General features: G+C 43.3%; 58 protein-coding genes and 1 riboswitch (2 of these 59 only partly in view). Of the genes, 36 read left to right on the plus strand and 22 right to left on the minus strand.

Annotated elements, in window-relative coordinates; genetic code table 11:
* Window positions 1-527, minus strand: partial view of a 3-deoxy-D-manno-octulosonic acid kinase gene (locus MSG37_RS15820; RefSeq protein WP_248471620.1) — the 5' portion only. 205 nt of this gene lie to the left of the window's left edge; 527 of the gene's 732 nt are visible here — the first part of the coding sequence; it begins with the start codon at window positions 525-527; its stop codon lies off the left edge, out of view.
* 207 nt (window positions 528-734) lie between these two features.
* Here MSG37_RS15820 and MSG37_RS15825 point away from each other — a divergent pair, with 207 nt between their 5' ends.
* The 4 genes from MSG37_RS15825 to MSG37_RS15840 all read left to right on the plus strand — a co-directional run bounded on the left by MSG37_RS15825 (window position 735) and on the right by MSG37_RS15840 (window position 5,048).
* Window positions 735-1,691 carry a glycosyltransferase family 9 protein gene (locus tag MSG37_RS15825; protein WP_248471681.1) on the plus strand — a complete coding sequence of 319 codons (957 nt, stop codon included), beginning with the start codon at window positions 735-737 and terminating at the stop codon, window positions 1,689-1,691.
* A gap of 101 nt (window positions 1,692-1,792) precedes the next feature.
* Entirely contained in the window at window positions 1,793-2,854 is a 1,062-nt protein-coding gene (locus MSG37_RS15830; protein ID WP_248471621.1) for a hypothetical protein, read from the plus strand.
* Window positions 2,855-3,958, plus strand: a complete 1,104-nt coding sequence (locus MSG37_RS15835; protein ID WP_248471622.1) for a glycosyltransferase — start codon at window positions 2,855-2,857, stop codon at window positions 3,956-3,958. It begins immediately after the preceding gene.
* A gap of 40 nt (window positions 3,959-3,998) precedes the next feature.
* Window positions 3,999-5,048, plus strand: coding sequence for a hypothetical protein (locus tag MSG37_RS15840; protein WP_248471623.1), 1,050 nt, complete (start codon window positions 3,999-4,001; stop codon window positions 5,046-5,048).
* 66 nt (window positions 5,049-5,114) lie between these two features.
* Here MSG37_RS15840 and MSG37_RS15845 read toward each other — a convergent pair whose 3' ends face one another.
* The 4 genes from MSG37_RS15845 to MSG37_RS15860 form a co-directional block, all read right to left on the minus strand.
* On the minus strand, window positions 5,115-6,083 hold the full coding sequence (locus MSG37_RS15845; protein ID WP_248471624.1) for a WavE lipopolysaccharide synthesis family protein: 969 nt from the start codon (window positions 6,081-6,083) through the stop codon (window positions 5,115-5,117).
* 72 nt (window positions 6,084-6,155) lie between these two features.
* Window positions 6,156-6,872, minus strand: a complete 717-nt coding sequence (locus tag MSG37_RS15850) for a glycosyltransferase family 2 protein (RefSeq protein ID WP_248471625.1) — start codon at window positions 6,870-6,872, stop codon at window positions 6,156-6,158.
* Complete coding sequence (locus tag MSG37_RS15855; RefSeq protein ID WP_248471626.1) at window positions 6,872-8,452, minus strand: capsular biosynthesis protein; 1,581 nt, start codon at window positions 8,450-8,452, stop codon at window positions 6,872-6,874. The genes MSG37_RS15850 and MSG37_RS15855 overlap by 1 nt, the downstream gene beginning before the upstream one ends.
* Window positions 8,443-8,823, minus strand: coding sequence for an HAD-IIIC family phosphatase (locus tag MSG37_RS15860; RefSeq protein WP_248471627.1), 381 nt, complete (start codon window positions 8,821-8,823; stop codon window positions 8,443-8,445). Before MSG37_RS15860 ends, MSG37_RS15855 begins: the two co-directional genes overlap by 10 nt.
* 152 nt (window positions 8,824-8,975) lie before the next feature.
* Between MSG37_RS15860 and MSG37_RS15865 the strand changes: the two genes are divergently transcribed.
* Together MSG37_RS15865 and gltS are read left to right on the plus strand one after the other, a co-directional pair.
* A complete protein-coding gene (locus tag MSG37_RS15865; protein WP_248471628.1) occupies window positions 8,976-9,137 on the plus strand; it encodes a DUF2986 domain-containing protein in 162 nt (53 codons plus the stop codon).
* Window positions 9,138-9,288: 151 nt separating this feature from the next.
* A complete protein-coding gene (gltS, locus tag MSG37_RS15870) occupies window positions 9,289-10,512 on the plus strand; it encodes a sodium/glutamate symporter (RefSeq protein WP_248471629.1) in 1,224 nt (407 codons plus the stop codon).
* Between the two features lie 99 nt (window positions 10,513-10,611).
* On the opposite strand, the gene folM is transcribed toward gltS, so the two are convergent.
* Genes folM through folX form a run of 3 tightly spaced genes read right to left on the minus strand, consistent with a single transcriptional unit; the run spans window position 10,612 to window position 12,398 of the window.
* Window positions 10,612-11,322, minus strand: a complete 711-nt coding sequence (folM, locus tag MSG37_RS15875; protein ID WP_248471630.1) for a dihydromonapterin reductase — start codon at window positions 11,320-11,322, stop codon at window positions 10,612-10,614.
* Window positions 11,323-11,345: 23 nt separating this feature from the next.
* Window positions 11,346-11,984: a GTP cyclohydrolase I FolE gene (gene folE / locus MSG37_RS15880; protein ID WP_248471631.1), complete on the minus strand. Its 639-nt coding sequence runs from the start codon at window positions 11,982-11,984 to the stop codon at window positions 11,346-11,348.
* A gap of 48 nt (window positions 11,985-12,032) precedes the next feature.
* The gene (gene folX, locus MSG37_RS15885) at window positions 12,033-12,398 is read right to left on the minus strand and encodes a dihydroneopterin triphosphate 2'-epimerase (RefSeq protein ID WP_248471632.1); all 366 of its coding nucleotides are present in this window, start codon (window positions 12,396-12,398) and stop codon (window positions 12,033-12,035) included.
* A 146-nt stretch (window positions 12,399-12,544) separates the two neighbouring features.
* Between folX and MSG37_RS15890 the strand changes: the two genes are divergently transcribed.
* From MSG37_RS15890 to MSG37_RS15920, 7 genes are all read left to right on the plus strand, one after another.
* Window positions 12,545-12,997, plus strand: coding sequence for a DUF3429 domain-containing protein (locus MSG37_RS15890; protein ID WP_248471633.1), 453 nt, complete (start codon window positions 12,545-12,547; stop codon window positions 12,995-12,997).
* Window positions 12,994-13,380, plus strand: coding sequence for a DUF393 domain-containing protein (locus MSG37_RS15895; RefSeq protein WP_248471634.1), 387 nt, complete (start codon window positions 12,994-12,996; stop codon window positions 13,378-13,380). The genes MSG37_RS15890 and MSG37_RS15895 overlap by 4 nt, the downstream gene beginning before the upstream one ends.
* Before the next feature lie 102 nt (window positions 13,381-13,482).
* Window positions 13,483-13,767: a DUF2282 domain-containing protein gene (locus tag MSG37_RS15900; protein ID WP_248471635.1), complete on the plus strand. Its 285-nt coding sequence runs from the start codon at window positions 13,483-13,485 to the stop codon at window positions 13,765-13,767.
* Window positions 13,767-14,630 (plus strand): DUF692 domain-containing protein, encoded by an 864-nt coding sequence (locus MSG37_RS15905; protein WP_248471636.1) that lies wholly within the window; start codon window positions 13,767-13,769, stop codon window positions 14,628-14,630. Before MSG37_RS15900 ends, MSG37_RS15905 begins: the two co-directional genes overlap by 1 nt.
* On the plus strand, window positions 14,621-15,463 hold the full coding sequence (locus MSG37_RS15910; RefSeq protein ID WP_248471637.1) for a DNA-binding domain-containing protein: 843 nt from the start codon (window positions 14,621-14,623) through the stop codon (window positions 15,461-15,463). Before MSG37_RS15905 ends, MSG37_RS15910 begins: the two co-directional genes overlap by 10 nt.
* Window positions 15,456-15,935, plus strand: coding sequence for an RNA polymerase sigma factor (locus tag MSG37_RS15915; RefSeq protein WP_248471638.1), 480 nt, complete (start codon window positions 15,456-15,458; stop codon window positions 15,933-15,935). The genes MSG37_RS15910 and MSG37_RS15915 overlap by 8 nt, the downstream gene beginning before the upstream one ends.
* 5 nt (window positions 15,936-15,940) lie before the next feature.
* Entirely contained in the window at window positions 15,941-16,726 is a 786-nt protein-coding gene (locus tag MSG37_RS15920; RefSeq protein WP_248471639.1) for a hypothetical protein, read from the plus strand.
* Between the two features lie 125 nt (window positions 16,727-16,851).
* Here the strand turns inward: MSG37_RS15920 and MSG37_RS15925 are convergent, their stop codons facing one another.
* A complete protein-coding gene (locus tag MSG37_RS15925; RefSeq protein WP_248471640.1) occupies window positions 16,852-17,295 on the minus strand; it encodes a DUF333 domain-containing protein in 444 nt (147 codons plus the stop codon).
* Between the two features lie 415 nt (window positions 17,296-17,710).
* Between MSG37_RS15925 and MSG37_RS15930 the strand changes: the two genes are divergently transcribed.
* Window positions 17,711-19,177 (plus strand): catalase, encoded by a 1,467-nt coding sequence (locus MSG37_RS15930; protein ID WP_248471682.1) that lies wholly within the window; start codon window positions 17,711-17,713, stop codon window positions 19,175-19,177.
* A gap of 195 nt (window positions 19,178-19,372) precedes the next feature.
* Window positions 19,373-19,936: an ankyrin repeat domain-containing protein gene (locus MSG37_RS15935; protein ID WP_248471641.1), complete on the plus strand. Its 564-nt coding sequence runs from the start codon at window positions 19,373-19,375 to the stop codon at window positions 19,934-19,936.
* Window positions 19,937-19,997: 61 nt separating this feature from the next.
* On the opposite strand, the gene moeB is transcribed toward MSG37_RS15935, so the two are convergent.
* Both moeB and glp read right to left on the minus strand, forming a co-directional pair.
* Window positions 19,998-20,768, minus strand: a complete 771-nt coding sequence (gene moeB / locus MSG37_RS15940; protein WP_248471642.1) for a molybdopterin-synthase adenylyltransferase MoeB — start codon at window positions 20,766-20,768, stop codon at window positions 19,998-20,000.
* Window positions 20,769-20,801: 33 nt separating this feature from the next.
* A complete protein-coding gene (gene glp / locus MSG37_RS15945) occupies window positions 20,802-22,046 on the minus strand; it encodes a gephyrin-like molybdotransferase Glp (protein WP_248471643.1) in 1,245 nt (414 codons plus the stop codon).
* A gap of 350 nt (window positions 22,047-22,396) precedes the next feature.
* On the opposite strand from glp, the gene ftnA reads away from it, so the two are divergent.
* Complete coding sequence (ftnA, locus tag MSG37_RS15950) at window positions 22,397-22,924, plus strand: non-heme ferritin (protein ID WP_248471644.1); 528 nt, start codon at window positions 22,397-22,399, stop codon at window positions 22,922-22,924.
* 78 nt (window positions 22,925-23,002) lie between these two features.
* Here the strand turns inward: ftnA and MSG37_RS15955 are convergent, their stop codons facing one another.
* Together MSG37_RS15955 and ribB are read right to left on the minus strand one after the other, a co-directional pair.
* A complete protein-coding gene (locus MSG37_RS15955; protein ID WP_248471645.1) occupies window positions 23,003-26,230 on the minus strand; it encodes an EAL domain-containing protein in 3,228 nt (1,075 codons plus the stop codon).
* Between the two features lie 287 nt (window positions 26,231-26,517).
* Window positions 26,518-27,156 carry a 3,4-dihydroxy-2-butanone-4-phosphate synthase gene (ribB, locus tag MSG37_RS15960; RefSeq protein ID WP_248471646.1) on the minus strand — a complete coding sequence of 213 codons (639 nt, stop codon included), beginning with the start codon at window positions 27,154-27,156 and terminating at the stop codon, window positions 26,518-26,520.
* A gap of 157 nt (window positions 27,157-27,313) precedes the next feature.
* Window positions 27,314-27,561, minus strand: a riboswitch (FMN riboswitch).
* Between the two features lie 171 nt (window positions 27,562-27,732).
* On the opposite strand from ribB, the gene MSG37_RS15965 reads away from it, so the two are divergent.
* Window positions 27,733-29,898: a S9 family peptidase gene (locus tag MSG37_RS15965; protein ID WP_248471647.1), complete on the plus strand. Its 2,166-nt coding sequence runs from the start codon at window positions 27,733-27,735 to the stop codon at window positions 29,896-29,898.
* A gap of 9 nt (window positions 29,899-29,907) precedes the next feature.
* On the plus strand, window positions 29,908-30,300 hold the full coding sequence (locus MSG37_RS15970; protein ID WP_248471648.1) for a GIY-YIG nuclease family protein: 393 nt from the start codon (window positions 29,908-29,910) through the stop codon (window positions 30,298-30,300).
* 118 nt (window positions 30,301-30,418) lie between these two features.
* Here the strand turns inward: MSG37_RS15970 and lepB are convergent, their stop codons facing one another.
* Both lepB and MSG37_RS15980 read right to left on the minus strand, forming a co-directional pair.
* Window positions 30,419-31,078: a signal peptidase I gene (gene lepB, locus MSG37_RS15975; protein WP_248471649.1), complete on the minus strand. Its 660-nt coding sequence runs from the start codon at window positions 31,076-31,078 to the stop codon at window positions 30,419-30,421.
* A 135-nt stretch (window positions 31,079-31,213) separates the two neighbouring features.
* Entirely contained in the window at window positions 31,214-31,969 is a 756-nt protein-coding gene (locus MSG37_RS15980) for a DUF4097 domain-containing protein (RefSeq protein WP_248471650.1), read from the minus strand.
* A 279-nt stretch (window positions 31,970-32,248) separates the two neighbouring features.
* Between MSG37_RS15980 and MSG37_RS15985 the strand changes: the two genes are divergently transcribed.
* Complete coding sequence (locus MSG37_RS15985; protein WP_248471651.1) at window positions 32,249-33,055, plus strand: class I SAM-dependent methyltransferase; 807 nt, start codon at window positions 32,249-32,251, stop codon at window positions 33,053-33,055.
* 55 nt (window positions 33,056-33,110) lie between these two features.
* On the opposite strand, the gene MSG37_RS15990 is transcribed toward MSG37_RS15985, so the two are convergent.
* A complete protein-coding gene (locus MSG37_RS15990) occupies window positions 33,111-34,964 on the minus strand; it encodes a M14 family metallopeptidase (protein ID WP_248471652.1) in 1,854 nt (617 codons plus the stop codon).
* Between the two features lie 551 nt (window positions 34,965-35,515).
* On the opposite strand from MSG37_RS15990, the gene MSG37_RS15995 reads away from it, so the two are divergent.
* Entirely contained in the window at window positions 35,516-37,405 is a 1,890-nt protein-coding gene (locus MSG37_RS15995; protein WP_248471653.1) for a methyl-accepting chemotaxis protein, read from the plus strand.
* Between the two features lie 51 nt (window positions 37,406-37,456).
* Here the strand turns inward: MSG37_RS15995 and MSG37_RS16000 are convergent, their stop codons facing one another.
* The 5 genes from MSG37_RS16000 to hslR all read right to left on the minus strand — a co-directional run bounded on the left by MSG37_RS16000 (window position 37,457) and on the right by hslR (window position 41,446).
* Window positions 37,457-37,672: a helix-turn-helix transcriptional regulator gene (locus MSG37_RS16000; protein ID WP_248471654.1), complete on the minus strand. Its 216-nt coding sequence runs from the start codon at window positions 37,670-37,672 to the stop codon at window positions 37,457-37,459.
* A complete protein-coding gene (locus MSG37_RS16005; RefSeq protein WP_248471655.1) occupies window positions 37,669-38,088 on the minus strand; it encodes a hypothetical protein in 420 nt (139 codons plus the stop codon). The genes MSG37_RS16000 and MSG37_RS16005 overlap by 4 nt, the downstream gene beginning before the upstream one ends.
* Window positions 38,089-38,363: 275 nt before the next feature.
* A complete protein-coding gene (locus MSG37_RS16010; protein ID WP_282446698.1) occupies window positions 38,364-39,920 on the minus strand; it encodes a phosphoenolpyruvate carboxykinase in 1,557 nt (518 codons plus the stop codon).
* A gap of 238 nt (window positions 39,921-40,158) precedes the next feature.
* Window positions 40,159-41,019: an Hsp33 family molecular chaperone HslO gene (hslO, locus tag MSG37_RS16015; RefSeq protein WP_248471684.1), complete on the minus strand. Its 861-nt coding sequence runs from the start codon at window positions 41,017-41,019 to the stop codon at window positions 40,159-40,161.
* 28 nt (window positions 41,020-41,047) lie between these two features.
* The gene (gene hslR / locus MSG37_RS16020; RefSeq protein ID WP_248471656.1) at window positions 41,048-41,446 is read right to left on the minus strand and encodes a ribosome-associated heat shock protein Hsp15; all 399 of its coding nucleotides are present in this window, start codon (window positions 41,444-41,446) and stop codon (window positions 41,048-41,050) included.
* A 270-nt stretch (window positions 41,447-41,716) separates the two neighbouring features.
* Between hslR and gspC the strand changes: the two genes are divergently transcribed.
* The 12 genes from gspC (at window position 41,717) to MSG37_RS16080 (ending at window position 53,293) form a co-directional block, all read left to right on the plus strand.
* Window positions 41,717-42,637: a type II secretion system protein GspC gene (gspC, locus tag MSG37_RS16025; protein ID WP_248471657.1), complete on the plus strand. Its 921-nt coding sequence runs from the start codon at window positions 41,717-41,719 to the stop codon at window positions 42,635-42,637.
* Between the two features lie 84 nt (window positions 42,638-42,721).
* Window positions 42,722-44,857 carry a type II secretion system secretin GspD gene (gene gspD, locus MSG37_RS16030; protein WP_248471658.1) on the plus strand — a complete coding sequence of 712 codons (2,136 nt, stop codon included), beginning with the start codon at window positions 42,722-42,724 and terminating at the stop codon, window positions 44,855-44,857.
* Window positions 44,850-46,421, plus strand: coding sequence for a type II secretion system ATPase GspE (gspE, locus tag MSG37_RS16035; protein ID WP_248471659.1), 1,572 nt, complete (start codon window positions 44,850-44,852; stop codon window positions 46,419-46,421). The genes gspD and gspE overlap by 8 nt, the downstream gene beginning before the upstream one ends.
* 3 nt (window positions 46,422-46,424) lie before the next feature.
* A complete protein-coding gene (gene gspF / locus MSG37_RS16040; protein ID WP_248471660.1) occupies window positions 46,425-47,648 on the plus strand; it encodes a type II secretion system inner membrane protein GspF in 1,224 nt (407 codons plus the stop codon).
* Between the two features lie 67 nt (window positions 47,649-47,715).
* On the plus strand, window positions 47,716-48,150 hold the full coding sequence (gene gspG / locus MSG37_RS16045; RefSeq protein WP_202723570.1) for a type II secretion system major pseudopilin GspG: 435 nt from the start codon (window positions 47,716-47,718) through the stop codon (window positions 48,148-48,150).
* Between the two features lie 15 nt (window positions 48,151-48,165).
* Window positions 48,166-48,744: a type II secretion system minor pseudopilin GspH gene (gspH, locus tag MSG37_RS16050; RefSeq protein WP_248471661.1), complete on the plus strand. Its 579-nt coding sequence runs from the start codon at window positions 48,166-48,168 to the stop codon at window positions 48,742-48,744.
* A 2-nt stretch (window positions 48,745-48,746) separates the two neighbouring features.
* Window positions 48,747-49,118, plus strand: coding sequence for a type II secretion system minor pseudopilin GspI (gspI, locus tag MSG37_RS16055; protein WP_248471662.1), 372 nt, complete (start codon window positions 48,747-48,749; stop codon window positions 49,116-49,118).
* Window positions 49,099-49,830 carry a type II secretion system minor pseudopilin GspJ gene (gspJ, locus tag MSG37_RS16060; protein ID WP_248471663.1) on the plus strand — a complete coding sequence of 244 codons (732 nt, stop codon included), beginning with the start codon at window positions 49,099-49,101 and terminating at the stop codon, window positions 49,828-49,830. The genes gspI and gspJ overlap by 20 nt, the downstream gene beginning before the upstream one ends.
* Window positions 49,830-50,813 carry a type II secretion system minor pseudopilin GspK gene (gspK, locus tag MSG37_RS16065; protein ID WP_248471664.1) on the plus strand — a complete coding sequence of 328 codons (984 nt, stop codon included), beginning with the start codon at window positions 49,830-49,832 and terminating at the stop codon, window positions 50,811-50,813. The genes gspJ and gspK overlap by 1 nt, the downstream gene beginning before the upstream one ends.
* A gap of 46 nt (window positions 50,814-50,859) precedes the next feature.
* On the plus strand, window positions 50,860-52,047 hold the full coding sequence (gspL, locus tag MSG37_RS16070; RefSeq protein ID WP_248471665.1) for a type II secretion system protein GspL: 1,188 nt from the start codon (window positions 50,860-50,862) through the stop codon (window positions 52,045-52,047).
* Window position 52,048: 1 nt separating this feature from the next.
* Entirely contained in the window at window positions 52,049-52,525 is a 477-nt protein-coding gene (locus tag MSG37_RS16075) for a type II secretion system protein M (RefSeq protein WP_248471666.1), read from the plus strand.
* Window positions 52,526-52,534: 9 nt separating this feature from the next.
* Entirely contained in the window at window positions 52,535-53,293 is a 759-nt protein-coding gene (locus tag MSG37_RS16080) for a type II secretion system protein N (RefSeq protein WP_248471667.1), read from the plus strand.
* 63 nt (window positions 53,294-53,356) lie between these two features.
* Here the strand turns inward: MSG37_RS16080 and yrfG are convergent, their stop codons facing one another.
* Entirely contained in the window at window positions 53,357-54,025 is a 669-nt protein-coding gene (gene yrfG / locus MSG37_RS16085; protein ID WP_248471668.1) for a GMP/IMP nucleotidase, read from the minus strand.
* 98 nt (window positions 54,026-54,123) lie between these two features.
* Between yrfG and nudE the strand changes: the two genes are divergently transcribed.
* The 4 genes in view from nudE to MSG37_RS16105 are tightly spaced (at most 44 nt apart) and all read left to right on the plus strand, a layout consistent with a single transcriptional unit that may run on beyond the window.
* On the plus strand, window positions 54,124-54,678 hold the full coding sequence (nudE, locus tag MSG37_RS16090; RefSeq protein WP_248471669.1) for an ADP compounds hydrolase NudE: 555 nt from the start codon (window positions 54,124-54,126) through the stop codon (window positions 54,676-54,678).
* 44 nt (window positions 54,679-54,722) lie between these two features.
* Window positions 54,723-55,532, plus strand: coding sequence for a 3'(2'),5'-bisphosphate nucleotidase CysQ (cysQ, locus tag MSG37_RS16095; protein ID WP_248471670.1), 810 nt, complete (start codon window positions 54,723-54,725; stop codon window positions 55,530-55,532).
* Complete coding sequence (locus tag MSG37_RS16100) at window positions 55,525-55,986, plus strand: N-acetyltransferase (protein ID WP_248471671.1); 462 nt, start codon at window positions 55,525-55,527, stop codon at window positions 55,984-55,986. Before cysQ ends, MSG37_RS16100 begins: the two co-directional genes overlap by 8 nt.
* Before the next feature lie 5 nt (window positions 55,987-55,991).
* Window positions 55,992-56,425, plus strand: the beginning of a protein-coding gene (locus MSG37_RS16105) for an MFS transporter (RefSeq protein WP_248471672.1). 1,276 nt of this gene lie beyond the right edge of the window; 434 of the gene's 1,710 nt are visible here — the first part of the coding sequence; its start codon is at window positions 55,992-55,994; its stop codon lies off the right edge, out of view.

A 56,425-nucleotide genomic window follows, 5' to 3' on the forward strand; every position in this document is an offset into this window, starting at 1 on the left:
TTTTTGGCGTTGAGATCGGCGTGATACACACCGTAATTATGAAACTCTGCAATTGCTTCACCAAGAGCTTGCCATTGTGACTCAGCCATAGAGGTTTTGCTTAATCGGGCAACTAAGTCTTCAGCACCTGCAACTCGTTCAATAATAAGGTCTGCTCGGTAAAATATTCCTGAACGTTCTACATTAGCTGCAATCGGCTTAGGAACCGCAAAGCCTTGTTTATAAAGGTTATCTAGTAGGGCAAGTTCAGCGACAGCGCGGGTTTTTTGTAAGCCGCTAAACAGATACAAATCACGACTAAGTTTGGCGATTAGGCCGCCACGGTAATAATGGCGTAACACCCACTGATTTTGCTCATCATCAACAATTCCGGCATCAACAAACCATGTGGTGTAACGGCCTTTTGATGAACCAGTTATGGCTGATTTTTCGCGCCAAAACTCAGCGCCAAACCAGTTAGGCTCGATCTGTTTTGGAGTGTGGTCGCAAAAAGCGATACTGCCTTGAGATGTTTTTTTAAACTTCATAGATAGAATTGTAAGCTAAACCGTAGCACCTGCAGCCATTCTACATTAAGATCGGTAAATTGCGCCAAATAACCTTCGAGCACTATGAGCTTATCTACCTCTGACAGTAATCAAGCCCCAAATTCTAATTGCTTAGACTTAAGCGATGCTAAATCACTGTGTCTTTTAAGATTGTCAGCCATTGGTGACGTATGTCATGCCGTTGCTATGGTGCAGGCGATTCAACGTCGTTATCCGCAGCTTAAAATTACCTGGATTTTGGGCAAAGTTGAGTATCAGTTACTTAAGCATCTTGACGGTGTTGAGTTTGTTATTTTTGATAAGTCTCAAGGCTGGCGTAGCTACTTTAATCTTAAATGTGCGCTTAAAGGGCGTAAGTTTGATGTATTGCTACACATGCAAGTTGCCCTTAGAGCGACTATTGCATCGTTAGCTATATCGGCCAAAATCCGCATTGGCTTTGATCGCTTTAGAGCTAAAGAAGGTCAATGGTTAGTGACTAATCACGCTATTGAGCCGCAAGCAACGCCGCACGTATTGGAAGGCTTTATGGGGTTTGCCAAAGCGATTGGGGTAACAGATTTGACCCCAAGCTGGAATATTCCTGTACCAGCAGAGGATACTGAATACGCTAAAGCGCTTATTTCTGATGAAAGCCAAGTATTGGTGATTTGTGCCGCAGCAAGTAAAGCTGAGCGTAATTGGTTGCCAGAGCGCTACGCTGCTATCGCAGATTATGCGGTTACCAGAGGCTACCGGGTGATGCTATGTGGTGGGCCAACAGCTCTTGAAAAAGAGCTAGCAGAGAAGATTCAAGCTGCATTGAAGTCAAACTTAGATAACCAAGTTGGTAAAACCTCCTTATTACAACTGCTGGCTATTTTAAAGCAAGCGTCTGTAGTCCTTGCTCCTGACACTGGCCCAGCCCATATGGCCGTTACCCAAGGTACACCAGTTATTGGCCTATACGCGCATTCAAACCCTGGCAGAACAGGGCCGTACACCAGTTTAGATTCAGTTGTTAGCGTTTATGACAAAGTGATCAGCGAGCAGAAACAAGGTGAAATCCCTTGGGGCACACGTGCCAAAGGTGAGCACCTGATGGAGCTGGTTGAGGTTGATGCTGTGATAGCCAAGTTTGCTCAAGTTTGTGAGCATTCTTAGCTGCACCGGACTATTTTGTCTTAAGTTACAGTTTACGTAGTTGCCTGTTTTCTTTTAGATGTTAAGGCTGCTGGGTTCGATTTTGAAAGAGAGTTGATGATATGCCATCTGCACCAGTTTTTCTTTTTATTCCAGTATCTTGTGAAAAAGGTATTGGTGAGTATATGCGGTCAATGATAATTGCAAATGGTGTTCAAAAGCAGTGGCCTAACGCAGAAATTCATTTTGCATTAAGTAAACACGCGCCTTATGTGGATTCCTGTCCTTTTCATACCCATATACTGCAAGATTCTCCGACAAAGCAGGTTAAAGCAGTCAATAATATTATTTCTGATTTGAAACCCGATATGGTCATTTTTGATGCATCAGGGAGAAAGTCGCAGCTCAAGCACGCTTATAAATCAGGGGCTAAAGTTGTATTTATTAGCCAACATAAAAAGAAACGTACTCGAGGATTGAAGATTGGTCGCAGTTTAGTTACTCATAGTCATTGGGTTGTACAGCCAGAGTTTGCAATTGCACCATTATCTATATTTGAACGACTAAAGTTAAAGCTGATTAATCGACCACAACCAATTGTCACCGGTCCGATATTTTCTCATCCAGATAATGCTAATAAGTTAAATATATTAAATAAATATGGTTTAGCTGATGAGCCTTTTATTTTATTTAGTGCTGGTTCTGGCGGACATAAATATAGCCAAGGCAATGCTGCAGATTTATTTGCAGATGTGGCAGTACATATAAAAAACCAGCTTAAGCCTGTTGTTGTTTTTGGTGCAAACTACCCGAATGACCTACCAACCATTGAGGGCGTAGTTTGCATTCGTTCTTTAGATAATGCGGATTTTATTAATTTAGTCAGTGCTGCCAAGGCTGCGGTTCTAAGCGGCGGTGGTACATTATTACAGGCTATAGCAATGAATGTTCCGACCTTGGCTGTCGTGGTGGCTAAAGATCAGCCTTCTAGAGTTAATGCTTGTATAGCGCGTGATGTTATTAAGTCTGCTGAGTTAAATTTCGAGTCTATGTGCAAAGGAGTGCAGGAATTACTTGTGCCAGAAACTTTGGCTGACTTGCGTGATAAAACTAAGCAGATGAAGAGTGTTAATGGGTTGGAAGTTTGTATTGCCGACATTGCCCGTTTATTGGAGGACAAATAGATGCCTAAAAGACGGATTGCAATCGTCATTGATAGTTTAGCTGGCGGTGGAGCTGAAAAGGTTATGCTCACGTTAGCTAATGAGTTAGTTAAACAGGGGCATGAGCCGCACCTTTTAGTGTTATTTGACCATTGCGAGCATCATATTGAAAACGATATTCCAGTGCATTTTTGCTTTGATAAAAAGAAGGATAAGCATCTAGGCAGCTTTTGGAACACGAAACGTGATGCTCGACGTTTAGATTGTTGGATTGAAGCATTGGAGCAAGATGTTGGCAAGTTCGAATTGTTCATTTCAAACTTGGATAAGACCAATTTATTGTTATCTCATTCAAAAGTAAGTCCTCTATATTTTGTAGTTCACTCATCGATTGAAGAGCCTTTAAAGCGAACTAAGAAGTTAGGCCCTATCGCTTATTTCAAAATGTTGCGAGCTAAGATGGCGCTTAATGGTAAACATTTGATTACCGTATCAGAGGGGATCAAAGAAGAGATTGAAAGGGTGGGGCGTATTGTTCCTGCTTCTATCACAACAATCTATAACCCTTTTGAAATAGAAAGGATTAAGCAACAATCGTTGGAGGAAGTGACGGGACTGCCTGCGGGAGATTTTCTGATCCATGTTGGTAGGTTTGCCAAGCCGAAGCGACATGACGTGCTCTTTAAAGCGATTAAGCAGATGGAGCATGATTTACCGATAGTGTTACTTTGTAATAATGCCAAAAAAGCTAGAAAGATTGCTAAGAAGCATGGTGTGCTGGATCGGATTATTTTGCCAGGGTTTCAGCAAAACCCCTATCCATGGATAAAGGCGGCCAAATTGATGGTGCTCAGCTCAGATTATGAGGGCTTGCCTACGGTATTAATTGAATCTCTCGTATGTAACACCCCTATAGTGAGTACTGACTGTGAGCACGGCCCTAAAGAGATCTTGACTGGTGATTTAGCGCAGTTCCTCGTTCCACGAAGGGATCCACAACGTTTGGCGTTAAAAATCGATGAAGCTTTGAAGAGTTATCCGGAAATAAAGCAAGTTGATTTATTGGAAAGGGTTGATGCTCATCAGGTCTGTTTGTCTTATTTAGATTTAATTAATCAGAAATGATGGTTGATATCTGGGAATGTTGTATTAAAAGGGTGTTTTAATGGATGTATTTGCGCCTAAGCTTTTGTTTCTCCCCGTATCCTCAGCTGAAGGATGTGGGGAGTACATGCGCTCTCTCATTATTGCTGATGCTGTTATGGAAAAATGGCCTAATGCAATCATACAGTTTGCAATTAGTCAGGAGGCTTTCTATGCGAAAGAGTGCCCCTATTTTACTCATATATTGAAAGATACGCCGACAAAACTAGTCAAAGAGGTTAATGGACTAATAAGTGAGTTACAGCCCGATGCGGTTATTTTTGATGCTTCAGGGCGTCAAGTTCAAATGAAACATGCTAAATCGCTCGGTGCAAAAGTAATCTTTATTAGCCAGCATAAGCGGAAAAGAGCGCGCGGCATGAAAATTAGCCGAGCAAGAGTGACAGATAGTCATTGGGTTGCTCAACCAGAGTTTGTTATCGGACCGATCAATTGGTTCGAGAGAAAAAAGTTGGAATTGATAGGTTGCAATGAGCCTGTTTTTATAGGGAGTGTTTTTGCCGCTCCAGAACCAAAGAGAAAGGCTGCACTAATAGAGTCATACGCTTTAGAGGAACATGGTTACATTTTGTTTAATGCTGGTTCTGGTGGTCACCAAGCAGAGTCAGGGTTAGCGGCAGATATTTTTTGGCGCGAAGCTGAAAAGCTCGCGACGAAAACGGGGTTGAAGTGTGTTATGGTTTTTGGGCCTAACTATCCAAAAACATTACCCAAATCAGATGCTGTCGTCGCCATTAAGACTTTGGAGAATAGAGATTTTATTTGTTTACTTGATGGGGCTAAAGTTGCGGTATTAGGTGGCGGTGATACCTTGCTTCAAGCTGTGAGTTTGAACAAACCGACTGTAGCCATTGCTGTTTCGAAGGACCAGCCAAAGCGTATTCAAGTATGTGAACAGCTTGATTTCATTTTTCCTTGTGCACTGGATGAGAGTATTTCGACGATCACATTTGATGCGATTGCATCAACAAATAGTTCTATTTCAAGCTTTAACCATGAGCCTAGTGGCCTGACAATAGCGATAAAAGAGTTGTCGCGTTTACTCGCATAAACTTGCTTCAAATCTAAGCACATTAATGTTAAGCATTCGCTCAACATTAATGTGCATTTTATATTGTTATCGATTTTTTATCTTATATTTCAAGTGGCTAAATGGTAATTTGATTATTCTTTTCCAGCCAATCGTTTTAAATATCTCAAATTGTGAAACAGCTGCATTCGAATCACAGTATTGCTTGTAGAGCATTAGCCAGTCCAAATGGCTAATTTCATTAGGGCGTTTACTCTTTGGAATAAACCTCTCAATTAGCCCGAGTCCAATTTGTTCAGGTTCTAACACGACTAGGTTTGAGGCGATAAACCGTTCCCAATAAGCAAGTAATTCAGGTGTACTTTGATGACGGTGTTCTAAATAGGGGACCTTGCTATCAAGCCTCATTAACCAAGCATTACAATAAACTTGCTCTGCATGAGGGCTTATTTTGGGGGCGCCACGATATTGTGGTTGCCCCATTAGATCCGGGTTAAATTCTAAATCAGCAAAAAGCGGCAGATCCCAGATTTTAAGTAAATCTTCAGTTAAACCAAAATGAAAGAAGTCACTTGGTAACATTACAATTTTTTGACCGTCAGCGTAACGGCGAAAGTAACTGGTGTTAGTGACAACTCGCTGTGTAAATAGCTTGCTTGCATTGTCACGAGCAGGAAAAGCTTGTAGGGCTGTGACGAAATCATTGCCAGTTAAGAAGTTGTCAGAGCGAATTTTCACTGCGTAAGCAGTTTTTACCTGCTTTAAACCTTCTGCGCTTGATACTATTTGACGATTAAAGTTGAGCTTTCCTGGTTCACCTTTGGCGTTATATGAAGTTATTGTTGCGCCAGGATCTTTATTTAATAAGAGAGTGTCAGGTTCTAGCCCACTGCAATCTTGACCTTCCCAAGTTGATAAAATAATCGTCGCTCCCGGTAAATACTTACGGATGCTCGATATACATTTGTGGGTTATACCGGATTCCTGTGAACGCCCTTGATAAGCTTGGACGGGCCCCTGAATAACGACGCTGATATCTTTAAAATCTATATTCATATATTGTGACTTAGTCGCTGCAGATTATTTTTAATCCAGTAGTTAGCTTTGTTTTATTGGCTGCTTTAGTGTTTATTTTATGAAGTCTAAATACTCTTGAGGCACTCCACAAAATACCACTTCATCACGCGCTATTAAGTGGTAGCGAATATCCTTACCTTCTTCAATTAAATAGTTATACAACGGCGCGATATATAGCTCTTGTTTTTGCCATTCAGAAATAGGTTTTGCTGCTTCTAATTGAAAAACTCGCTTAAAGTCTCCTGCTTGAGCAAAGTGATAAAGCCCTGTACTGCAGAGATCTGATATTGGATTTTTTTCAGCGGTTGCTATTACTTGATTGCTGTTGGCTGATTTAGGCTTAGCGTAGGACCAATTACTGCCTTCTCCCTTAAACACTTCAAGATAGCCGTCACCTTCGTCTGCAACATTGGGCAGAGCAAAGTTAGGTCGGAATGTATCAATGTTAAATATCGTAATTGGAACAGCGTCATCACAATCTTTAATACCAAGGTAAACCGTTTCTGCTTGGCCTCGAGTATCTGCTTCTAACGTAACAATTTGATAGTCTTGAATGCCTAATATTTGGCAGCGAGACTCGACAAATTGCGGAGTGTTGTAGTCACTACGCACTATAAAAATAAATTTAGTGGTTTCAAAGTAAGTCTTGAAGCTTAAAACGGCATGATCGAATAAGGGGATGCCGAGTGCAGGAAGCATGTATTTAGGCTCTGTATAACCAGCTTTAAAAAAACGCGAACTTAAACCCGCCATTGGGATCACTATCATTAGAGACTTCCTGTGTTTAATTTTATCTTATCAAATAAGCGGTAAGCATTGCCGATAAAGCCGAGTTGGCGTTCAGGCCTGTCACTATGAAGTGGCAACATTGATAAAAATAGTTGGATTTGCATCGCGTAGAGTTGATTTTCGGTTATTGAAAACTCTTCATGGATAAGCTTGATAAAGTCCGCAATGATTTGCTGTTGCCTAGCGTCTGATGCAATAGCAAAGTTTAATGTCTGTTTATCTAGGCTGCAGTCAAAGTACCCCGCTATGATAGAGTCATAGAGGCCAATAACAGAGTGTGCGAGCTTGGCAATATCATAGGCAGTATTGCCATAGGTGGTAACGTTATCCTGTGCATCAATTCCCCTTGGATCGATGACTTTAATATTGCATGTTCTAAAGTCGTACAGAATATTGCTGAAGCAAAAGTCCCCGTGAAGAATATTCATTTTTTGCGTATCAGCGGGTAAAAAATCAAGGCTGAGTTTAGCAAGCTGCAGCAAGCTAGGCTGCAATTTACCATTAACGGTTAAAGGCTGATGAATATCCACTGCTGCATCCGTTGAGTAGTCAGCTAAACGTTGCATGGTCTTAGTAGCAAAAAGCGCGTCTAAGCTTGATTTATCTTTGTCGGTAAATTCACTTGCATGTTTAAGAAACTGGCAGCAGCTTTTTAAGATTTTACGCCATGAAAAAGCAGGTAAATGACTGAATACGTAAAGCTCATTCAATGCGGTTAGGTGTAAATATTCAATGCTGTAACTAAAACTGCTTTCAGCATCTATTGTCGATAATAGTTGTGGGGTATAGCAGCGCAGCGAGCCAGGAATGGTTTGATACCAGTTAGCCTCTGCAGATAGCTTACTTTTTTTGTAACTGGTTTTGGTGACAACTTGCCCAGCAATGCACATTTCATTAAATGCACGTTGGGTTGTCATGCGCGATTTTGATTGGTAGTAGGTGTGACTATGTCCAAAGTCGTACCAATTTTGGTAAATATGCGGTGCCATGCCTTTATCTTGGATGTAAGCATTGAGGCCCTGAATAAAGTCCCAGTTTTGTTTAATGATATGGCGTACTAGCGCTTTTGGTGCAGAAAAACTAAAAAAGCCATTTGAGATTAACTCGCTGCTTGGTGGTTGCTCGCGCGAGAAGCTACTCAGTTTGGCTGTATTGGGATTGTATTCTGCCCAATCATAATTATCTTCAACTTGGCTTAGCCCAAGCTGATCTACTTCTGAAGACAACTGATCAAACAGTGTATCACCATGTAAGATAAATAAAGGTTCGTTACTTTCAAATTCCAGTAGGTTTAAAGCATAAACAATGGATTGCCCTAAGCTGAGATGGGGTGGCAAATATAGCAGCTCAACATGGCTATTATTGAGGGCATCAAGATCGTATGGGCTAGGGGAGAACCCTTCTGGCAAGGTTAATACAACCCGCTCACCTTGAGGAATTAAGGCTAACTGATGATGGAATAAGCGTTTATTGCCCACCGGCAAAAAGCAAGGCGGTAGTGGGCCAAATTCTGACTGCAGTTCTGTGGCGACTAAAGCCGCAGAGGTAATTAAATACATATTTTATCTACTTCGATAAGCTGCTCAATTTCTTCTTGAGTTAACTTGGCAAACTCTGATGGACGAATTGCTCTATCGTCGATATAAAAACCTTCGTGGCCGCACCAAGGCTTACCTACTAAGATTTCATCATAGGGAACATTATGTTTATCTAGCCAAGCTGTGATAATCGGTAAGGTATGGATATTGATTTTGCCTACATTCCCTTCAAAAGTACGCATATTACGTGCTGTCGATATGACAATTTCAAAACCTTTAGATTGATATTCTTTGAGCCTATCAATGACGTCTTGGCGTGGGGTGACTTCAGCATAATTATTGGTATCAGCCATCGTCAGTGTGCCGTCTAGATCTACGATAAGTCTTTTCATAAAAAGTCATTTTAGGTAACGAATTAATCCTTACATATTACTCTTTTTGGTTGGTAAAGTCATTTTGCAGCTTTACTTATGGATGGTTTTTTCATACTGGAACAGGTTTTAGTTTATAATTGAATTTAGTTAATTATCGATTCTTAAATAGCATGAACCGCACCAAAAAAATCACTTTAAAACACATGAGCAAGCTTAAAAAAGCCAATGCTAAACTGCAAAATAGCAACAAGCCTAAGTACATTTCTAAGGCAGAAAGAGCGCGGTTGGAGGCTTTAGAAGCAGAAAACTCTGCACAAATAGACGGCGAATAGCTTCTTTATTGCGCAAAAAGCCACTTTTCATGATCCAGATGCCATAATTCCGCTACGGCTAATATTATTTACCCTAATGAATATGCCAGAATAGCCGGCTAATTTTGGTTTTGTAGGTTGTTTACTGCAAAACCTAACGGATAGGAGTTTCATGAATACTGTATATTCAATCGGAGAACTAGAATCGTTTTTGGTCGCCATCTTGGTATTGTTTATAGGCCACACAGTCAATCGTCACGTTCCTTTTTTCAAAAAGTACAATATCCCAGAGCCGATTATTGGTGGTCTGGTCGTCGCAGCAGTTATCACTGTGCTTCATTTTCAGAATATTACTTTAGCGTTTTCACTGCCGATGCAAAATACGCTTATGCTGATGTTTTTCAGTACCGTAGGCCTAGCTGCCAGCTACAAATTACTGGCTCGAGGCGGAAAAAAGGTATTTATTTTTCTCGGTATTGCGTCAATTTACATCATTTTGCAGAACGCCGTTGGCGTTAGCTTAGCCACAGCGTTAGGGCTTGAACCCTTAATGGGGCTTGTTGCTGGCTCAATTACACTTTCTGGTGGGCACGGTACTGGTGCTGCTTGGTCGCAGACATTTGCCGATCACTACAATATGAACACTCTTGAGTTCGCTATGGCTGCGGCTACTTTTGGTTTGGTCATGGGCGGCATAATCGGTGGCCCTGTGGCACAGCGATTGATTGATAAGCATAAGCTGGAGTCTTCATATGGCATTGGTGGTAACCACCATAAAGACCACCCAGATTTAGTGACCTATGATCAGTTAGAAGAAGACAATGTTACCGCTAAAAGCGTTTTAGAGACTTTGTTTATTATCATGCTGTGTGTTGCCGGTGCACGTTGGGTGGGTCATTTAGTGGCGAGTTTTGATATTAGCTGGCTAAAGATGCCTGACTTTGTTTACGCATTATTTTTGGGAGTGGTGATAACCAACCTCACCGAGATGACTCGCGGCTACAAGATGAATAACGAGTGTGTGGATATCTTAGGCACTGTGGCTTTGTCGCTATTTTTAGCTATGGCGCTAATGAGCTTAAAGTTGTGGGAAATCTTTGATTTAGCCATCCCATTGCTCATCATATTGATGGTGCAAACTGTAGTGCTTGGCTGTTTTGCGTACTTTGTGACGTTTAGAGTGATGGGGTCGAACTATGACGCCGCGGTTATGGCCGGTGGCCATTGTGGTTTTGGTATGGGAGCAACCCCTACTGCCGTGATGAACATGGGAGCGTTAGTTTCGCGTAACGGCCCGTCACCGCAAGCCTTTATGGTTGTGCCAATTGTAGGTGCTTTCTTTATTGATATCGTTAATTTGATTGTTTTGCAGGGTTATATTGGTTTTATTCTTTAGCCTGTATATCACTACAGAAAAGGCACGCTATGCGTGCCTTTTTGCTTTCCGTTCTAAGCTACCTTCTTCAAAAGGCGGCTTCTTTAACTGTTAAAGTGGTTAAACTAAATGCCTACCGCCATCAATTTTTAGGGTTTGCCCTGTGGTGTAGCCACTGTCGAGCAAGTATTTTACTGCTCGTAATGCTTCTACTTCACCGCCTTCTTGCTTGATAAGTGCTTTATTTAGCGCCTTTGCTTTGTAGTTATCATCGTCATCTGGATTAAACATCAACATTGCTGGGGCGATGCTATTAACCTTGATTTTTGGGGCGTATTTGGCTGCAAACGAAAGTGTTAGGTTTTGGAGTGCAGCTTTGCTGGCGGCGTAGGCGGCATGCTTTTTACTGCCTTTGTCGACCACATAATCTGTAATATGGATGATATCGCCAAACTGCAGTGGATTGCTTTGTAACAGTGGTGCTAACGCAAGGTTGAGAGCATAAGGAGTACTGGCATGGATGCGCATCATTTTTTCTATAGTCGAAATTGCGCAAGCGCTATCGTTGTCAGGTAGCCAGTCAGAGGCATTGTGAATAATACCTCTTAAACTTGAATAGCTTTCGACCAGCTCTGCGATGAGCCGTTTAGTTTGCTGAATATCGTAAAAGTCGCATTGCAACAGTTGTACACCAAGGGCTTCTAGTTGTTGCAGCTCAGGTCTAGGAGTGCGATAAGTCCCTACGACTTGATAGCCTTCTTGGCTTAAGTGCTGCGCGAGATAAAACCCCACACGCTTACCCACTCCTGTGATAAGAATCGTTTTGCTCATTGTCATCCTATTGGTACTCGTTGTTATCGGAGAAACTCTATTCGGGTCGCTGAGTTTGCCTTAAATGCCCCCCCTAGCGCCGTTGTTTGAGTTTGCGACTGAGTATCCATAACCCCTCGTGATTTAACGCAGTAATGGGTCGCATCTATGCTCACGGCAACGTCTTCGGTACCAAGTAAGGTTTGTAGGGCAACCAATACCTGTTTGGTTAAGCGCTCTTGTACTTGAGGACGTTGGGCAAAGAAGCGCACTAAACGATTAATTTTCGATAGGCCAATAATGGTTTGCTTAGGTATATACGCCACCTTTGCCAGACCATCGATGGTAATGAAGTGGTGCTCACAGGTGCTCACTACACTGATATCGCTAATCTTTACCATTTCATCCACGCCCATTTTATTGTCAATTTGGGCTATTTTGGGAAAGTTTGCATAGTCTAGGCCGGCAAAAATTTCGTTAACGTACATTTTTGCTATGCGGTGCGGTGTTTCGCATAGACTGTCATCGCTGAGATCGAGCCCCAGTGTTGATACGACTTCAGTCATAAGACCTTTAATGCGAGTATATTTTTGTTCGGCGCTCATATCCGAATCCACAAGTGGCGTTTCCAGCCCTTGAGCAATAAGAGCGTTTTTAACTTGTTCTGCGGGTGATAAGTCCATAATCAACTCCTAACGAGGCGGTAAATCGCTTTAGTAAGTTGCGTAATGCTAGTCACGCTGATATTCCAGCGTTAGCGATACTGAATCTGCAAATCGTAATGCGTGAGGCTTGTCAATTGTGACTCGAGCAAACTGCACCCAACTATGGTCGCGGCTAATATCGAGTACGTCTGACACTAATTTTTCTAGTAACAAGAAGCGTCCTGCTTCAACGTGTTTGATCACCGCTTTGGTGATCCTCTTATAGTTAAGCGCTTCTTCAACGTTGTCTTCGCTGATTGCATGTTGCGCTGGGTAATGGATCTCAATGTTTATCACCACGTCTTGCATTTTTTCACGTTCTTCTTGGTTGAAGCCAATATAAGTTCGTAGGCGTAAATTGGTTATTTTGATAATCGCGTTACTAGTTGGCATAGGCAGTCCTTTTCATTTAACTATAGGCCAGAGTACGCGAAATTCAGTAATTTAGATCATCTGAGTGAATATTATTGCCAGTTTTAAAGATCCAAATTGCTGTTATTGCCGTAAATATAGTCACAGTTTTTACTGAGCGGACGGCAATGAAAAGTACTCAACAAATATGGACATGGCTTGGATACGCAGGGTTACTGCCATTTATCATCACCACACTGATGATCTGGACGGGGTGGTCATTACCCTGGCTTGAACCTGTTCAAGCATTTATTAGTTACAGCGCAATTATTTTGAGTTTTCTAGCGGGCACATTGTGGGGCAGGGTGCTGTCTCTCTATTCTGTTGATAACGTGGCCAACCTGCTTATCTTGAGTAACCTGTACGCCTTACTGGCTTGGGTTTCATTGCTTATATCTATGCCGGCAGTTGGTTTGATTGCACTTGCATTTGGCTACTTTAGTTTGCTGGGCGTTGAAAAAAGTTGTCAGAACTTACCGAATAACACCAGTTACAGACAAATGCGTGTGCGCCTAACATTTGTTGCTTTGTTAACCCACCTAATGATGTTGTTGCACCTGGCAACAGGAGGATTAAGATGAAATTACGAATATTCTATGATTCATTGTGTCCGCTGTGCGCTGCTGAAATGCAGCAAATAAAAGCGCTTGATGTTGATGGCAATGTAGAGCTCCAAGACTTGAATCAAGAGGGGTTTGAGGAAAAATTCCCTTATATTGATTTTGCCTACGCCAACAAAATTTTGCATGGTGAGCTGGCAGATGGCACGTTAATTAAAGGGCTAGATGTCACTTATGAAGCATGGGCTGCAGTAGGCAAAGCCCGTTGGGTAGCCTTATTGCGCTGTCCACTTGTTAAGCCTGCTGCAGACCTAGGCTACCGATTTTTTGCTAAACATCGCTACCGTATTTCTTATTTACTCACAGGTAAACAGCGCTGTGAAAGTGGTACTTGCCCCCGATAATTCTATGTTGGACTAAAATTACTTTTGACCGATATGCAATCAATAGCTCAGTTCACTCGTTACAGCTATTGAACATCTTATCCATCAAAAGGGATCTACAACATGAAATCAACTAAAACGGCAGTTGGTGCCACAGTAGCAGGCATCCTCGCTGCAAGTATTTCCATGGCTGCTCAAGCTGTGCCAGAACAGCCCAAAGAGTGGGAGAAATGTGCCGGTATCGCCAAAGCAGGCGCTAATGATTGCGGCGCATTAGACGGTAGCCATGGTTGTGCAGGCCAAGCTAAAGAAGACAATATGCCAACAGAGTGGGTGTATGTACCAGCAGGCACTTGTGACAAAATTACTGGTGGTGAAGTTAAAGCGGTTAAACCGGCTAAAGGCTAATGCCGGTATCCGTCATATCTGGCGCGGGCATAGGTCTGCGCATTCCTCATGCTCAGCAGCTCCTCGCTGACGAAACTTTAGTTATCCCTTGGCTTGAGATCTTGGCTGATAACTGGATGGCTGCTGGTGGACTCAATAAGTATCTGCTTCAAGCTATTAGTGAACGCTGCCCTGTGGTGCTGCATTCTGTTGGTTTATCACTTGGTGGCCCCAACGCCCTCGATTTTGACTATTTAACTCAAATTAAAAACCTTAAACAGCAAACTGGCGCTCACTGGTATTCAGAGCACGCTAGCTTTTCTGGTGATGCCGACTTTAAAGTCGCAGACCTTTTACCTTTGCCTTATACCCAAGAGGCGGTGATGCACATCAGTCAGAGAATTAAACAAACTCAAGACTTTTTAGGTGAGCGGATCTTGCTGGAGAATGTCTCTACCTACATGAGTTGCCGCCATAACGAGCTGAGTGAAGGTGAGTTTATTGCCGCGGTTGCCAAAGAGGCTGATTGTTACTTATTGCTGGATATTAATAATGCTTTTGTCACGAGTGTCAACTTAGGTCAGTCGATGCAGGCATTTATTGATGCAATACCGGTAGAGAGGGTTAAACAGATCCATTTAGCTGGCTTTGAAGATAAGGGAGAATACTTGCTGGATGCTCACAACCATCCGGTTGATCCTCAAGTGTGGTCGGCATTTAGCACTTTTATTGAAAAACACGGTGCGATCCCCAGCATGATTGAATGGGATAGTGACTTACCAAGCTTGCCTAGGCTTTTGCAAGAGCGCCAATTAGCTGCAGATATTTTACAGACTAAGGTTAATGAGCAAGATAATCTGCAAGGTGCAGAACAATGCGCTTAGCACAGTGGCAATCAGCATTTGTGAATGCATTAGCGCAACAACAAAATGACGCATCATTGCTCGATTTAGTCGCTAATGAGCAAAAGGGTAGATTTCATATTTACCAAAACAATGCCTTTCAGGCCCAGCTAAATGCACTGCAACAAGCCTTTCCTGTTTGTCACATAGTCGTGGGGGAGCTCTGTTTTAGTCAGTTAGTTAAGCGTTATATTTTGCGATATCCGCTGCATGAGTTGAACCTCAATCGTTACGGACAAAACTTCCCTGCTTGGTTAGCGCGAGAAATAGTTGATCATAATGCCTTTAAAGATTTGGCTTATCTGGGGGAGTTAGCGCAAATGGAGTGGCTGATAAACCAAAGCTATTACGCTATGGATTGTGACAGCTTTATGGTAAATCATAATGAGTTTGCCCAGTTAGCAAGCTTACCTGACGCAGCGCAGCAGCAAGCAATATTACTTTTATCTCCTGCGGTGAGCTTGATGAGTTGTGAGTTTCCTGTCGACAAAGTTTGGAAAAAATACCAGCCTCATAGGCTTAATCATGGTCAGGTCGAGCAAGATTCAGCTTCATCAAATTCAAACCGAGTGGCAGACAAAAAGCAGCAAGATAAACTCCGGCATTTAGTTATATATCGGCAGCAATATCACAGTAAGGTTTGCAGTGTTGAGCCTAAACAAATGCAATTATTGCAAGCCATTGCCTCGCAGCAGACTTTGGCACAATTAACTGCATCAGAGGTCGACCTTAATCTGCTAACAGAGCTAATCGAGCGACAATGGCTATGTGGTTTTAGCTTGCAGCCGTTAGATGATGTGACTGAAGATGGATAAGGCGTTACTACAAAGTTTGTACCGATATTGCTACTGTTTGACCGCTAATACCTCTCAAGCTGAAGACCTATTGCAATCAGCAATTGAACGATGGTTAACCAGCTCCGCTACGCCAGAATATATTGGTGCATACATACGTAAAATTATTCGCAATCAATTTATTGATAACTGCCGGCGCAATAATTTAGTCGATTTTGAACCTTTAGAAGAAAATGCCCCCGCACTGTTAGGCGAGTCTTGCTTAGAGGAGATAGAGATCCAACATAATCTGGTTGAGTATCTGTTCGAGCAACTTAATGCGGCAGAAAGAGAGGTGCTCTACTTATGGGCGATTGAAGGTTATAGCGCAGCTGAAATCGCTATTGATTTAGAGCAACCGAGAGGCACAATTTTGTCGCGCTTACACAGGGTCAAACTTAAGGCTGCGCAGTTAATGGCATCAGATCGTGCTAGGCAACACATAAGGGGGTAATGACCGTGAGCAATCAAACAACGGGTTTTAAATCCCTAGTGAAAGAACATATCGAAAGCAAAAACTTAACTAGTGAGGGGTTTTCTAAAATTAGCGCGCTTTTTGAAAATAAACAGCCTGTGTTAGAGGCTCTTAGTAAAGAGCATGCAACGGCTAAATCAGAGCTGTATGGGGTAAATCCAGATGCAAATACAGCGCTTGCTTCAGAACTATCTTCAACGGCAGCAGATAAAACTGTACTTGTTGGTCATGGTAAAAGAGTTAAGTCGTTAGTTGCTGTTATGTTGGCGCTTACTGGGTGTGCATTATTAGCCATTGTACTTAACACCTCCTTGGGACTTAATTGGCAGCACAGCTTTGTGAATGCTGAGTCTCAAATAAGTGGTAATGGCGTAACTAATAATATGGCCAACAAAATAGCAGAGGAAGTGGCTACAAATCATATCAAAATGAAACCTTTGGAGATCCAAGCTGCTCAATTATCCTTACTGAGAAATTACTTTACTGAGCTCGATTTTACTCTGGTTAATTCGCAGCAAATAAATTCGACAAGTCAGATGCTTGGTGGGCGTTATTGCTCGATACTAGGGCTGACAGCTGCGCAGATTAGATTTAATGATAACAATCAGTTAGTCACTTTATACCAAGTGCAGTATGACTCAGCTAGATACGGTAAATTGCCAAATATCGATAATGGCGAAACACCTATTCAACTCGTGGTAAGGGGCGTGGACATTGCTATTTGGGTTGAAAGAGGTTTGTTGATGGCTACAGCCAGCTCAGAGAGTTAGTCCATTTAAAGTAAGCATATTTAGCTTAAGACAAAGTAGAAAGTTGGCACTGGTTTTAGTGGCTGAGCTGCAAAACAAATGACTACAGCGCTAGATTAATTGCGGCTCTGTAGTCATGTATTGTGTTAATCAGTAAGCTTATTATCTCGACGATATAGCGCCCACTGGTCAATTTGCTCCCCTGTCGTTAGCGTGCAAATTGCTGTGGCTAAATCGACTTTTCCCCCTTGGGCAATGCAGTTTTCTGTTGCCGGGTTAGGTTTGCCAACTTGAGGCTTAATTAGTTCATCGGTATTGCTACTAGCAGATTTTTGCGGATGGTCTTTACGGTATAAGCTCCATTCCTCAATACGCTCACCATTCGGCAGTACGCAGTAGCCAACTTCACCGTCAGTCTGTTTTTCAATTTCGACTTTGCCGCCTAATGATACGCAATAGGTTGAGGCTGGATTTGCCAGTTGAGTTGCTGGTGGTGCTTTGTCTGCTGCTGGATTACAAGCAGACAGGAGCAAGGCTCCCGCTATTAATGCGGTGATTTTATGCTGTATTGAACAATTAATCTGGCTCATTGGCGACTCCATTGCTGTCTTTAACTGTATTTATTAATGCTTATAGCGTTAATAACGTAATTCAGTTTAAAAAGGGTTATCCATCTCAAGATTAATCTACGGAAGCTTTAACTTTATCACAAGTAACTAATAGCACCGGTTAGCCTGAGATATGAAAACTTGGAGTTTATTTGTTTCTTTGCCATCGATTTACTGATGACTATTTCGGATTATTTATCTGCTTTTTTACTTGATTCTGATTATTTATATCAAGTTGATAGGTTTTTGCGATATATCCAATCGATAAAGGTCGCTTCTTTTAATTAGCAATATCACTCAGACTGTTTTCAGGCAGAAAGAGCGCACTTTGTTAATTAATGGAATACTCATGGAAATAGTAAAAAAGGCAAGTTTCGCATTATCTTTGTCGTTGATTATGGTCAATGCTCAGGCCGAAACTTTAACTCGTGATAACGGTGCGCCTGTTGGAGACAATCAAAATTCAATTACAGCGGGTAGCAATGGCAGTGTATTGTTGCAAGATGTGCAGTTAATACAAAAGCTACAAAGATTTGCTCGAGAGCGGATCCCAGAGCGCGTTGTTCACGCTAGAGGCACTGGTGTTCATGGAGAGTTCATTGCTAGTGGTGACTGGAGTCAATTAACTCAGGCAGCTCCCTTTGCCGAAGAGGGCAAAGTCACTCCGGTATTTGTGCGGTTCTCAACCGTTATTCACTCAAAAGGATCTCCTGAAACACTACGTGATCCTCGTGGCTTCGCTACACGTTTCTATTCCGAACAGGGGAATTGGGATCTCGTTGGTAATAACCTACCTGTGTTCTTTATTCGAGATGCGATCAAATTCCCTGATATGGTGCATTCTCTTAAACCATCTCCAATTACAAATCTTCAAGATCCGAATCGCTTTTTTGATTTCTTTAGTCATGAAGCAACAGCAACCAATATGTTGACTTGGGTTTATACCAATTTAGGCACTCCAGCAAGTTATAGAAAAATGGATGGTTGGGGTGTGCATGCATATAAGTTCATTAACGATGAGCATCAGGTTAAATACGTTAAGTTTCACTGGAAAAGTCAGCAAGGAGTTGAGGGATTACGGCCTGACGAAGTGATAAAAGTACAAGGACAGAATTTTAACCACCTTACCGATGATCTTTATAGCGAGATAAATAACGGCAATTTTCCCAAATGGGATCTGATGGTAAAAGTGTTGCGTCCAGAAGACTTGGATAAATTTGATTATAACCCGCTAGATGCAACAAAAATGTGGCTTGATGTGCCAGAAACCAAAGTGGGGACCATGACGTTAAATCGTGTTCCAAGCAATTTCTTTCAAGAAACAGAACAGGCCGCTTTTGCACCTTCAAACTTAATTCCAGGTATTGAACCATCAGAGGATAAGTTATTACAGGGACGCATTTTTTCTTATGCCGATACTCAGCTTTATCGCTTAGGAGCCAATTTATCTCAGCTACCTATTAATCAACCAAAAGTGGCTGTAGTTAATCATAACCAAGAAGGGGCGGCGAACTTTGGCCATACGAACTCGGATGTTAACTATCAACCCAGCTCGCAACTCACTTTAGCTGAAGATAATCGTTATCGCGCGGTGCAGAGCCCGTTATCGGGTCATGTGCAGCAAGCGGTGATCGCCAAGCAGGATAACTTTACTCAAGCAGGTAAGTTGTACCGCAGTTTGAGTAAACAAGATAAACGTGACCTGATTACTAATTTATCAGCAGATTTAGGCAAGGTTCGAGACTCCAATGTTAAACATCAAATGCTGAGCTATTTCTATTTAGCCGATAAGGATTTTGGTAAGCGTCTGACCCAAGCTGTAGCTGGCGACTTGAGCGAGGTTAAAAGGCGCGCCAATACTTAGCTGCTTTTTATATTGATACCAATTGGGCGGTAACTATTTCTAAGTAAGTCCCGTGAGGCGCGTGTAGCTCTTTTCTGCCCAGCTCAGAGTGCGTCTTGCGGGCAACCAAAATACCAATAAATACAGATGTAATCAGTGGGAATCGATTGCATGGTTAATTATTGGACGTTGATATAAGCGATGGAGGTCAACGTTATGCAGGATGTCCTATCATTGAAGCAAAGTTTAATTGGGTTCTGGCTGATTTTTGCTGTGGTTTTTTTCTGCAGCCAGAATGCACAGGCTTATGTCGATATTGCTGATGAACTTGTACAAACAGATAATAAACATGAGCTTACAGATAAGGAAGTGGTGAGTTATGGGCAGTTGCTAATGGACTATTTCTTTGCCGCTGCGCGAACAGGTAATGTTGAAGTATTAAATCAGTTTATCGAATCAGGCTTTCCCGTTGATCAGCGTAATAGTCAAAGCTATACCGCATTAATGGTAGCGGCTTACCACGGACAACTACAGGCTACCAAAGTCTTGCTTGAGCATGGGGCTAATGCATGCCTACAAGACAAGCGGGGAAATACCGCAATTATGGGGGCGGTGATAAAAGCGGAGTTTGCCATTGTAAAACAACTGTACCAGCATGAGTGTGATGCTAAGCTGACGAATAAATCGGGAATGACACTCGAAGAGTTTGCTTGGTATTGGGGTCAGGAAGATAAGCTAAAGGATGTAAGTGAAGCAACCAAACAGCAAACACCGCCATAGGTTGTGTTTGCTGTAGTACTCAATATTTGTAGAGCAAGTGGCTTAAATTGAGGATGATTGCTTAACCACAGATCTTGCATTGTGGCATTTTAGGTAGCTTCATTTCACGAAACTCCATAGTCATGGCATCAATCATCAAGATGCGACCAGCTAAGCTTTTGCCCATTTGCGCAATCACTTTAATCGCTTCAACTGCTTGTAGGCAGCCAATCATACCGACTACAGGTGCTAAAATACCTGACTCAACACAGCTTAATTGTTGCTCGCCAAATAATTTGCTGAAGCAGTGATAACAAGGTGAATCTGCTTGGTAGTCAAATACGGTAACCATGCCTTCCATGCGAATAGCGGCAGCTGAAATCAGCGGTTTTTTGTGCTTAAAACAGCTTTGATTTAACTGTTCACGCACTGCAACGTTATCGGTGCAATCCATAATGATGCTGTGCTGCTCAACTAAGGCGTCGATTTCATGATCGTCTAAAACCGCGTTAATGGTCTCAATATGAATATGAGGGTTAAGCGCTGTTAAACTCTGCTTGGCTGAATCTACCTTAGCTTGGCCGACGTTAGCGTCTTGGTGCAGTACTTGTCGTTGTAGGTTTGATATTTCAACAGTATCAAAATCCACTAAGGTCATTGAGCCAGCACCTGCAACTGCCAAATACTGACTTGCTGCACAACCTAAGCCGCCAGCACCAATAATTAATATTTTGGCGAGTTTAAGTTTTTCTTGGCCTTCAAAATCCATCGATTTAATCGAGATTTGGCGGCTATAACGCAATATTTCTGCGTCAGACAGGATCTCGTCTGTTGCATGCTGTTCGGTAGACATCAAATTGATCTCATATGTTTACACTATGGCGGCTTAGCTAAGCACGCCGTTAAAAGGCTCGACAGTAACTTGAGTGCCATCACTTAGGCCATCACAGTCTTGTGCCAGAATAATAAAGCAGTTAGCCATTGTCATTGAGGTCAACATACCTGAGCCTTGGCCGCCAGTAATTACGACTTCTGCCTCACCGTTGGCGTTATAGCTTAAAATAGCACGTTGATACTCAACACGACCCGCTTGCTTGCGGATCTCGCCTTTGAGTGTGGCTTGCAAAGTCACTGGTTTACTTTGTGGTAAGCCCTGCATTTTGGTCAATAGTGGCCAAACTAACTTATAGAAAGTCACCATTGATGACACTGGGTTGCCAGGCAGGCCACAGAAAACGGCATCGCCTAAATGGCCAAATGCAAAAGGTTTTCCGGGCTTGATTGCAAGCTTCCAGAAAGTGATTTGGCCTTCTTCATCAAGGATCTGCTTAGTGTAATCGGCATCGCCAACAGATACACCGCCAGAGGTGATAACCATATCGGCACAATCTGCAGCGGTTTGGAATGCTTGGCGAATCGCTTCTTTGTTGTCTTCAACAACGCCTAAATCAATCCATTCGATATTGCCGCGACTTAGCATGCCTTGAATACTATAACGATTAGAGTCATAGATTTGGCCAGGGCCAAGTTCGCTGCCTACTGGACGTAGTTCATCACCAGTAGAGAAAAATGCGACTTTAACGATGCGTTTAACGCGTAACTGGCTAGCACCAATTGTGGCTAATACACCCATTTCGGCTGCGCCGATTAACGTACCAGCACTCAGTACTTTGGTGCCACTACTAAGTTCTTCGCCGCGACAACGTACATTGGCACCGATCTCTTTTGGCGCTTCAATGGTAATTTGCTCGCCATCAGCGGTGACTTTTTCTTGCATTTGTACGGTATCGTAACCGCTTGGTACTGGTGCGCCAGTCATAATGCGAATACACGCACCTGGCAGACATTTACCTGTAAAAGGATGGCCAGCAAAAGATTGACCAATAAGCTTAAGTGGTTGGCCAGCGGCTAAATCTGCAAAACGAAACGCGTAACCGTCCATTGCAGAGTTATCAAAAGGTGGAAGATCGATGTGTGAAGCTAGATCTTCGGCGAGTACACGACCTAGTGCTTGAGGTAGTGTCACGACTTCTGAGTCTGTGATTGGCTTAACTTGTTCTAATAATTTAACGATAGCCTGATCGGGATGCATTAGGCTAGTTTGAGAACATGGATCTGCATGAGTCTGCATCTATCTATCCTTGAGACGTAAATCGGAACGTTAAGTAAAAACGAATATAGTGCATTATGCCACGGTGAATACAGATGGCTATGATCTGCGCGGCAGTTTTTAAACACTGTTGTAATAGAGTTCGTATTTACGATGAAAGTTCAGTGGTTATCACTTTGAGCCCAATTTAAAGGCTTAACTCTGATTTAACTCGGTTTTTTGTTAAATATAATCGAGATTAAGGTAACCGAAATGCGTGTAAATGAAAACTATTATTATTTAATTAACAATCACTTAAGTAAATTTTATTGCAATTAACAGCTAGCTTGATAACAATAGGAGCCATAAACAGAAAGCCCTAAGGAATTGATATGTTAGCCCAGAAGATGATTGACCAGTTAAATGACCAGATCAATATGGAGTTCTTCTCCTCAAATCTTTATTTGCAAATGAGTGCGTGGTGCGAAGATAAAGGTTTTGAAGGGGCAGCAAAATTTATGCGTGCTCACGCTGATGAAGAGATGGGCCATATGCATCGCTTATTCACTTATGTGAGTGAAACCGGTGGCATGCCATTACTTGGCACGATTGAAGCGCCACAGGCTGATTTCCCATCTTTACTTGCGCTGTTTGAATACACCTACGAGCATGAGCAATTGATCACTAAGAAGATCAACGAACTTGCCCATGCAGCGTTTACTAATCAAGATTACTCTACGTTTAACTTCTTGCAGTGGTATGTGTCTGAACAGCATGAAGAAGAAAAGCTGTTTAAGTCTATCGTTGATAAAATTCGTTTAGTTGGCGAAGACGGCAAGGCGTTATTCTTTGTTGATAAAGACTTAGCTCAAATGGCTGTTGAAGAGTCTGCAAGTGTAATGACTAGCGCTGCAGTTTAAGCGTTAATTTCGCTTAACGAAAGAGCAGCATTGGCTGCTCTTTTTTGTTTTCTACTCTATCCACTCGCTTGTTGAGTATCACGGTGTAACCGCTTTTAGCTCGCTTTGATTACTAAGATACTGCAATGGTTTGGTCTGTTGTAAAAAAGCGAGTAACTGCTGTTTTGCAACTGGCCGAGAGATTAAATAGCCCTGAGCATAATCGCAGTTTAGCGCTTGTAAAAAGTTCCATTGTTCAAGGGTTTCAACTCCCTCTGCAACCAAAGGAAGCTCAAGATTTTTTGCCATCATTAGAATCGCACGGATCAGCTTCACGTCTGACGGATTATTGGCAATATTATCAATAAAGCTTTTATCGATTTTAATCACTGAAATTGGACATTGGGTTAAATAGCTTAATGCTGAATAGCCTGTACCAAAGTCATCGAGATAGATGTCGACTCCTAACTGTTTGATGGCATCTAAACATTCTAATCGCAGCGGTTTATCTTCTATTAGTAAACTTTCGGTGATTTCTATATGTACATCTTTAGCTTCAATGCCATGGGTGGCTAACGCCTGTTTTAATACTTCACTGAAGCAGATCCCTTTGGAATTCATACATTGTCGGGCAGACACATTTATCGCCATGCAAAGCGCAATACCTTGGGCATGTATATCGGCAAGATCTGCAAGAGCCTGGTGTAATATCCATTCACCTAAAGGCTCAATTAAGCCGGTTTCCTCTGCGATAGGAATAAAGGATTCAGGTGATATCAAGCCGTATTCTGGATCTTGCCAACGAATCAATGCTTCAACGCTGGTAATAACTCCGCTGCGCATATCCACAATAGGTTGATACTCTAAGTGAAACTCCCCTTGTTTTACCGCTTTACGCAATCTTTGCTCTAAGTGCATACGGGCTAACATTTCTACGTTCATCTCTGGGGCGTAGTATTGATAGTGTGCACGACCATTACGTTTCGCTTGATACATCGCGGTTTCAGAGTTGTGCAGTAGCATTTCAAGATCTTGGCCATCTTCAGGATAAAAGGCGACACCAAAACTTGATGAGATATTGGTTTCTTTACCCGCTAAAACATATGGTCTAGATAAGGCTTCACTCAGCTTTTGCGCTAATGACTCAGCACCATCACCATTTGGAGCTTGGGGAGCAATCACCACAAATTCATCGCCACCAAAACGCGCAATTGAATCGTTTGGACCTAAAATCGTTTCCAGTCTGGCTGCGGTCAGCTTGAGCACTTTATTACCAGCAGCATGACCATGTAACTCATTAATATATTTGAATCTGTCTAGGTCGATAAAGAAAATTGCGACCTGAGCGTTGCTCTGCTTTGCATTGTCAATTGCTTGCTGTAGGCGCGATGAGAACAGATGTCGATTTGGCAGTTTAGTTAATGCGTCATAGTTGCTTTTGTACCAAAGATCTTGCTCATATTGTTTATAATTACTGGTATCAAGAAAGAGTCCAATATGTTGAGTTATCTCATTTTGACTATTCTTAACGGCAGTAATTTTGAGGTATTCGGGGTAAATCTGCCCATCTTTTCGTTTGTTCCAAATTTCGCCTTCCCACTCATTGTGCTTAGCTAACGATTGCCATAGTTTTTGATAAAATTCAGATGGATGATGGGCTGAGTTTAAGATGCGCGGATTTTTACCTTTTACATCGCTAAGGCTATAGCCAGTAATTTTAGTGAAAGCTGGGTTAACGAGTTCGATATTATTATCTGCATCAGTAACCATAATGCCCTCAGATGAGTGTTCAAATACCGCAGATGCTCGGTGCAATGCTTGCTTTGACTTCATCCTTTCAGAAACCATTTGGTTAATGGCAATGGAGATTTGCGCAAATTCATCATTACCCTTTACTGCTAAGTCGAGCTCTAGCCCTGGGTCTTGAGCAAGTTTTTCAACATCATCAACAATTCCGGTCACTGAGCTCATGAGGTTTTGAGTAATGCTTTTACCTAATAAGTAAATCAAATAGAAAAACAGTAAGCTAGCGATAAAGCTGATATAAAAATAAGACAAGATCTGCTGCTTTTCTATCTCATTTTGGCGAATGATTTTTTCTGTTAGCTGGATATTAAGCTGATGTAGTTTACTCATTCCCACATCTGCGGCCTGCCACCAATCTAAGCTATTAATGACGGGAGGCTGTTGTTGCAGTTGATGCAAACTATTATGAAAATCTACATCTTGGGCCATTAGTTTGAGTGTGATTGCGGGGATTGCTGATTGCGACTCTTCAATTTGATTCGCGTACACTTGATAGTCTTCGGCCAACAGCTGTAGTTTGGTGACTATGGTTTGCTGCTCTAGCGTTAACTCATGTTCGTTAGCAAGTTTGTGCAGCGCTTGTTTTAGCGCAATATCCTTTTGTCTAAATAGTGCCAGAAACTTCGGATTTAGTGTCGCGACATAATGATTAAAGTTGTCGTTAATCCCATCATGGCCAATGAGATCTTCAATTTCTTGGATCTGTATAACCAGGTTAAATTGGCGCTGCAATTGTTCACGATAATTGACGATTAACAAGTATTGTTGGCTGTTGAGGAACGATGTCAGGTTGCTATGGCTATTTGGGCTCATCACCATAAGCGAGTTATTAATCCTATTTTCTAGTTGTTCAGTGGTTTCTATATATTGCTGAAAAGCGAGATGATCTAGAATCGGTGATGCTAATAGCTGGTTGATAAAGCTGCGTTCTTGCCCTGCCAAATTTTGAATTCTTAGCATGTTTATTAGGTCTGAAAGCAATAGGACTTGATCTGAGTTATCGCTATTAAAACGTAATTTAGACACAAAATTAATTAAATGCTGGGTAGTAGCCGAGTAAAAGTCATTAGCGTGTGGTGCATTCAGCTCAAGAATGTTTTGTCTTTCTATAACTAAGTTTTTTTGTGCTGTATTGCTGTGACTTATTTGGGTTTGTAAGGCGTTAAAGAGTTCAAGATTACTTTTGGTGTTATTTATCGTTTTAAGTAACGATGGGCTGGATATTAAGCCTTGAATATTTTGGTCGGTGGTGAGCCATTGCTGTTGTAATGCGCTTTTGAACAAACGACCGTTGCTGCTGATGTAGCCTGTCGATAAACCGTGTTCGTTTTGCAACTCATAAATCAGGTTTTCAATACCTAATGTCACCCGAGTGGTGAGCACGTTGGCGGTCGCATTCTGATATTGCTTAAACAATACTGCGGCACTCATAACTGCCAGTAATACCAAAATAACCATGGGTATAAATGCAGATAAAAACAGTTTGTTTCTTAAGCTCAATTGGCTTAATACGAGCGGCATGTGTAGGCGGCCCTCCGCAGGACATTGTTTTTGTTGTGTAACTATGTATGGGCAGAGTATAAATCTGGTGTTAGATGTTAACCAAGTTGTAGCTGATGTGTCTCACCTAGTTCACCAAAGTCTAATCTAGGTCACGAATTTTAAACTATATTCCAAGTGTTTGACTAATAAATACTTTTGATTGGCTGATAAAGTTGATGTTTAGACAGTTGTTGAGAAAGGGGTATATAAAGGCTGCGGGAGTGCAAAGCAACCATAAGATTAATGGCTGCTTTGTATATTGTTGGTTACTGGCTATTACGGTAAGCGACAATATCTTCAATCGTTAAAACAGGCATATCGTGCTGGCGGCCAAAATCAATGATTTCAGGTAAGCGAGCCATAGTGCCATCAGGCATAGTGACCTCACATAACACGCCAAAAGGCTTTAGACCTGCAAGCTTCATTAAATCTACTGTGCCTTCGGTATGACCACGACGCTCTAATACTCCGCCTGGGCGTGCGCGCAGTGGATAAACATGGCCCGGACGAGCTAAGTCATCAGGTTTGGCATTATCAGCAATTGCCGCTTTGATTGTGGTGACACGATCAGCAGCTGAAACGCCGGTTGTTACCCCTTGTTTAGCTTCAATACTCACAGTAAAGGCGGTGCCGTATTGGCTATTGTTATCGCTTACCATAGGCGGCAGTTGTAATTGCTCAATACGTTCATCGGTAAGACATAGGCAAACAATACCGCTACATTCGCGGATAAGCAGTGCCATCTGCTCATTGGTTAGCGTTTCTGCGGCATAGATAAGATCGCCTTCGTTTTCACGATCTTCATCATCAACCACTAACACACCTTTACCTTGGCGTAGTGCGGTTAGTGCAGCGTTAACACGTTCAATTGGATTGCCAAAAGGGGCAAGTAAAGACTGATTCATGGATACATCCTTAAAATACGACATTGGGTTGACCAGAATCAGGGCGTGCAGAAAATGACACACGGCTTGAGCCGAAATAGGCCATAGCAATGTGCATAATAAGAGTGACAAAGAACACCACCAAGCCAATACTAGCTTACGGTTTCCTCGTTTATTCTTATATTCTCTTTCATCCGGACTCAGTGTACTAACTAATTAGTACCCATTACCGTCGGCTCTGGAGTAGGTGCAACCTTAGAAACGACGGGCGTCGTAGTTAAGGTCGGTTTACCAGATCTGCTGACCCTAGTTAATATTCAGCGCTATTTATATAGCGTAAACTAGGCGCTCGCGGGCTTTTATATATTGATTATCTCTATATAACTTACCGCCGGTGGGGAGTTTCACCCCGCCCTGAGAATTATTTTGGTTGATGATTAAATAAGTTAATTAACCCATCGACCAAGTGGCGTTATGTTGCCCCTAATTGATTTAAATGACAAGCTGAGCTGTAAAAATGGCGATTTAGCTCAAAAAATGCCAGCGCCGCCAGCCAACCTATGGAATAGGCTAGCTGTAATTGTATAAGGATATTCGATGAAACAGATTGCTCCGCTCACACTCAGTGCTGTACTGCTATTTGGATGTAATAATATGACTGCAAACCAAACCGTTAAACCACCTCAAGCCGATAAAATTCCCCACAGCATGACACTACATGATGTAACACGTGTTGATGATTATTACTGGATGCGAGATGACGAGCGCAAAGACCCACGCATAATCGCGCATCTGAATGCCGAAAATGCCTATACAAAATCTCAGTTTCAGCCATTTAATGACTTAAAGCAGCGTTTGTTTGACGAGCTGGTAGGGCGTTTAGATAAAGATGAGTCGAGTGTGCCTTATTTTTGGCATCAGCATTGGTATTACCGTTATTACAAAGCGGGTTTTGAATACCCTGTTATTGCACGTAGATCTGAGCTAGCAAGCCAGCATGAGCAAATACTGCTAGATGTAAACTTGCGTGCTGCAGGGCAGGACTTCTATGGTTTGGGGCAAGTATCGACTAGTCCTGATGAAACCAAGCTGGTATTTGCTGAAGATCTATTGAGTCGCCGCATTTATAGTTTGTATGTGAAAGATCTCACTACAGGTGAGTTAATGGAGGATGTGCTAGAAGGTACCGATGGCTCAGTAGTGTGGGCTAACGACAATCTGCATCTGTTTTATATCGCGAAAGATCCACAAACCTTATTAGGTTTTCAAGTATTCCGCCATAAGTTAGGCACGCCACAGTCTGATGATGTCTTAGTTTATGAAGAGCAAGATGATGCTTTTTACATAGGTTTAGGTAAGTCACTAGATGAAACTCAAATTGTGCTTTATGCAGAGAGCACAGTAACCAGTGAAGTCAGTATGCTGGATGCCAACCAGCCTTTAGCAATATTTACCCCAGTACTTGCAAGAGAAGAAGGGCATGAGTATTCAGTTTCTAAGTTAGGTGATAACTATTACATACTCACCAATTGGCAAGCCAGTAACTTCCGCTTGATGAAGGTCGCTATAGAGCAAGCTGCAGATAAGAATGCTTGGCAAGATGTGATTGCTCATGACCTTAACTCGCGCATTGAAGATGTATTGCTACTAAATGACTATATGGTGGTGCAAACCCGTGAAAAGGGCATCAGCCGTATTCGAGTTTATCCGTTTAATGGCCAAGCTGAGTTTGAGCTTGAGTTTAATGACCCTGCCTATGTTGTGGGTCTGGATATCAATGCGAGCCAGCAAAGCAACAAGCTAAGGGTGTATTACTCAAGTCCAACGACGCCTGAATCTATCTATGAATATGCTTTAACAAAGCCAAATGAGCGCGAGCTGCTAAAGCAAGAGCAAGTGCTGGGCGAGTTTAATAGCGAAGATTACCAAGCAGAGCGTCTATTTATTACTGCGCGTGAAAGTAAAGAGGTACCTGTTACCTTGGTTTATCGTAAAGATAAATTCAGTAAAGATGGTACTAACCCACTATACCAATACGGTTATGGCTCATACGGCTACACGGTTGAACCTGATTTTAGCTCATCTATTTTAAGCCTACTCGATAGAGGTGTGGTTTATGCTATTGCCCATGTGCGTGGCTCAGAGATGTTAGGTCGAGCTTGGTACGACGACGGACGCATGCTCAATAAACAAAACAGCTTTAATGATTTTGTTGATGTGACTCAAGCGCTTGTAGAGCAAGGCTATGGCGCCAAAGGTAAAGTGGTCGCAGCTGGTGGCAGTGCTGGTGGCCTACTAATGGGAGGAGTCATCAATCAAGCACCAGAACATTACTTTGCCGTTGCTGCCCATGTGCCATTTGTTGATGTAGTCACCACTATGCTGGATGAATCTATCCCATTAACCACTAACGAGTATGACGAGTGGGGTAATCCAAATGAAAAGGTCTATTTCGATTATATGCTTAGCTATGCGCCGTACGACAACATCAGTGAGCAAGCCTACCCACACTTATTAGTCACTACTGGTTTGCACGACTCACAAGTACAGTATTTTGAGCCAGCCAAATGGGTTGCTAAGCTGCGCGAGATGAAAACTGACGATAATATGTTGCTGTTTGATACTGATATGGAAGCCGGGCACGGTGGCAAGAGTGGCCGTTATCGCCAGTATGAAGACAAAGCACAAGAGTATGCCTTCTTTATTGGTTTGCTTGGCTTAGATGAAACGGTACAAGATGCAGCCGTTAAAGATAATAAGTAGCAAATAATAATGGCAAGTAGGTTAAAAGCGGCTGTAGACCCTAAAGCTGAAGTTACTGGGCAGGCTGTAGATAAGTCCGCTACAAGTGATAGTGAGTCACCATTTGTTAAGAAGCACGATAAGCGCAGCGCTGCTTTGTGGTTCTTGTATATGGTGCGCTGTGCTAATGGTCAGCTTTATACGGGGATTACAACAGATGTTGCGCGCCGCTTTAACGAGCATCAGAGTAATAGTGCTAAATCAGCCAAATTTTTGCGGGGTAAAGGGCCGCTCAATTTGGTTTATTCGGAAACGGTTGGTAGCCATTCTGATGCGCTTAAGCGAGAGATAGCGTTAAAGAAATGGCCAAGAGCGAAGAAGTTGGCATTGATCGCTGAGTTTGAGTGTTGTGACTTGCGATAAATGGCGTAACTTAAAAAGTTACGCCATTTTTATTTGAGGGCTTATATTTAAGCGTTGGTATTTAAGCGTTGGTATTTGAACACTTATATTTGAACAGTTTATTTGAACCCTTAAGAGATTACTGATGATAAAGACTGGTAAAAAAGCGCTCTGTTCGCGGTAGGTAGTAGTCATCATAGTCTAACGAGAAGGCGATGCTGGTTGCTTTGCCTTTTAGCTCTGCCCTTGGAACAAAGCCATAAACTCTTGAGTCTGCACTGTTGCGGCGATTATCGCCCATCACTAAATAGTGATTGTCTGGCACTGTGATGGGGCTAAAGTCACTGAGATTGTTACTGGCTGTTTTTTCAATGCGGATGTCGTGGATTAAGCCAAATAGGTTTTCTTTGGCGAGTAACTGCTGACTATCGTTAGATATCACAGCGTAATCGAGAGCTTGGCCATTAATAAACAGCACTTCATTGTGCAAACTAACAGTATCGCCAGGTAAGCCAATGACTCGTTTGATTAAACGCTTGTTGGCTGCAGCAGACTCAAATACTACGACTTCGCCGCGGCTAGGTTCAGCCGTTGCCAAAATCGAAATATCAGAAAAAGGCACTCTAAGATCATAAGCCATTTTATCGACTACGATGCGGTCGCCTTCTTTTATGGTTGGTTGCATTGAACCTGTGGGTACTGAGTACCAATCAGCAACAGCGCTTCTGAAAACTGACATCAATAGAATGAATAGCACTAGCTGACGATTAGTTTTCCAAAGCTGTTTGAGTTTATTCATAAGGGCCTCAACTTAATGGGGTGGGCAGGGTGCCACAGCAGATAAATAGATAAAACGTTAGTCCGATCTGTCTTGCTGCTATAGCACCTGCGCCGGGAAGGTGTTTACTGTCATTTTACTGATTGGTATTAGTCGTTAGTGCATGCTGACTGAGCCGTTGATGTTATCGACACTTAAATCACCCGAGCCAGATTCAATAATGCTGAGTCCAAGGGTGTTATCGACTTCGATATCGCCTGAACCATCATCAATCACCACGCGACCATTAACGTTCTGTACGCTTAAGTCGCCAGAGCCATCGTCAATATGGGTGTCGCCGCCAATTCCTTGCAGGTTAATTGAGCCAGATCCATCTTCAAGGGTTAGCTTGCCAGTGGTATTGCTGATATCAACTGAGCCAGAGCCGTCTTGAATGTTGAGGTTGTTACCGCCTTTAATCCACATATCGCCTGAACCGTCATCGACTTTGATGTTAGCGGCAACGCCTTTAATTTCGATATCACCCGAGCCGTCATCAATATCCAGCATCATGTTGCTTGGAACTTGAATGGTAAGGTCGATATAAGGCGAGCGCTTAAAATTGATACTGCTATCGAATTCGGCAATCAATTTGGCTTTAGAGCCGCTTTGTTTAAGGCTGAGATTAGTGTCGATATCGCCATAGGTATAGATATCAGCAGTTACTTTAATTTGGGTTAAACCATTAACACCTTGAATATTAAGATCACCAGCAGCAGTTTCAGCCACTAAGGTGTCAATCTGCTTAGCATCAATCTGTAGCTGCTTTTTTTGGTGGTTGAGTGGGCCTGCATTAGCGCCATTAACATTGATGATGCAGCCAGAAAGTGACATAGCGATAACGCCGGCAAGCAAAGTAGATGTGAATTTCATCGGGTAACGTCCTTTTATTATTTTTGGTTGGCAGCATGGCAAGCTGCTTAATGTTGATATGCATTAATAAGCAGAAAATGTGCCAATAGGTTATCTACTTGTTTTGATTGTGTTATCTTGGTTTTGTATTAAGCGGTGATTGTCGGTAGTGGTGAATTAGCTTATTGATTTACGCTTAACGTTTATTTATTAGTGAAATTACTCAATGACTTATATGTGGCTTAATAGTGGGTGCTAAACCGTAAACATATAAGGTAGAAATCTTAGGGATGACCAAATATGGATTATTTATCGGTTAACCAGCAAAGCTGGGATAAGCGGGTGCAAACCCATGTGACTTCTGAGTTTTATGACGTTGCAGGCTTCTTACAAGGTAAAAGCTCGCTGCAAGAGATCGAGCTGGCGCAACTTAATGTCGTTGGCAAAAGCTTATTGCACCTGCAATGTCACTTTGGTCTTGATACCTTGTCTTGGGCAAGAATGGGAGCCGACGTCACAGGCATTGATCTGTCTCCCGCAGCGATCGCTCAAGCCAAGTCGTTGGCAGAGCAAGCTGGACTAACTGCGGACTTTATCTGTAGTGATGTTTATAGCGTGCCCGAGACGGTCAAAGGTGAATTTGACGTGGTTTTCACTTCATACGGCGCCATCGTTTGGTTACCGGACCTTGATAAGTGGGCACAGGTTATCGCCAACAAGTTAGTGGCTGGTGGTCAGTTTTATATGGTGGAGTTCCATCCTGCTCAAGCGGTATTTGAGGGGTATAACTATTTTCATCAGGATGCGCCAGATGTTGAAGATGAAGCGACCTATACCGAAAATGCTAATGACGACACGCATACTTTTATGAGCTGGCCGCACTCGTTAGCTGATGTGATTAATGCATTAATTAAGGCAGGACTCGAAATCAATCGCTTAGATGAATATCCTTTTAGCCCATACAAGTGTTTTGCCGGATTAACTGAAGAAACGGTAACAGTCGAGTTAGCTGGTGGACGGCAATCTTGTAAGCGTTATTTCGTTGAGCATAAAGGTCAGCGGCTGCCGTTAACCTATTCAATATCGGCGACGAAGAAAGCTATATAAAGCTTACAAATAAAAACAGCGCTTGAAGCGCTGTTTTTTTATGGTTAGCTGGTAGTTATTGATTGCCCCTTAATATAGGGTACTTCAAATATTGATTATCGTAGTAAGGGCTACGCTCGTAAAACCAACGCAGACGGGCTTTAGGGTCAGCAGCAAATGCTTCGTCACTAAGCGCTTTATCAAACTCGGCCTGTAAGCTTGGATCATTGGCTAACATTTGCTGAGCCAAAGGCTCTACCGCATAATTTTCAATGTACTCAGTGCGAGTAAAGATAGGGTTGAAAAACCCCCATTGAAATAATGAGTCTGGCGATTGTGGCTCTAATAATAAGATGGCGAGATCGCCTAATGGCTGCTTAGTATCAATGCGCACAGTGCCTGCTGGCAAAGTTATATTGACCGATTCACTTTGCACTGTTGCGTTGACGCGCTGACGGCCTTCGTAATCTTTGGCGGCAAACTTCGGCTCACTAAACTGATATTGCTGCAAAGTTTGTTGCTGCGGTTTAGTTAGTGTCGTCATGCGTACGCCATGCACACTCAAGCGTTCTATCACCTCTTGCCATTGCGGCGGAATGTAATAAGCCGCTGGGCGGTTGATGGTTACATCCGCTTTAGTGCCACCAATAACCGGCAGGTTAGGGTAGAGTTTAGGCTCACCATTCCAACGTACAATCTCATTCCCACTGATAGCACTTTGTTCTAGCGTATAACCTATGCCTTTAAAGTCCCAGCCTCGTGCTTGCTGCTCTTGTTGCCATGACAGAGTCACTCGAGGCGAGTAGCGATATTTATCTTGTTGAATAGCAGAGGTGAGTTTGGTGCTGTCATCAGCAATTGCTTTCAGGCTCGATTCGAGCATCACGTAAGTGCCAAGCACACGTTGCTTATAAGGCTTAAGGCTATGGTTTTCAATTAAGATAGTCGGCAAGTGGCGCGCATCGCCATAACCGTTTGAAAAGCGTGGACTGGCGTTCCACAGTGACATGCCTTTAGTGATATCAGTGTTATCAATGGCAAAAACTAATGGGCCGGGAACATGGCCTTGCTCAGTAAGTGCAGACTCGATACTTGGGCGATAGCTGCTTTCTAACCACTGATAGATTGCAGGGCTTTGTCCCTTGGCAAGGTTATAGCCAAAGGTAACGTCATATTGATAGTCGATACCGTCGGTAACATGCACATCGATATACAGGTCTGGCTGCCAAATATTGATTGCGCGCAGCATATGCTGCATTTCAGGAGTATCTGCTTTAGCGTAATCACGGTTTAAATTGAGATTTTGCGCTGTAGTGCGCCAGCCCATATTTACAGGACCACGCTGATTCACGCGATTAAATTCACTTGCGCGTTCATGACCATCGACACTGAAAATCGGTACAAAAAGCAGGTTGGCGTTATCAAGTAATGAGGCTTTGCCGTTAAATACTATGTCACGTAACAACATCATCCCCGCATCTTTGCCGTCGATTTCGCCTGAGTGAATGCCAGCTTGCACTAGCAAAGTTGGTTTGTCATTGCGCGATAAACTTGCTGCATCATCAGCGCCTTCTTTGGAGGCGACAATCATCCAAATATCTCTTCCTTGCGGGCTTTTACCTATGCTGACTTTGTGCAGCATCTCACTTTGCGCTATTAACTTATCTAGCCAAACAAATGTGTCGTCATAACTTGGGCTGGTTTTAAGGCCATTTTGCTCGAAAGGTGTGGCCCATGGATTGTCAGCTGAAACCACGAGTGAATCGCTAGCGCCATGCCAAGGTTTTATCAGTGGTAAAATTGCATCGTTAACAAATGTGGTTGCGATTTGAGGTGTTTCGTTATGTTGTAGATTTTCATCTTCTGCAGCAAGGCAATTACTGCTGGAAGTGACAATTAGGACGGCTGTGGCAAGAGAGGTTAAGCGCATGTTTAGATACCCGAGATTGAACTGTTTTGAATTATTATTAGCCAGTTATATTTCATTAAAGCGGGCTGAAGTGCAACCGCCTAACTGTTTCTAAATATGCATTTGCATGACGGCGTACTTATTATCGACTGTGACGGTGAGGCGTTGCCTAGCTTATGTATAAGCCTCTAAATAAAAGCTTTAAAAATTAGCGATGGATAAGAATAAGTAGGCTTTTTTGTTGGGAGCAGCTGTATTTAAGCTTTTAAGTGTTTTTACTTATTTAGTAAGTACTGCTTAATGCGTTGTTTTATAAGGTTAATTATTGTTAATTGTTTGCGTTTTTGTTGTCTATCTCTTGTTTTGCCTCTGTGTTTTTAATATATAGTATCCAACCTTGATTTTGAGGGGCTTATTGTTTTTATTTAGTTGATAAGTCTCTAATTAAAAACTGAATTATGACCTTTTTTAGATACACGAATGGACAGTTCAAATATGTTAATTGTTAAACAATCTTTATTAAATGGATTTAAGCCTCAAATGAGTTGGCTTGTTGCGGGTATGGTGCATATATGAGCGCGAAAAATAAGCTTCTGCTTTCGATAGGGCTATTGATTTCTTTTATTATTTCTTTTGTTTCAATATTGGGTTATGTGCAAGTAAGTAACTCATCTACTAATAGCTACCAGCATGACCTTTCTAATACTGCATCGCTTATTTCTGCTGCTATAGAGCAAAAGGTCAATACTTACTTTACCAGCTTGGAAGCGCTGGCCGCTTCTTTAGAAGTCATCAACGGCGAAGTGGTTGTTGATGAGCAAGCTGTTAACGCTCTGATTAAAAGTAATGAGCGGTTAGATATTTCAAATTACTTTATTGGTTTACCTGATGGTTCAATGTATGACGCTCTCTCTAAGGGACTGCACCCAACATTTAACGCAGCTTCGCAGCAACGAGAGTGGTACATAAAAGGCATGACGGGTTTAGATCGCGTAGTGACTACACCGTTCAAAGCCAGCTCCGGTAATATGTCCATTTCGTTGGCTGTGCCTATCAAGCACCAAGGGCAGGTTATTGGCTTGGTCGGATTAAGTTTATTAATGGATGATTTAACAGCATTTATTAATCAATTAAGCACAGGTGATAATATTTTCGTATCCCGTGATGATGGCTTCATGATGGCGGCTTATGATGCTGATCTGGTTGGAGAAAACCTATTTGAACTGCGTCCTTCATATAAAGCACATGCTGCAAAGCTAACGAGTTCACACTCCTATAATCTTCCAGGTCGAGGTGAATATTATGTGGTTTCTGCTAAGTCTGAGGTACTTAACTGGACTGTTTGGGCATTTTCCAGCTGGCAAGATATCAATCAAACATCAAAAGATGCGGTGATCAGCAATCTGGTTTCAGGCTTAATCTTTATTATTATTGGTATTGTTGGGGTGTCGTTGCTGATACAGAGATTAATGTATCAACCTATCGGTGGTGAGCCTAAAGAAATCGAAGCGTTAGTAGATAAAATTGCCAATGGTGATCTTACTGAAATACCTCAAGTTAATAGTAATTCTGTTGGTGTATACCGCTCAACATTATTAATGGCAGCCAAACTGAAGGAAATGATTGCCGACATCAATGACTCGTCGAAACAGTTGATTGGAGCTTCAGGGCAGTTAGAGCAATCTTCTACCAAGGTCGATAATTCCTGTCAGCTGCAAATGAGTCAACTTGAGCAGGTGGCAACGGCGATGAATGAGATGACGGCGACTGTTGCGGAGGTGGCACAAAGTGCAGTGGAAGCCTCTAGCTCTTCCACAGATGTGAATACTCGTTCGCAGCAGGGGCTGAGTCTTGTTGCCGATATGAATACTGATATTTCGCGTCTATCGGCTGATATTTTAAAAGTGCAAAATGTGATCCGCAGTGTACACGCAGAAACTGAAAACGTTGGCGGCATTTTAGATGTTATTCGTGGCATTGCTGACCAAACTAACCTGTTGGCGTTAAATGCGGCGATTGAGGCCGCGCGTGCTGGCGAACATGGTCGAGGTTTCGCCGTTGTTGCCGATGAAGTACGTTCTTTGGCGACTAAAACACAGCAAAGTACTAATGAAATCCAGACAATGATTAGCTTGTTGCAAGAGCGAGCAACGCAGTCAGTGTCATTAATGGAAGAGAATGCAAATAGTGCGCAGAAGACTTCGAGTATGGCGGAGCAAACAAGCTTGGCGTTACAAGCTATTCAAACTGAAATCCAACGAGTTCAAGATATGAATCATCAAATAGCTACAGCCTCAGAGCAGCAATCTCAAGTGGCTATGGAGATGAATCAAAGTGTTGTAACAGTCAATGACCTCGCGAGAGATACTTCGATAGATGTGCAGACCAACGCTAAGACTTCTGAATCGCTAAACGCGATGGCGATAAGACTGCGAGATAGTGTTAGTAGCTTTAAGCTTTAACTTTACTTGTTTCAGAAAACAGTAGGTGTGCATTGCACGCCTACTTACCGATTAGCTTGGACTCGTCTCTAGTTCTGTTTCATCTTCGAAAATCGCTTCTATTGGAGTGTTAAATAGCCGAGCAATTTTAAAAGCTAAAGGCAAACTTGGGTCGTACTTGCCTTTTTCTATAGCGTTGATGGTTTGGCGCGATACTTCGAGCTTTTCTGCTAAGTCGGCCTGGGTCCAGTCGCGCTCGGCTCTGAGCACTTTTAGACGGTTTTTCATCGGTAATTAATCCTTCCTTTAATAATGCCTACCATATAGGTCAAGGCCATCAACGCAATGAGATAAGCAGCATTGAGAGGGGGCACTGTAGCGCCATTTTCCAAAATTGAATAGCTGGAAAAGCAGATAATGGTCACGCCCACAGATAAAGCTAAAGCGTCTAATTGCACTTTACGCTCCATTTCATCGAGTTGGATTAAGAAGTGGCGATAACTGACCAGCATGGCAATGCCTATTAATGTGTGCAGGCTGAAGACGATAGTAAGAATGACACCGTTAAGTTGTTCACCTTCGGTTAGATAGGTACTGAGCATTAAGGTGGCTGCCCACAATAGCGCTAATAAATTCACGCGGTTGGCATTTTTTAGATCGCGTTTGGGTAATCCTTTAGCGCATATCGCATCGAGTATCTTCATGTGACTGTTCCTTGTGTTTTGGCTAGGTGCTTCATTTAATGTAAAGCTTGCTTGACTTAAAACTTAGCTAAGCAGGTAATCAAAGTCAAGCTTACTTTACTTTAAGTTTGCTTGGCTTTACATGGTGTGGACAAGGAATTGAGTAATTCTCATTATTTTATCAGAGCACTTCTAGCTTAATATGAAACGAAAAATCCCAGTCGAAGCTGGGATTTTTATTGGCAAACCGAGTTATGCTCAGTACAGCAGGCTAGCTGTTGTCTGAGCATTTTTGATTATGCATTAGGGCCTGCGTCTTTGATTGAGTCAGGTACCTGATACTTTTCAAAGTTTGCCTCAAAGCTTTCAGCAAGGTGCTGTGCAAATTCAGCATATTTAGCTTTATCTTCCCAAGTGTTAATCGGGTTAAGTAGTTTGCTATCTACGCCAGCAACGGCAACCGGTACATGCAGGTTAAGTTTTTCTAAGTATTCAGTTTCTACATCTTTTAGTTCACCAGAAACAATTGCATCAACAATCGCGCGAGTGGTCGGGATGTCGAAACGCTTACCAATACCGTGGGGGCCGCCAGTCCAACCCGTGTTTACAAGGTAAACTTGGCTGCCAAAAGATTCGATGCGCTTCATTAGTAGCTCGGCATAAACACCTGCTGGGCGTGGGAAGAAAGGTGCACCAAAACACGTTGAGAAGGTTGACTGAATCGCGGCTGTTGAGCCCATTTCAGTTGAACCTACTTTGGCTGTGTAACCTGACAAAAAGTGATAGGCGGCTTGTTCTTTAGTTAGCTTAGACACAGGTGGTAGTACACCTGAAACGTCACAAGTTAAGAACACTACTGCGTGTGGTTCTGCACCACAGTTATCAAGTTTACGTTGAGCAATATGCTCAAGTGGGTATGCTGCACGAGTGTTTTCGGTCAAGCTAGAGTTGGTATAGTCCGGTACGCGGTTTTCATCGGTAACTACGTTTTCTAACACAGTACCAAAGCGGATAGCATCCCAGATCACCGGCTCGTTTTTCTGGCTTAGATCGATACATTTGGCGTAGCAACCGCCTTCAATATTGAATACGCCACCAGGTGCCCAGCCGTGTTCATCATCGCCGATAAGAAAACGCTTAGGATCTGCTGACAATGTTGTTTTACCAGTACCGGAAAGGCCGAAGAATAGCGTTGTATCGCCGTCTTCACCAACATTAGCAGAGCAATGCATTGGCAATACACCTTTGGCTGGCAGTAAGAAATTTTGCACCGAGAACATCGACTTTTTCATTTCGCCAGCATATTTAAGGCCAGCTAGTAGCACTTTACGCTCGGCGAAATTAATAATTACGGTAGCATCAGAATGGGTTCCGTCGCGCTCAGGCACACATTCAAATTCAGGTGCGTTCATGATCTGCCATACTGGCTTGTCACTGGCGTTGAACGCTTGTGGTACGATGAATAAGTTACGCGCAAACAGCTGATGCCAAGCATACTGAGTCGTCACTCTTACCGGTTGGTAGTGCTCGGCACTTGCACCGACTTCTAGCTCAGAAACGAACGTATCTTTATCTGCTAAATAGGCTTCAACACGTTCCCAAAGCGCGTTAAAAGCGACAGCTTCAAAAGGCTTGTTAACCGCTCCCCATTCAATATCAGCTTCAGAGTTTGGCTCTTTGACGATAAAGCGGTCATTTGGCGAACGGCCTGAACGTGCGCCCGTTTTAGCAACAAGCGCTCCATTAGCTGTTAATTCGCCTTCACCGCGCGCCAATGCAAGCTCGACTAGCTGGCCTGTGGAAAGGTTTAGGTACTCGCGGTTTGATCCATCCGCCATAGGTAAGGTCTCCATCTTTGAGGTCATAGTCTGTTGCTGATCTTTAATGCCAGCTTTCTGTATTAGCCGATTGTAACGTATGCAGCGATTAAAATGTGTTGCAGTTCAAAAAAAATGCGAAAAAGTGACTTGAGACTGTAAATAGTGTCGTAAAACTATGTTAAGCGACGGGAGGAGGAGAGAAATATTGATACAAGAAAGGCGCCGAGAAGGGCGCCTTTTTAACTAAATAGCAAAGTTAGATATTCAGTATTTATTGAGTTACATCGTTGCTTGGAGCGTTAGCGTAGATAGCTTCGATATCAATAGAGTCGAAGATATACTTGCTGTTGCAGTATTCACAGCCCATTTCAACCTTACCCACTTCAGCAATAATCGCATCCACTTCTTCTTTTGAAACGGTACGGATTGCTTTAGCACTGCGCTCTTTTGAGCAAGTACATTTGAAAGTAACCGCTACAGGCTCATATAGGCGTACTTCTTCTTCGTGGTATAAACGGTGCAGTACTTCTTCAGCTTCAAGACTAAATAACTCATCTTGCTTAACGGTTTCAGTCAGAATTGATAAGTGGTCAAATTCTTCATTGTGGTTACCGTCAGTCGGCAATACTTGTAAGAACATGCCTGCGGCTTGCTTAGTGTCGGCAAATAGCTTGATCTTAGTTGGCAGCTGCTCAGACTGTTGGAAGTAATCTTCTAAACACTCTGCTAGGGTGTCTTTTTCTAGACCGACTACACCTTGGTAACGTTCGCCGTCGTTCGGCGTTAACGTGATAACCATGTAGCCTTTGCCAAACATTTGCTGCAGGCTTGCATCGTCAGCAATTTCACCATCCCAACGTGATACGCCGCGAAGTTGCTGCAGGTTATTACCATTGATAACAGCAAGAGATACAGGACCGTCGCCTTGCAATTGAATGCTGATGTCGCCGCTAAATTTTAGCGTAGCAGTCAATAGTGACGTAGACGCCATTAACTCACCCAGTACTTTTTGGATGGCTAGCGGGTAGTCATGGGCTGAGATGACTTCTTGATAGCTGCTTTCAAGTTGAACTAGCTCTCCGCGAACGCTGGCGTTTTCGAAAAGGTAGCGGTATAGATTGTCTTTACTCATTTTCTCTGTCATAACAGTTTTCCAATTTTTAGCTTTCTTTAAAGCGCATAATTTGACGACGTTGCTTCTTATCAGGCTTTTGAGCTGGTGCCGGATTATTAAGAATGTTCAAGCGTCGTTGCTCAGCATAGGTTTCTCGCTTGGCTATGCTTTGCGGTGTTTCTTCATAAAGGGTTTGTGCAATAGACCCTTTTTGGCGATATTCAGATAATTGTTTTATGACGATCTCTTTTTCGTCATGTCCTTGCCGTAATCTAATCGTGGCACCGACTTCAGCAAATTTACTCGATTTAGTACGTTGGCCGTTGTAGTGTACTTTACCACCATTGATCATCTCTTTTGAGATGGCACGGGTTTTATAAAAACGTGCAGCCCAAAGCCATTTATCAAGCCGGACTTTGAACACTTGTTGTTCGTTGTCGTTCATGAACGACTCCAGTAGTAAATTAAGCATAGGTAAAGTAGGGGGAACTTCACAAGCTCAGCAAGAATATACAAATCTTTACGCTCTTACTGGCAAAATAGTGGCAAGCTTCACACCCTTTTAAGGCGCGTAAAGTTAGCATATTTGTCCAAATATCGCCAACATTGCTGCTGTTATGGGCTTGTTGCAATACGCTGTGTGGGGTAGCATGAGTCAGGTTTCAAAAAATTACTATAAACAGAACAGAGACCTGTACATAAGGTCCAAATAAATATGGATTTATTAGATAAATTTTTAACGAAAGCGGCTGGAGTACCTCAAAAGCCAGTTAGCACAGCAATATTTAGCCTCGGAGTATTAATCGCTCTGTATTTGCTCGCGCAAATGACTTGGAAACTTATTCCTAATGACTCAGCTCCTACGCGCTGGGTACCTACGCCTGTCTCAAGCAGCTCTCCTGGGCAAGTCAATGTACTTGGTCTGCAACAACTTTCATTATTTGGTAAAGCAGACGCTGAAGGCGCTAAACCTAAAGCGGCACCGGTAGAAGAAATTATTACCGATGCACCTAAGACTTCTTTATCAATTCAGTTAACTGGTGTGGTTGCTTCTACAACCGAAAAGAAGGGCCTTGCTGTTATCGCTTCAAGCGGCAGCCAAGATACCTACAGTTTAGGTGACAAGATTAAAGGTACATCCGCTTCACTAAAAGAAGTCTATGCCGACCGAATCATCATTACTAATAGCGGCCGTTATGAGACGCTAATGTTAGATGGCTTAGAGTACAGCACGAATGGCGCAGCTAATCAGCAATTGCAAAAAGCCAAAAGTGTGTCAAAAGGCAAAACCATTGATAACCGTACAAATCGTGCGGTAGCTGCTGAGTTAAGCCAATCACGAGACGAGATTTTAGCGGATCCAAGTAAGATAACTGACTATTTGTCTATTTCACCGGTTAAAAGTGGCGGTGAATTAGCGGGTTATCGTCTTAATCCGGGTAAAGACAGGGAACTGTTTACTCAAGCAGGTTTCAAAGCAAACGATTTAGCCAAATCGATTAATGGCTATGACCTAACGGACATGGGTCAAGCACTAGAAGTAATGGCACAGCTACCAGAGATGACTGAAGTTGCCTTAATGGTTGAGCGAGATAGCCAGCTGATAGAAATAATGTTTAGTCTGCCGCAGCAATAATTGCGCTGTAGAGATAACAATAAAATTTTGCAGTAATACACATTAGTATTCGCGGCAACGAAAGGGTTTAGGGGAAGTAAAACAATGAATAATAAGCGGATTAGACGCAGACTAATCGCCGGTATGGTTATGGGGGCTTCATTATTAGCACCTCAACTTGCTTGGTCTGAGCAATATGCGGCTAACTTTAAGGGCACGGATATTCAAGAGTTTATCAATATCGTTGGTAAAAACTTGAACCGGACTATTATTGTCGACCCAACGGTTCGCGGTAAAATTAATGTGCGTAGTTATGATCTACTTAACGACGAACAATATTACCAATTCTTCCTCAACGTACTGCAAGTATATGGTTACGCCGTTGTCGAAATGGACAACAACATCATCAAGGTGATCAAAGATAAAGACGCCAAAACGGCATCTATTCGTGTTGCTGACGATAATGCACCGGGTCTAGGCGATGAGATGGTTACCCGCATTGTTGCGCTATACAACACAGAAGCTAAGCAGCTTGCCCCATTATTACGTCAGCTAAACGATAATGCTGGCGGCGGTAACGTAGTGAACTACGATCCATCAAACGTACTAATGATTTCTGGCCGTGCGGCGGTAGTGAACAAGTTAGTTGAAATCGTTCGCCGCGTTGACAAACAAGGTGATACAGCCGTTGAAGTGGTTAAGCTTGAATTCGCCTCTGCGGGCGAGATCGTGCGTATTGTTGATACCCTTTACCGCTCAACAGCTAACCAAGCGCAAATGCCTGGTCAAGCGCCAAAAGTGGTTGCCGATGAACGCACCAATGCTGTAGTGGTAAGCGGTGATGAAAAGAGCCGTGAGCGTGTAGTTAAGCTAATTAAAAACCTTGATGCTGAACAAGCCAACACAGGTAACACTAAAGTTCGCTATTTACGTTATGCCAAGGCCGAAGACTTAGTTGAAGTATTGACTGGCTTTGCTGAACAGTTAGTTGATGATAAAGGCGCGCCACAAGCTGGCGGTGGCAGCAAGCGTCGTAACGAAATCAATATTATGGCTCACACAGATACCAACGCTTTGGTGATCAGTGCAGAACCAGATCAAATGCGCACAATTGAAAGTGTGATTAATCAATTAGATATTCGCCGTGCTCAAGTACTTGTAGAAGCCATTATTGTCGAAGTATCTGAAGGCGATGACGTTGGCTTTGGTGTGCAGTGGGCCACTGAAGCGGGCGGTGGTACTCAGTTTAACAACTTAGGCCCAACCATTGGCGAGATTGGCGCAGGTATTTGGCAGGCACAAGGTGAAGAAGGTTCTACCGTGTGTAATGACGGTACCTGTACTGAAAACCCTGACACTCGCGGTGATATTACTTTATTGGCGCAGGCTTTAGGTAAAGTTAACGGTATGGCTTGGGGCGTGGCAATGGGCGACTTTGGCGCGCTTATTCAAGCGGTTTCAAGCGATACTAAGTCAAACGTACTGGCTACTCCATCAATCACTACTCTAGATAACCAAGAAGCCTCATTTATCGTCGGTGACGAAGTACCTATTCTTACTGGTAGCCAAAACTCAAGTAACGGCAACAGCAACCCATTCCAAACCGTTGAACGTAAAGAAGTGGGTGTAAAGCTTAAAGTTGTACCACAGGTAAACGAAGGTAATGCAGTTAAGCTAACCATTGAACAAGAAGTGTCGGGTATTAATGGTAAAACCGGCGTCGACGTAACCTTTGCGACTCGTCGTTTAACCACAACTGTTATGGCCGATTCTGGTCAAATCGTAGTACTTGGTGGTTTGATTAACGAAGAAGTGCAAGAGTCGGTACAGAAAGTACCATTCTTAGGCGATATCCCAATTATTGGTCATCTATTCAAGTCATCTTCAAGCGGTAAGAAGAAGAAAAACTTGATGGTATTTATTAAGCCAACCATTATCCGTGATGGCATCACCATGGAAGGCATCGCAGGTCGTAAGTATAACTACTTCCGTGCATTGCAGCTTGAGCAACAAGATCGTGGTGTTAACTTGATGCCAAATACTGACGTACCAGTATTGGAGGAGTGGGATCAAGAAGCGTATCTACCAGATGACGTGAACGAAGTGCTTAATCGTTATAAAGACGGTAAAGGCTTAGACACTAAGATGCGCGAAACCGATCCAACCCTAAAGAGCATTTCGAGCAGTAAAGATGCCGATGCAGAAGCAGCCGCAACCGATAAAGATGCAGCAGATGAGTGATAATTTAGTTCCAGCTGATGAAGAGCTAGCCAAAGTATCAAGTGAGCTTGGGCTAGTTTCTGAAGAAGAAGCCGATCAGGTCTTTCATTCAAGCAGTAAAGAGCGTTTGCCGTTTGCCTTTGCCCACCGTTTTAAGGTGGCGTTAGCACCTAACGATAATGAAGAATTGTCGTTATATCATGCGCAAAGTACGCCTTTAAGCGCGCTATTAGAGGTACGTCGTTACTGCGGTAAAGAGTTGCCATTAATTAAGCTTGAAGATGCGGCATTTGAAGCCCGCTTAACTCAAGCCTATCAAGCTAATTCGTCAGAAGCGCAGCAGATGATGGAAGACATCGGTAATGAGATGGACTTGTTCACGCTTGCCGAAGAACTACCACAAACTGAAGATCTGCTTGAAGGTGATGATGACGCACCGATTATTAAGTTAATCAATGCCTTGTTGTCGGAAGCGATTAAAGAAGAAGCCTCTGATATCCATATTGAAACTTACGAAAAGCAATTAATTGTACGTTTCCGCGTGGATGGCATTTTGAAGGAAGTACTTAAGCCAAACCGCAAACTATCATCGCTATTAGTATCGCGCATTAAAGTGATGGCGCGCCTTGATATCGCTGAAAAACGTGTACCACAAGATGGCCGTATTTCATTGCGTATCGCGGGGCGTGCGGTAGATGTGCGTGTATCAACCATGCCTTCTAGCCATGGTGAGCGTGTGGTACTTCGTTTGTTAGATAAAAACGCTGGTAACTTAGACTTAGAGCAGCTCGGTATGACTGATTCTGTGCGTCATCAGTTTGATGAGCTGATCCGCAGACCGCACGGTATTATTTTGGTGACTGGTCCAACAGGTTCGGGTAAGAGTACCACCTTGTACGCCGGCCTAACTGAAATCAATTCAAAAGATACCAATATTCTGACCGTAGAAGATCCAATTGAGTATGAGTTGGAAGGCATAGGTCAGACTCAAGTTAACACCAAAGTAGACATGACATTTGCTCGTGGTCTGCGCGCAATCCTACGTCAAGACCCTGATGTGGTGATGATTGGTGAGATCCGAGATCTAGAAACCGCACAAATTGCCGTACAGGCATCGCTTACTGGTCACATGGTTATCTCAACCTTGCACACCAATACAGCGTCGGGTGCGATTACCCGTTTGCAAGATATGGGTGTAGAGCCGTTCTTGGTTTCTTCGAGTTTACTTGGCGTTCTTGCACAGCGACTCATTCGTACCTTATGCCCTAGTTGTAAAGAAGAGCATGTACCTGATAACCGCGAACGTGAGCTATTAGGTATTAGTAGTGATGATCCGCGAGTCATTTTCCGCGCTAAAGGTTGTCAGGCTTGTGGGCATAATGGTTACCGTGGTCGTACTGGTATTCACGAATTATTGGTCGTTGACGATAACGTGCGCGAACTTATCCATACTGGCCGCGGCGAGCTAGCTATCGAGAAATATATTCGCCAGTCAGTGCCGAGTATTCGTCACGATGGTATGAGTAAAGTGCTTGCGGGTAAAACAACCCTTGAAGAAGTGCTGCGTGTCACTCGAGAGGAGTAAGCCATGCCAGCATTTGAATATAAGGCGTTAGATAAAACCGGTAAGCAGAAAAAGGGCGTAGTTGAAGCGGATACCGCGAGACACGCGCGTACTCAGCTGCGTGAGCAACGCTTAATGCCACTGGAAATTACGCCGGTGGTAGAAAAAGAAAGTAAGGCAAAATCTGCCAGCTTTAGCTTTTTCAAGCGCGGTATATCAACCGCTGAGTTGGCACTAATTACTCGGCAAATTGCGACTTTGGTTGCCGCTGGTTTGCCGGTTGAAGAAGCATTAAAGGCCGTTGGTCAACAGTGTGAAAAAGACCGCCTTGCCAGCATGGTGATGGCAGTACGTTCACGGGTTGTCGAAGGTTATAGCCTTGCAGATTCAATGGCGGAATTTCCGCATATTTTCGATGAGTTATATCGCGCAATGGTGGCTTCAGGTGAAAAGTCTGGCCATCTAGAAGTGGTACTTAATCGCCTTGCTGATTACACCGAACGTCGCCAGCAGCTTAAGAGTAAAATGACTCAAGCGATGATCTATCCAATCGTGCTTACTGTTGTAGCCATAGGTGTTATCGCCATTTTGCTTGCAGCAGTTGTACCTCAGGTTGTGGGTCAGTTTGAGCATATGGGTCAAGAGCTGCCTTGGACTACCGAATTGCTAATTGCATCGTCAGATTTTATCCGTGATTACGGTCTCATTGTATTGGGTGTGATTATCGCTTTGTTCGCTATTGCCAAGCGCTTGTTAGTCTCGCCGAAAAATCGCATGAAATACGACAGCATGTTGCTGCGCCTGCCAGTGATTAGCAAAGTCAGTAAGAGCCTTAATACCGCACGTTTTGCGCGCACCTTAAGTATCTTAACGGCTAGTTCAGTGCCATTGCTTGATGCTATGCGTATCGCCAGCGATGTACTGGTAAACGTAAAAGTTAAAGCGGCAGTTGAAGAAGCTACAATGCGCGTGCGCGAGGGCACAAGTTTAGGTGCTGCATTGGCTAACACTAAACTTTTCCCGCCAATGATGCTCTATATGATCACCTCAGGTGAAAAAAGTGGTCAGCTTGAGCAGATGCTTGAGCGCGCTGCTGATAACCAAGACCGAGAGTTTGAGTCGAATGTGACAATTGCTTTAGGGGTATTTGAACCTATGTTGGTCGTTAGTATGGCCGCTGTGGTTCTGTTTATTGTTCTCGCTATTCTTCAGCCAATTTTGGCGCTGAATAATATGATTAGTGGTTAATACTCAGCGCACTTGGTAACCCCGTTACTAGTTGAGGCATGAGATTTTTAGTTTAAGGAATTTGTTAATGCAAACACGTAATAAACAAAAAGGTTTTACCCTATTAGAAGTCATGGTGGTTATCGTGATTCTAGGTATTTTGGCCTCTATGGTTGTACCTAACCTAATGGGTAACAAAGACAAGGCTGACCAACAGAAAGCGGTTTCAGATATCGTTGCATTGGAAAATGCGTTGGACATGTACAAGCTAGATAACAGCGTGTACCCAACAACTGAGCAAGGTCTTGAAGCATTAGTACAAAAGCCAACTATTTCGCCAGAACCACGTAACTACCGTGCAGATGGTTATGTTAAGCGTTTACCACAAGATCCATGGCGCAATGACTACTTGCTATTAAGCCCAGGTGAAAACGGTAAGTTAGATATCTTCAGTTCAGGCCCAGATGGTCAACCAGGTACTGAAGACGATATCGGTAACTGGAACCTACAGAACTTCCAGTAAATGATCTTGTCGCAAGTGAACTTTACACGTCAAACGGGCTTCACCTTAATGGAGGTGTTGCTCGTTGTTTTGCTTATGGGGCTAGCGGCAACCGCCGTGACTCTGGGTATGGGCGGAGCAAGTAAAGAAAAGGCACTTGAGCGCTCTGCGCAGCAATTTATGATGGCCACCGAAATGGTGCTGGATGAAACAGTACTCAGTGGCCATTTTGTTGGCATTGTGGTCGAAGACACTAGCTATAAATATGTGTATTACGACGAAGGTAAGTGGCAACCGTTAGAGCAAGATAGATTACTAGCTGAAAGGCAAATGGATCAAGGCGTTGAGTTAGTTCTAGTGCTTGATGGTTTACCGTTAGTGCAAGAAGACGAAGAGCAAGATTCTTGGTTTGACGAGCCGTTAATTGAAAAGTCAGCTGAAGATAAAAAGAAATTCCCTGAGCCGCAAATTTTACTGTTTCCAAGCGGTGAAATGAGCGCATTTGAGTTGGCTTTTGTCAGTGAAGATGAAATGCAGCAAGACATCGAAGTGGTGGTGTTTGGCGATGCGCTAGGGCGTTTGCGAATGGGTTTTGAAGATGAAGAAGTCTTATAGCCATGGCTATTAAGCAAAAAGGCATGACCTTGCTAGAAGTGATCGTCGCATTAGCGGTGTTCTCCATTGCCGCGGTATCGATTACCAAAAGTCTTGGCGAACAAATTGCCAATATGCCCATTTTGGAAGAGCGCACTATGGCGCAATGGGTCGCCCACAACCAAATGGTTGAAGCGCGTCTTGACCCAAAGTTTCCAGATATTGGTCGTAAAGACGGCCAAGTAGAGCTAGCCAATCAAGAATGGTATTGGCGCAAAGAGGTCATTAAAACGACCGATGACAATTTTAGAATGATCCGCATCAGTATCAGTGATGACGAGCGATTTTCCCGTACTATCGCTGAAGTGAGTAGTTATGTACTTAAAGCGGATTAACACAATGCGCGGCTTTACGCTGCTAGAGATGCTAATCGCTATCGCGATTTTTGCCATGTTAGGGCTAGCAGCAAACACAGTGCTGAGTACTGTGATGAAAAACGATACTGCCACCCGTGACTTTGCCGCCAAGTTAAAGGCGATGCAGCAAGGGTTCGGCATTATTGAGCGTGATTTGAATCAAATGGTGGCGCGCACGCCGAGATTGTTAGAGGGCGGTCGTGGCACCACAGTATTTCAAACTGGCAGCAATATGCTCGACTCGGAATCTGAGTCATTAGTGTTTTTCCGTTTGGGTTGGTTAAATCCAGACGGACTGCTGCCAAGAGGCAGTTTGCAGTCGGTGGCTTACGTGGTGATGGAAGGCAAGTTACAACGCTGGTATTACCCATATCCTGAGCCTGAATTTGGCGCAGAGCCGATTAAAACGGTGATAATGGATAAGGTTATTTCAGTGGAATATGCCTTTTTTGCCGATGATAAATGGGAACGTAAAACTGACGCAACCAAGCTGCCAAAAGCCATCGCAATAGAAATTGAATTTGAAGATATTGGTAAAGTTCAGCGCAAGTTTTTAGTACCACAAGGCGCGCTTGCTGGCAGTAACGATGACAGCAACAACGATGGTAATAATAACGGCGGCAATAACAACGATAATGATGACTCTAAGCCTGATGACGACAACGGTAGCCAACAAGGCGGAGGAGAGTAATGATGCCTTCTAAGCAGCGCGGCGTTGCTCTTATCGTAGTCTTATTGATTGTGGCTATGGTGGCCATTATTGCCACCAACATTACTTCACGTAATCAGTTGTCTGTTAGGCGTACGTTGAATATGGCGCAATACGACCAAGCATTTTGGTATGCCATTTCTGGTGAAGAGATTGCCAAGAAAGTACTGAAACAAGATTTGGAAGACTCAGATACCGTGCATTTGCAGCAGTACTGGGCTCTGGCTGATGTGATATTTCCAGCTGAGAAAGGTGAAATCGCCGGTAAGATCACCGATATGCGCGCCTGTTTTAATCTCAATTCGTTGTCAGCACCGAGTGAGAAAGTTGAAAACGGTCAGCCTAAGATGCCATTACCAGCGGTGCAGTTTAAAGGCTTATTGGTCGCGCTGGGTATGGATGAGTTTGCCGCAGAGCGTTTAGCGCAAACAACCAAAGATTACATAGATGAAGATACCGTAAGTGGCCCTTATGGCGCTGAAGATGCGGAATATGAGTCGCGTAATGTACCGTACCGAGCAGCAAATACTTTGCTTAGCCATAAAAGCGAACTGCGCGCTGTTATGGGCTTTACTCAAGATATTTATTTAAAGCTGGCACCTTACGTATGTGCTATTCCGGGCAATACGACGCAGGTATTAAACGTTAATACCGTGCCAGTAGAGCATGCTGCAATTATTGCGGGTATGTTTGATAACAAGATTTCTGTTGGTGAGGCTGAGAGCATCATCAATCAAAGACCGCTCGACGGTTATGATGACATTAATGAGTTTTGGGAAAACTCATCAGTGGCATCGCTTGCCGGAGACGCCAAGCTAAAATCAAGCTTTGGGGTAACCAGTAAGTACTTTCTACTCGATGCGGGGGCGAAGGTCGACACCGCAGTATTTAGACTAGAAAGCGTGCTTTACGGCGACAGTAAAAAATTAGAAGTGTTATCTCGCCAGTTTGGTGGGCAAAAATAACAACAGTCCTTTAAATCTATTTAAAGAGACTTGTGGAGATAAATCAGTGAGTGAAAGACTATTTATCCGTTTAGGGCAAACCGCAGAGCAACCATGCTCTTGGCTTGTTTGGTCTGAACAGGAGCAAGAAATTATAGGTTCTGGCGAGCTTAGCAATGCCAGTGCACTATCGACCCTTACTGAAAGAGCGGGTAATCGCGGTGTTGACGTATTAGTGCCAGCATCAAGCATTACGTTAACCGAAGTCGATTTGCCAGAGAAAAGCCAACGCCAAGCGATTAAGGCGCTGCCATTTATGCTGGAAGAAAATCTCGCGCAAAATGTCGATGAACTACATTTTGTGACGGGTCCGCGTAATGGCGATGCTTTAAGTATTGCAGTGGTTGCGCATGAGCAAATGCAAATGTGGATCGAGTGGCTTAGCGATGCGGGCCTTAAAGCTAAATGCATAGTACCAGATTGTTTAGCACTGCCACTTGCCGATTGCGATTGGGCGGCAATGACGCTAGGCAAAGAGGTCTTGCTACGCACAGGAGCGGGTAGCGGCGTAAGTTTGAGCCAAAACTGGCTTGATATGGCGCTACCTCAACTGTTAACAGCTGACACGCAAACCACTGTTGCGGGTTATACCGAGTTGCAATTGGCGGGCACGCAAATAAAAGCTCAGCCGCTAGATTTGCCTATGTTGGTGCTAGCTAAGGGCTTACTCAATGCGCCAATCAACTTGCTATCAGGCATTTACAAGCCAAAGAAAGAATACGGTAAGCACTTACTATTGTGGCGTAATGCCGCTATCGCATTTGCTGTGGTGATCGTTCTAGCATTAGTGAATAAAGGCCTAAACATCCACCAAATGAATACCGCCGCCGATGAATTACAAGCGCAAAGTGAGCAGATCTATAAGCAAGTTGTGCCTGGCAGTTCGCGAGTGGTAAACCTGCGCTCACAAATGGGCAGCTATGTACGTACTTTGCAAGGTGGTGGCAGTGGTACTCAGTTCTTTGTCATGCTTTCTGGCATGCAAGACGCCTTTGCTCAAGTGCCTGCGCTTAAGCCAACCACGCTGCGTTTTGATAGCAATCGAAATGAAATCCGCATGCAGGTAACGGCGAAAAATTACGAACAGATTGAGACGTTTAAAGAGATAGTGGCACGTTCTTATCAGCTGACTGGTGGTGCGATGAATAGCGGTGAATCAGAAGTCACCAGCACCTTAACCATAAGGAGCAAATAAGATGGAAAACTTAAAAGCATGGTGGAACGGCTTAGTTTTACGTGAAAAGCAGATGGTTTCGGCTTGTGGCGTGGTCTTGGTTATTGGCATTTTATATTGGGGCGTTTGGACACCAATCGCTAATGCTGAAGCAGAGGCGCAGCGCAATCTAGAAGGCCAGCAAAGTACGCTTAATTACGTAAAGCAAACTGCTAACCGTATTGCAGGCCTCAAGCAAAGTGGTAGCAGCAATGCGTTTAGAGGCAGTTTGAGTGCGGCAGTCAACCAAACAGCGGGGGCATTCGGGTTAGAGATCACCCGTATGCAGCCTCAAGGCAATAAAATTCAAGTATGGATGGATGAAGTGCCATTCGATACGTTACTGAACTATCTTAACGAGCTAGTGCAAAACAAAGGCTTGTCGTTAGAGAGTTTAGATTTAGCCGAATCGGATACTCCGGGCTACGTTAATGTGCGTCGTATTCAGCTGTCGAAATAAGGTGTTGTGGTGAAATTAGCAAAAAAGATAGCGTTAGGCTTTTTAATCTACTTAGTATTTTTAGTGGTGTTGTTTCCAGCCAGTATGGCGGTAAAGCTAGCTCCAATGCCAAACAATGTTGCTATTAGCGGTGTGTCTGGCACGATTTGGGCTGGTAGCATTGACATGCTAAGCGTGCAAAAGCGCCAAGTTGAGATGATCACTTGGGACTTAGATGTGCTGTCATTATTAACAGGCACAGTTAAGGCCGATGTGGTGATTGGTAGCCGCGCCAGTGCCGTTAATGGCAAAGGTACAGTTGCTTATTCAATGTCTGGGCTTGATGCCTCAGGCCTAAGGTTTGAAGCGCCAAGCAGCTTTTTGTTAGGACGCACTAACTTACCGTTTAGAACTAAGATTAATGGCGACCTCAGTGTGCTAGTTGATAACTTTGAGCAAGGCTTACCTTGGTGTGAGCAGTTATCAGGTAAGCTGTTTTTAAATCAAGTAAACGTTACTAACCAGTTTGGTAAGTACCCACTTGGCGATATCGCATTGGGCTTGGCATGTCTTGATGGCAAAGTGGAATTAACCACAGATGAAAAGCTAAATGGACTTGGGTTAGACGGCACTATCGTTTTAGCGGATAACAAGATGGTACAAGTTAACGCCAAAATCCGAGAAGTGAACACTCAGCCTGATGATTTGAAAAAGGCGCTATCTTTCTTAGGTAAGAAAGACAGCCAAGGATATTACCCTATTACTTATCAAGGCCGCTTACCTATCTAGTTAGAGCATTCTTGATAGAGTTTATAAAGGCGCTGAAATAGCGCCTTTTTTATGGCTGACTTTTTACTTTTGTTGCAGTAGTTCATCAAGCAAGTGGTGATAATCCTCAATCGCAGGAAAGTCATCAAACACCTTATTCGGCTTTTGGCTGTCTGGATTAGCGATACCAAGCTGATAACCGACACCAGCGAGTTTTGCTGCCGCTAAAATGGCTTCGTTATCATCAATAAATAAACAACGGCTAGGCTCTAGGTTAAAGCGCTTAAATAATTGCACCCAAAACTCGGGATGCTCTTTTGGGTAACCAGTTTCGTGACTCGATATCATGCTATCTAACCCTAAACCTAGCTCGGTATGTTCCAGTTTTAGCCCTAGGTTTTTAGGGTGCGCATTGGTCACCAAAATTCGATTTTTTCCAGCAAGTTTTAGCGCATTAAGGAATGGCATGCTGTCTTGGCGCATTTGAATACGCTCAACCAATGTGCGGTGCAGCGCCATAATGTCTAAGCCCATCTGCTGCTGCCAATATTCAAGGCAATACCAATTCAGCGTACCTTCAACCTTGGTGTAGCACTCTTCAACCCATTCACTGGCCTGTTGCACTGAGATATTGCGCTGCTCGCTAAGGACTTTAGGAACCAGCTGTAACCAAAAATGGTTATCGAAATGCAGGTCTAAAAGCGTACCATCCATATCGAGTAAAACGGTGTCAATTTCTGTCCATGGAAACATAGTTGCGCGATCCTAGAAAATTCATGTTGTAGATTGGGTGAACAATAGTAAGATTATACTGAATTAAATGACAAGTCGGCAGCGGCACTGGGATGTGTATGACTAAAAAAAATCAGAAACCGGAAATTTTGCACGCTGAAGTCGTTGCTCAAAGTCGACTGTTTCAAATCGAACAAGTGCACTTACGCTTTTCAAATCAAGTTGAGCGCCAGTATGAGCGTATGAAAGGTAATAACCGGGGCGCTGTAATGGTTGTCCCTGTGCTCAACGGCGAGCAATTACTGCTAGGGCGTGAGTATGCCGCAGGCACTCACAGCTACGAACTGGGCTTTCCTAAGGGCTTAATTGACCCGGGTGAAGAAGCTCACGAGGCAGCAAATCGCGAGCTGCAAGAAGAGATTGGCTACGGTGCTAAAAAGCTAACTCATTTAATGGAGCTAAGCTTAGCCCCGGGATACTTTGCCAGTAAGATGCAGATCTTTATTGCAGAAGATTTGTATGAAAGCCGGCTAGAAGGCGACGAGCCAGAACCGATAGACATGGTGACTTGGCCGTTAGCGGATTGGCAGGATTTATTGAATCAAGAAGATTTTTCTGAATCCCGTAGTGTAAGTGCTTTATTTTTAGCGCAAAAACATCTACAACTAAGTTAGCAAAATTCGACGTAGGTCATGGGTATTAGGCTGTTGGAGTAGTTATGAAGCCAGAGAATTATGTAGATCAGGTTATTGAAATCGCCACACTTGCAGGTAAAAAGATCCGCGATATTTACCAAAAGGGCGATTTTGAGCGTGAGATTAAGTCTGACAATACGCCAGTGACATCTGCAGATCTCGCTGCCCATGAAATTATCACCAACGCGTTAAAGGCGCTGACTCCAGATATTCCGGTGTTATCGGAAGAAGATGCCGATATTCCTTTTGCACAGCGCTGTGATTGGCCTCGTTATTGGTTAGTGGATCCACTTGACGGTACCGGCGAGTTTATTGCCGGTAGCGGTGATTTCTCTGTGATCATTGCGCTGGTCGAGCATAACCGCCCAATTATGGGCGTGGTATATGCGCCGATGACCGAAGTTTGTTACTACGGTATCGCTGGTCTAGGGTCTTACAAACGTAAAGACGGTGTTGAAGTACGGATTAGCAGTAAGCAGCTTACTAAGGATTCCGATTCATTGCGTTTAGCTGTCAGTCGTCGTCAAGATCCACAATCTGTGATTAAGCTATTTAATCAAGATAAACACTGTGAATTGGTGGTACTAGGCGGCGCAGCGTTAAAGAGTTGCCTCATTGCTGAAGGTCGCGCTGACTGCTACGTGCGTATTGGTCCAACAGGTGAGTGGGACACAGGCGCGGCGCAAATTATTGTTGAAGAGGCGGGAGGCCAGATAATGGATCTCAACCTGCAACCTTTGACATATAACGAGCGTGAGTCGTTAGAAAACCCTAACTTTATCGTTGTTGGCTCTCCAGCCTTAGAGTGGGATCAGATCTTAATCAATGAATGATGTGATTGAGTTTGCTCTCGCGACTAAGTCAGATCTTATCGCGATAGACGCCCTCGAACAGCAATGCTTTGCTGGGCATTGCTATCCAGATTTTTTCTTTAGACAAGCCCTAGATTGCTGGCCACATAGTTTTTGGGTCGCAAAAGACGCGCAAGCTAAAGTGATGGGTTACCTACTCGCATCAACAGGCGCTGAGGCCGATGTTTGCTGGATTTTATCTATTGCCGTTGCCGATACTGCTAGAGGTAAAGGCATTGGCACTAAGCTTATCTCAAAGCTGATTGAAACGCTGCCAACTCAAATAACACAAGTTAACTTAACTGTAGACCCAAACAACCCTGCCAAAGCGCTGTATGCTCGTAGTGGCTTTGTCGAACACGCCTTTGAAGCTGATTATTTTGGTGAGGGTGAGCCAAGACAAGTTATGCGCTATTTAAAACCAGAGCATACTTAAAGCCGATGATATTTAGCCGACGTTTCTTACCCTACTTTGTTACCCAATGCTTGGGGGCGCTTAATGACAATGTGTTTAAAAACGTTTTGCTACTGTTAGTGGCTTATTCCCAAGTCGATGAGTTACCTATAGATGTAAACCTGTTTGTTAATTTGGCAGCGGGTTTATTTATCCTGCCTTTCTTACTGTTTTCTGCTCATGCGGGTCAGGTTGCTGATTACGTCGATAAAGCATTATTAATTAGAAGATTAAAGCTGCTTGAGTTGGGCATTATGTCGGTGGCGATTTTTGCGATTGTTAGTCATAGCTATCTGATAATGCTGCTATTACTGTTTTTAATGGGTGTACAGTCAGCTTACTTTGGCCCTGTTAAATACTCACTGTTACCGCGGGTACTGGATAATAGCGAGCTGGTGTCGGGTAATGCTTGGGTTGAGAT

Origin of the sequence: Shewanella sp. 1CM18E, assembly GCF_023161665.1 — a bacterium.
Lineage (GTDB): Bacteria > Pseudomonadota > Gammaproteobacteria > Enterobacterales > Shewanellaceae > Shewanella.

Excerpts from the sequence above, each read along its gene's own strand:
- MSG37_RS15985 (WP_248471651.1), top strand. The coding sequence starts at position 32,249 with ATGGATTATTTATCGGTTAACCAGCAAAGCTGGGATAAGCGGGTGCAA.
- ftnA (WP_248471644.1), top strand. The coding sequence starts at position 22,397 with ATGTTAGCCCAGAAGATGATTGACCAGTTAAATGACCAGATCAATATG.
- gspE (WP_248471659.1), top strand. The coding sequence starts at position 44,850 with ATGAGTGATAATTTAGTTCCAGCTGATGAAGAGCTAGCCAAAGTATCA.
- MSG37_RS15860 (WP_248471627.1), bottom strand. The coding sequence starts at position 8,823 with ATGAAAAGACTTATCGTAGATCTAGACGGCACACTGACGATGGCTGAT.
- MSG37_RS15990 (WP_248471652.1), bottom strand. The coding sequence starts at position 34,964 with ATGCGCTTAACCTCTCTTGCCACAGCCGTCCTAATTGTCACTTCCAGC.
- gspC (WP_248471657.1), top strand. The coding sequence starts at position 41,717 with ATGGATTTATTAGATAAATTTTTAACGAAAGCGGCTGGAGTACCTCAA.
- MSG37_RS15890 (WP_248471633.1), top strand. The coding sequence starts at position 12,545 with ATGAAAAGTACTCAACAAATATGGACATGGCTTGGATACGCAGGGTTA.
- MSG37_RS15965 (WP_248471647.1), top strand. The coding sequence starts at position 27,733 with ATGAAACAGATTGCTCCGCTCACACTCAGTGCTGTACTGCTATTTGGA.
- folE (WP_248471631.1), bottom strand. The coding sequence starts at position 11,984 with ATGGACTTATCACCCGCAGAACAAGTTAAAAACGCTCTTATTGCTCAA.
- hslR (WP_248471656.1), bottom strand. The coding sequence starts at position 41,446 with ATGAACGACAACGAACAACAAGTGTTCAAAGTCCGGCTTGATAAATGG.
- MSG37_RS15955 (WP_248471645.1), bottom strand. The coding sequence starts at position 26,230 with ATGCCGCTCGTATTAAGCCAATTGAGCTTAAGAAACAAACTGTTTTTA.
- gspD (WP_248471658.1), top strand. The coding sequence starts at position 42,722 with ATGAATAATAAGCGGATTAGACGCAGACTAATCGCCGGTATGGTTATG.
- MSG37_RS15910 (WP_248471637.1), top strand. The coding sequence starts at position 14,621 with ATGCGCTTAGCACAGTGGCAATCAGCATTTGTGAATGCATTAGCGCAA.
- gspF (WP_248471660.1), top strand. The coding sequence starts at position 46,425 with ATGCCAGCATTTGAATATAAGGCGTTAGATAAAACCGGTAAGCAGAAA.
- moeB (WP_248471642.1), bottom strand. The coding sequence starts at position 20,768 with ATGTCTACCGAACAGCATGCAACAGACGAGATCCTGTCTGACGCAGAA.
- lepB (WP_248471649.1), bottom strand. The coding sequence starts at position 31,078 with ATGAATAAACTCAAACAGCTTTGGAAAACTAATCGTCAGCTAGTGCTA.
- MSG37_RS15855 (WP_248471626.1), bottom strand. The coding sequence starts at position 8,452 with ATGTATTTAATTACCTCTGCGGCTTTAGTCGCCACAGAACTGCAGTCA.
- gspI (WP_248471662.1), top strand. The coding sequence starts at position 48,747 with ATGGCTATTAAGCAAAAAGGCATGACCTTGCTAGAAGTGATCGTCGCA.
- MSG37_RS16100 (WP_248471671.1), top strand. The coding sequence starts at position 55,525 with ATGAATGATGTGATTGAGTTTGCTCTCGCGACTAAGTCAGATCTTATC.
- MSG37_RS15850 (WP_248471625.1), bottom strand. The coding sequence starts at position 6,872 with ATGATAGTGATCCCAATGGCGGGTTTAAGTTCGCGTTTTTTTAAAGCT.
- folM (WP_248471630.1), bottom strand. The coding sequence starts at position 11,322 with ATGAGCAAAACGATTCTTATCACAGGAGTGGGTAAGCGTGTGGGGTTT.
- MSG37_RS15825 (WP_248471681.1), top strand. The coding sequence starts at position 735 with ATGGTGCAGGCGATTCAACGTCGTTATCCGCAGCTTAAAATTACCTGG.
- ribB (WP_248471646.1), bottom strand. The coding sequence starts at position 27,156 with ATGAATCAGTCTTTACTTGCCCCTTTTGGCAATCCAATTGAACGTGTT.
- MSG37_RS16005 (WP_248471655.1), bottom strand. The coding sequence starts at position 38,088 with ATGAAGATACTCGATGCGATATGCGCTAAAGGATTACCCAAACGCGAT.
- nudE (WP_248471669.1), top strand. The coding sequence starts at position 54,124 with ATGACTAAAAAAAATCAGAAACCGGAAATTTTGCACGCTGAAGTCGTT.
- MSG37_RS16075 (WP_248471666.1), top strand. The coding sequence starts at position 52,049 with ATGGAAAACTTAAAAGCATGGTGGAACGGCTTAGTTTTACGTGAAAAG.
- MSG37_RS15935 (WP_248471641.1), top strand. The coding sequence starts at position 19,373 with ATGCAGGATGTCCTATCATTGAAGCAAAGTTTAATTGGGTTCTGGCTG.
- gspK (WP_248471664.1), top strand. The coding sequence starts at position 49,830 with ATGATGCCTTCTAAGCAGCGCGGCGTTGCTCTTATCGTAGTCTTATTG.
- MSG37_RS15905 (WP_248471636.1), top strand. The coding sequence starts at position 13,767 with ATGCCGGTATCCGTCATATCTGGCGCGGGCATAGGTCTGCGCATTCCT.
- MSG37_RS15840 (WP_248471623.1), top strand. The coding sequence starts at position 3,999 with ATGGATGTATTTGCGCCTAAGCTTTTGTTTCTCCCCGTATCCTCAGCT.
- MSG37_RS15970 (WP_248471648.1), top strand. The coding sequence starts at position 29,908 with ATGGCAAGTAGGTTAAAAGCGGCTGTAGACCCTAAAGCTGAAGTTACT.
- MSG37_RS16000 (WP_248471654.1), bottom strand. The coding sequence starts at position 37,672 with ATGAAAAACCGTCTAAAAGTGCTCAGAGCCGAGCGCGACTGGACCCAG.
- MSG37_RS16010 (WP_282446698.1), bottom strand. The coding sequence starts at position 39,920 with ATGGAGACCTTACCTATGGCGGATGGATCAAACCGCGAGTACCTAAAC.
- hslO (WP_248471684.1), bottom strand. The coding sequence starts at position 41,019 with ATGAGTAAAGACAATCTATACCGCTACCTTTTCGAAAACGCCAGCGTT.
- MSG37_RS15865 (WP_248471628.1), top strand. The coding sequence starts at position 8,976 with ATGAACCGCACCAAAAAAATCACTTTAAAACACATGAGCAAGCTTAAA.
- MSG37_RS15930 (WP_248471682.1), top strand. The coding sequence starts at position 17,711 with ATGGTCAATGCTCAGGCCGAAACTTTAACTCGTGATAACGGTGCGCCT.
- MSG37_RS15925 (WP_248471640.1), bottom strand. The coding sequence starts at position 17,295 with ATGAGCCAGATTAATTGTTCAATACAGCATAAAATCACCGCATTAATA.
- MSG37_RS15980 (WP_248471650.1), bottom strand. The coding sequence starts at position 31,969 with ATGAAATTCACATCTACTTTGCTTGCCGGCGTTATCGCTATGTCACTT.
- folX (WP_248471632.1), bottom strand. The coding sequence starts at position 12,398 with ATGCCAACTAGTAACGCGATTATCAAAATAACCAATTTACGCCTACGA.
- gspJ (WP_248471663.1), top strand. The coding sequence starts at position 49,099 with ATGTACTTAAAGCGGATTAACACAATGCGCGGCTTTACGCTGCTAGAG.
- glp (WP_248471643.1), bottom strand. The coding sequence starts at position 22,046 with ATGCAGACTCATGCAGATCCATGTTCTCAAACTAGCCTAATGCATCCC.
- cysQ (WP_248471670.1), top strand. The coding sequence starts at position 54,723 with ATGAAGCCAGAGAATTATGTAGATCAGGTTATTGAAATCGCCACACTT.
- MSG37_RS15995 (WP_248471653.1), top strand. The coding sequence starts at position 35,516 with ATGAGCGCGAAAAATAAGCTTCTGCTTTCGATAGGGCTATTGATTTCT.
- MSG37_RS15895 (WP_248471634.1), top strand. The coding sequence starts at position 12,994 with ATGAAATTACGAATATTCTATGATTCATTGTGTCCGCTGTGCGCTGCT.
- yrfG (WP_248471668.1), bottom strand. The coding sequence starts at position 54,025 with ATGTTTCCATGGACAGAAATTGACACCGTTTTACTCGATATGGATGGT.
- MSG37_RS15835 (WP_248471622.1), top strand. The coding sequence starts at position 2,855 with ATGCCTAAAAGACGGATTGCAATCGTCATTGATAGTTTAGCTGGCGGT.
- MSG37_RS15845 (WP_248471624.1), bottom strand. The coding sequence starts at position 6,083 with ATGAATATAGATTTTAAAGATATCAGCGTCGTTATTCAGGGGCCCGTC.
- MSG37_RS15830 (WP_248471621.1), top strand. The coding sequence starts at position 1,793 with ATGCCATCTGCACCAGTTTTTCTTTTTATTCCAGTATCTTGTGAAAAA.
- MSG37_RS15900 (WP_248471635.1), top strand. The coding sequence starts at position 13,483 with ATGAAATCAACTAAAACGGCAGTTGGTGCCACAGTAGCAGGCATCCTC.
- MSG37_RS15915 (WP_248471638.1), top strand. The coding sequence starts at position 15,456 with ATGGATAAGGCGTTACTACAAAGTTTGTACCGATATTGCTACTGTTTG.
- gspG (WP_202723570.1), top strand. The coding sequence starts at position 47,716 with ATGCAAACACGTAATAAACAAAAAGGTTTTACCCTATTAGAAGTCATG.
- gltS (WP_248471629.1), top strand. The coding sequence starts at position 9,289 with ATGAATACTGTATATTCAATCGGAGAACTAGAATCGTTTTTGGTCGCC.